Origin of the sequence: uncultured Salinisphaera sp., assembly GCF_964012375.1 — a bacterium.
Taxonomy (GTDB): domain Bacteria; phylum Pseudomonadota; class Gammaproteobacteria; order Nevskiales; family Salinisphaeraceae; genus Salinisphaera.
In genome coordinates this window covers 1-53911 of record NZ_CAXGSH010000011.1, presented here as the reverse complement: position 1 = coordinate 53911, position 53911 = coordinate 1, and the positions used below count along the sequence as shown (strand labels likewise).

50 protein-coding genes are annotated in these 53911 nt (G+C 63.7%); 26 read left to right on the top strand and 24 right to left on the bottom strand.

The genetic code is table 11. The features are described from left to right. From ABNU97_RS03630 to ABNU97_RS03620, 3 genes are all read left to right on the top strand, one after another. The coding region (locus tag ABNU97_RS03630) for a M20/M25/M40 family metallo-hydrolase (protein ID WP_348765391.1) at positions 1 to 689 on the top strand (689 nt) is incomplete at its 5' end. A gap of 60 nt (positions 690 to 749) precedes the next feature. Further along, complete coding sequence (locus ABNU97_RS03625) at positions 750 to 977, top strand: hypothetical protein (RefSeq protein ID WP_293626681.1); 228 nt, start codon at positions 750 to 752, stop codon at positions 975 to 977. Next, positions 974 to 2437 (top strand): sodium:solute symporter family protein, encoded by a 1464-nt coding sequence (locus ABNU97_RS03620; RefSeq protein WP_348765390.1) that lies wholly within the window; start codon positions 974 to 976, stop codon positions 2435 to 2437. The genes ABNU97_RS03625 and ABNU97_RS03620 overlap by 4 nt, the downstream gene beginning before the upstream one ends. A 99-nt stretch (positions 2438 to 2536) precedes the next feature. Here the strand turns inward: ABNU97_RS03620 and ABNU97_RS03615 are convergent, their stop codons facing one another. The 7 genes from ABNU97_RS03615 to ABNU97_RS03585 all read right to left on the bottom strand — a co-directional run bounded on the left by ABNU97_RS03615 (position 2537) and on the right by ABNU97_RS03585 (position 11962). Beyond that, positions 2537 to 3706: an acyl-CoA desaturase gene (locus tag ABNU97_RS03615; RefSeq protein ID WP_348765389.1), complete on the bottom strand. Its 1170-nt coding sequence runs from the start codon at positions 3704 to 3706 to the stop codon at positions 2537 to 2539. Positions 3707 to 3756: 50 nt separating this feature from the next. Beyond that, positions 3757 to 4815 (bottom strand): ferredoxin reductase, encoded by a 1059-nt coding sequence (locus ABNU97_RS03610; RefSeq protein WP_348765388.1) that lies wholly within the window; start codon positions 4813 to 4815, stop codon positions 3757 to 3759. 405 nt (positions 4816 to 5220) lie between these two features. Further along, on the bottom strand, positions 5221 to 6042 hold the full coding sequence (murI, locus tag ABNU97_RS03605) for a glutamate racemase (RefSeq protein WP_348765387.1): 822 nt from the start codon (positions 6040 to 6042) through the stop codon (positions 5221 to 5223). 158 nt (positions 6043 to 6200) lie between these two features. Continuing rightward, entirely contained in the window at positions 6201 to 7784 is a 1584-nt protein-coding gene (locus tag ABNU97_RS03600) for a gamma-glutamyltransferase family protein (protein ID WP_348765386.1), read from the bottom strand. A gap of 569 nt (positions 7785 to 8353) precedes the next feature. Then, positions 8354 to 8797: a BLUF domain-containing protein gene (locus ABNU97_RS03595; RefSeq protein WP_348765385.1), complete on the bottom strand. Its 444-nt coding sequence runs from the start codon at positions 8795 to 8797 to the stop codon at positions 8354 to 8356. A 15-nt stretch (positions 8798 to 8812) separates the two neighbouring features. Continuing rightward, positions 8813 to 10435 carry an EAL domain-containing protein gene (locus tag ABNU97_RS03590; RefSeq protein ID WP_348765384.1) on the bottom strand — a complete coding sequence of 541 codons (1623 nt, stop codon included), beginning with the start codon at positions 10433 to 10435 and terminating at the stop codon, positions 8813 to 8815. A gap of 126 nt (positions 10436 to 10561) precedes the next feature. After that, the gene (locus tag ABNU97_RS03585; protein WP_348765383.1) at positions 10562 to 11962 is read right to left on the bottom strand and encodes a GGDEF domain-containing protein; all 1401 of its coding nucleotides are present in this window, start codon (positions 11960 to 11962) and stop codon (positions 10562 to 10564) included. Positions 11963 to 12270: 308 nt separating this feature from the next. Between ABNU97_RS03585 and ABNU97_RS03580 the strand changes: the two genes are divergently transcribed. Next, positions 12271 to 13491, top strand: coding sequence for an MFS transporter (locus tag ABNU97_RS03580; protein ID WP_348765382.1), 1221 nt, complete (start codon positions 12271 to 12273; stop codon positions 13489 to 13491). A gap of 6 nt (positions 13492 to 13497) precedes the next feature. Here the strand turns inward: ABNU97_RS03580 and ABNU97_RS03575 are convergent, their stop codons facing one another. From ABNU97_RS03575 to ABNU97_RS03550, 6 genes are all read right to left on the bottom strand, one after another. Then, positions 13498 to 13887 carry a DUF2267 domain-containing protein gene (locus tag ABNU97_RS03575; protein WP_348765381.1) on the bottom strand — a complete coding sequence of 130 codons (390 nt, stop codon included), beginning with the start codon at positions 13885 to 13887 and terminating at the stop codon, positions 13498 to 13500. Positions 13888 to 14043: 156 nt separating this feature from the next. Further along, the gene (locus ABNU97_RS03570) at positions 14044 to 16464 is read right to left on the bottom strand and encodes a heavy metal translocating P-type ATPase (RefSeq protein ID WP_348765380.1); all 2421 of its coding nucleotides are present in this window, start codon (positions 16462 to 16464) and stop codon (positions 14044 to 14046) included. Beyond that, the gene (locus ABNU97_RS03565) at positions 16457 to 16852 is read right to left on the bottom strand and encodes a MerR family transcriptional regulator (protein ID WP_348765379.1); all 396 of its coding nucleotides are present in this window, start codon (positions 16850 to 16852) and stop codon (positions 16457 to 16459) included. The genes ABNU97_RS03570 and ABNU97_RS03565 overlap by 8 nt, the downstream gene beginning before the upstream one ends. A gap of 118 nt (positions 16853 to 16970) precedes the next feature. Continuing rightward, on the bottom strand, positions 16971 to 17780 hold the full coding sequence (locus ABNU97_RS03560; protein ID WP_348765378.1) for a copper resistance protein B: 810 nt from the start codon (positions 17778 to 17780) through the stop codon (positions 16971 to 16973). Then, positions 17773 to 19755 carry a copper resistance system multicopper oxidase gene (locus ABNU97_RS03555; protein WP_348765377.1) on the bottom strand — a complete coding sequence of 661 codons (1983 nt, stop codon included), beginning with the start codon at positions 19753 to 19755 and terminating at the stop codon, positions 17773 to 17775. The genes ABNU97_RS03560 and ABNU97_RS03555 overlap by 8 nt, the downstream gene beginning before the upstream one ends. 44 nt (positions 19756 to 19799) lie before the next feature. Next, positions 19800 to 20240, bottom strand: coding sequence for a DUF411 domain-containing protein (locus ABNU97_RS03550; protein WP_348765376.1), 441 nt, complete (start codon positions 20238 to 20240; stop codon positions 19800 to 19802). Positions 20241 to 20562: 322 nt separating this feature from the next. Between ABNU97_RS03550 and ABNU97_RS03545 the strand changes: the two genes are divergently transcribed. Continuing rightward, complete coding sequence (locus ABNU97_RS03545) at positions 20563 to 21507, top strand: Gfo/Idh/MocA family oxidoreductase (protein ID WP_348765375.1); 945 nt, start codon at positions 20563 to 20565, stop codon at positions 21505 to 21507. A gap of 87 nt (positions 21508 to 21594) precedes the next feature. Here ABNU97_RS03545 and ABNU97_RS03540 read toward each other — a convergent pair whose 3' ends face one another. Beyond that, positions 21595 to 22506: a LysR family transcriptional regulator gene (locus ABNU97_RS03540; protein ID WP_348765374.1), complete on the bottom strand. Its 912-nt coding sequence runs from the start codon at positions 22504 to 22506 to the stop codon at positions 21595 to 21597. A 128-nt stretch (positions 22507 to 22634) separates the two neighbouring features. Here ABNU97_RS03540 and ABNU97_RS03535 point away from each other — a divergent pair, with 128 nt between their 5' ends. Together ABNU97_RS03535 and ABNU97_RS03530 are read left to right on the top strand one after the other, a co-directional pair. Continuing rightward, entirely contained in the window at positions 22635 to 23486 is an 852-nt protein-coding gene (locus tag ABNU97_RS03535; protein WP_348765373.1) for a carbon-nitrogen hydrolase family protein, read from the top strand. 93 nt (positions 23487 to 23579) lie between these two features. After that, positions 23580 to 25052: a sodium:pantothenate symporter gene (locus ABNU97_RS03530; RefSeq protein ID WP_348765372.1), complete on the top strand. Its 1473-nt coding sequence runs from the start codon at positions 23580 to 23582 to the stop codon at positions 25050 to 25052. A gap of 155 nt (positions 25053 to 25207) precedes the next feature. Here the strand turns inward: ABNU97_RS03530 and xth are convergent, their stop codons facing one another. Further along, positions 25208 to 25981 (bottom strand): exodeoxyribonuclease III, encoded by a 774-nt coding sequence (gene xth, locus ABNU97_RS03525; protein ID WP_348765371.1) that lies wholly within the window; start codon positions 25979 to 25981, stop codon positions 25208 to 25210. Between the two features lie 84 nt (positions 25982 to 26065). On the opposite strand from xth, the gene ABNU97_RS03520 reads away from it, so the two are divergent. After that, positions 26066 to 26536, top strand: a complete 471-nt coding sequence (locus ABNU97_RS03520) for a DUF1499 domain-containing protein (protein WP_348765370.1) — start codon at positions 26066 to 26068, stop codon at positions 26534 to 26536. A gap of 15 nt (positions 26537 to 26551) precedes the next feature. On the opposite strand, the gene ABNU97_RS03515 is transcribed toward ABNU97_RS03520, so the two are convergent. Beyond that, positions 26552 to 28624, bottom strand: coding sequence for a M3 family metallopeptidase (locus ABNU97_RS03515; protein ID WP_348765369.1), 2073 nt, complete (start codon positions 28622 to 28624; stop codon positions 26552 to 26554). Positions 28625 to 28773: 149 nt separating this feature from the next. Here ABNU97_RS03515 and gorA point away from each other — a divergent pair, with 149 nt between their 5' ends. The 4 genes from gorA (at position 28774) to gpmA (ending at position 32390) form a co-directional block, all read left to right on the top strand. Then, positions 28774 to 30120, top strand: coding sequence for a glutathione-disulfide reductase (gene gorA / locus ABNU97_RS03510; protein WP_348765368.1), 1347 nt, complete (start codon positions 28774 to 28776; stop codon positions 30118 to 30120). A gap of 142 nt (positions 30121 to 30262) precedes the next feature. Then, positions 30263 to 31132 carry an alpha/beta hydrolase gene (locus ABNU97_RS03505; protein WP_348765367.1) on the top strand — a complete coding sequence of 290 codons (870 nt, stop codon included), beginning with the start codon at positions 30263 to 30265 and terminating at the stop codon, positions 31130 to 31132. Between the two features lie 47 nt (positions 31133 to 31179). Then, positions 31180 to 31590 carry a hypothetical protein gene (locus ABNU97_RS03500; RefSeq protein ID WP_348765366.1) on the top strand — a complete coding sequence of 137 codons (411 nt, stop codon included), beginning with the start codon at positions 31180 to 31182 and terminating at the stop codon, positions 31588 to 31590. A 50-nt stretch (positions 31591 to 31640) separates the two neighbouring features. Continuing rightward, the gene (gene gpmA, locus ABNU97_RS03495) at positions 31641 to 32390 is read left to right on the top strand and encodes a 2,3-diphosphoglycerate-dependent phosphoglycerate mutase (protein ID WP_293623617.1); all 750 of its coding nucleotides are present in this window, start codon (positions 31641 to 31643) and stop codon (positions 32388 to 32390) included. 14 nt (positions 32391 to 32404) lie between these two features. Here the strand turns inward: gpmA and ABNU97_RS03490 are convergent, their stop codons facing one another. Continuing rightward, positions 32405 to 32908: a hypothetical protein gene (locus tag ABNU97_RS03490; RefSeq protein ID WP_348765365.1), complete on the bottom strand. Its 504-nt coding sequence runs from the start codon at positions 32906 to 32908 to the stop codon at positions 32405 to 32407. 92 nt (positions 32909 to 33000) lie between these two features. On the opposite strand from ABNU97_RS03490, the gene ABNU97_RS03485 reads away from it, so the two are divergent. The 4 genes from ABNU97_RS03485 to ABNU97_RS03470 all read left to right on the top strand — a co-directional run bounded on the left by ABNU97_RS03485 (position 33001) and on the right by ABNU97_RS03470 (position 36558). Beyond that, on the top strand, positions 33001 to 33807 hold the full coding sequence (locus ABNU97_RS03485; RefSeq protein ID WP_348765364.1) for a hypothetical protein: 807 nt from the start codon (positions 33001 to 33003) through the stop codon (positions 33805 to 33807). A 6-nt stretch (positions 33808 to 33813) separates the two neighbouring features. Beyond that, entirely contained in the window at positions 33814 to 34227 is a 414-nt protein-coding gene (locus tag ABNU97_RS03480; protein ID WP_348765363.1) for a CoA-binding protein, read from the top strand. Between the two features lie 230 nt (positions 34228 to 34457). After that, on the top strand, positions 34458 to 35249 hold the full coding sequence (locus tag ABNU97_RS03475; protein WP_348765362.1) for a DUF1043 family protein: 792 nt from the start codon (positions 34458 to 34460) through the stop codon (positions 35247 to 35249). 133 nt (positions 35250 to 35382) lie between these two features. Then, positions 35383 to 36558: an alpha-hydroxy-acid oxidizing protein gene (locus ABNU97_RS03470; protein ID WP_348765361.1), complete on the top strand. Its 1176-nt coding sequence runs from the start codon at positions 35383 to 35385 to the stop codon at positions 36556 to 36558. A gap of 45 nt (positions 36559 to 36603) precedes the next feature. Here the strand turns inward: ABNU97_RS03470 and ABNU97_RS03465 are convergent, their stop codons facing one another. Together ABNU97_RS03465 and ABNU97_RS03460 are read right to left on the bottom strand one after the other, a co-directional pair. Then, the gene (locus ABNU97_RS03465) at positions 36604 to 37374 is read right to left on the bottom strand and encodes an SDR family oxidoreductase (RefSeq protein WP_348765360.1); all 771 of its coding nucleotides are present in this window, start codon (positions 37372 to 37374) and stop codon (positions 36604 to 36606) included. A 100-nt stretch (positions 37375 to 37474) separates the two neighbouring features. Further along, a complete protein-coding gene (locus ABNU97_RS03460; RefSeq protein ID WP_348765359.1) occupies positions 37475 to 37891 on the bottom strand; it encodes a SufE family protein in 417 nt (138 codons plus the stop codon). 125 nt (positions 37892 to 38016) lie between these two features. Here ABNU97_RS03460 and yidD point away from each other — a divergent pair, with 125 nt between their 5' ends. The 3 genes from yidD to ABNU97_RS03445 all read left to right on the top strand — a co-directional run bounded on the left by yidD (position 38017) and on the right by ABNU97_RS03445 (position 41874). Further along, complete coding sequence (gene yidD / locus ABNU97_RS03455; RefSeq protein ID WP_348765358.1) at positions 38017 to 38277, top strand: membrane protein insertion efficiency factor YidD; 261 nt, start codon at positions 38017 to 38019, stop codon at positions 38275 to 38277. Positions 38278 to 38366: 89 nt separating this feature from the next. Then, positions 38367 to 41555 (top strand): isoleucine--tRNA ligase, encoded by a 3189-nt coding sequence (gene ileS / locus ABNU97_RS03450; RefSeq protein WP_348765357.1) that lies wholly within the window; start codon positions 38367 to 38369, stop codon positions 41553 to 41555. A gap of 55 nt (positions 41556 to 41610) precedes the next feature. Continuing rightward, complete coding sequence (locus ABNU97_RS03445; protein ID WP_293623607.1) at positions 41611 to 41874, top strand: type B 50S ribosomal protein L31; 264 nt, start codon at positions 41611 to 41613, stop codon at positions 41872 to 41874. A gap of 139 nt (positions 41875 to 42013) precedes the next feature. Here ABNU97_RS03445 and ABNU97_RS03440 read toward each other — a convergent pair whose 3' ends face one another. Continuing rightward, positions 42014 to 42646 carry a 2-hydroxychromene-2-carboxylate isomerase gene (locus ABNU97_RS03440; protein WP_348765356.1) on the bottom strand — a complete coding sequence of 211 codons (633 nt, stop codon included), beginning with the start codon at positions 42644 to 42646 and terminating at the stop codon, positions 42014 to 42016. A 333-nt stretch (positions 42647 to 42979) separates the two neighbouring features. Beyond that, the gene (locus ABNU97_RS03435; RefSeq protein WP_348765355.1) at positions 42980 to 43873 is read right to left on the bottom strand and encodes a LysR family transcriptional regulator; all 894 of its coding nucleotides are present in this window, start codon (positions 43871 to 43873) and stop codon (positions 42980 to 42982) included. Between the two features lie 138 nt (positions 43874 to 44011). Here ABNU97_RS03435 and metE point away from each other — a divergent pair, with 138 nt between their 5' ends. After that, entirely contained in the window at positions 44012 to 46288 is a 2277-nt protein-coding gene (gene metE / locus ABNU97_RS03430) for a 5-methyltetrahydropteroyltriglutamate--homocysteine S-methyltransferase (protein ID WP_348765354.1), read from the top strand. 59 nt (positions 46289 to 46347) lie between these two features. On the opposite strand, the gene ABNU97_RS03425 is transcribed toward metE, so the two are convergent. Continuing rightward, on the bottom strand, positions 46348 to 47097 hold the full coding sequence (locus tag ABNU97_RS03425; RefSeq protein ID WP_348765353.1) for an NAD(P)H-dependent oxidoreductase: 750 nt from the start codon (positions 47095 to 47097) through the stop codon (positions 46348 to 46350). Positions 47098 to 47184: 87 nt separating this feature from the next. Here ABNU97_RS03425 and ABNU97_RS03420 point away from each other — a divergent pair, with 87 nt between their 5' ends. Continuing rightward, positions 47185 to 48060 (top strand): LysR family transcriptional regulator, encoded by an 876-nt coding sequence (locus ABNU97_RS03420; RefSeq protein ID WP_348765352.1) that lies wholly within the window; start codon positions 47185 to 47187, stop codon positions 48058 to 48060. A 9-nt stretch (positions 48061 to 48069) separates the two neighbouring features. On the opposite strand, the gene ABNU97_RS03415 is transcribed toward ABNU97_RS03420, so the two are convergent. Then, positions 48070 to 48534: a GNAT family N-acetyltransferase gene (locus ABNU97_RS03415; RefSeq protein ID WP_348765351.1), complete on the bottom strand. Its 465-nt coding sequence runs from the start codon at positions 48532 to 48534 to the stop codon at positions 48070 to 48072. Between the two features lie 306 nt (positions 48535 to 48840). Between ABNU97_RS03415 and gltX the strand changes: the two genes are divergently transcribed. From gltX to ABNU97_RS03390, 5 genes are all read left to right on the top strand, one after another. Beyond that, positions 48841 to 50271: a glutamate--tRNA ligase gene (gltX, locus tag ABNU97_RS03410; protein WP_348765350.1), complete on the top strand. Its 1431-nt coding sequence runs from the start codon at positions 48841 to 48843 to the stop codon at positions 50269 to 50271. A 249-nt stretch (positions 50272 to 50520) separates the two neighbouring features. After that, positions 50521 to 50835, top strand: coding sequence for a metalloregulator ArsR/SmtB family transcription factor (locus ABNU97_RS03405; protein ID WP_293623597.1), 315 nt, complete (start codon positions 50521 to 50523; stop codon positions 50833 to 50835). Positions 50836 to 50840: 5 nt separating this feature from the next. Further along, positions 50841 to 51809 (top strand): cation diffusion facilitator family transporter, encoded by a 969-nt coding sequence (locus ABNU97_RS03400; protein ID WP_348765349.1) that lies wholly within the window; start codon positions 50841 to 50843, stop codon positions 51807 to 51809. Between the two features lie 37 nt (positions 51810 to 51846). Next, positions 51847 to 52203 carry a DUF488 family protein gene (locus tag ABNU97_RS03395; protein WP_348765348.1) on the top strand — a complete coding sequence of 119 codons (357 nt, stop codon included), beginning with the start codon at positions 51847 to 51849 and terminating at the stop codon, positions 52201 to 52203. Beyond that, positions 52200 to 52409, top strand: coding sequence for an acetyltransferase (locus ABNU97_RS03390; protein WP_348765347.1), 210 nt, complete (start codon positions 52200 to 52202; stop codon positions 52407 to 52409). Before ABNU97_RS03395 ends, ABNU97_RS03390 begins: the two co-directional genes overlap by 4 nt. A gap of 102 nt (positions 52410 to 52511) precedes the next feature. On the opposite strand, the gene sat is transcribed toward ABNU97_RS03390, so the two are convergent. Then, a complete protein-coding gene (sat, locus tag ABNU97_RS03385; RefSeq protein ID WP_348765346.1) occupies positions 52512 to 53696 on the bottom strand; it encodes a sulfate adenylyltransferase in 1185 nt (394 codons plus the stop codon). Positions 53697 to 53911 lie beyond the last annotated feature (215 nt).

Here is a 53911-nt window from a genome sequence, read left to right as displayed (position 1 = left end):
CGGCGTTGCCGATCGGCCAGTTCGGGCTGATCGAAGGCCCGATCATGGCAGGCGGCGATCGCGTTGATATCACGATTCACGGTCGCGGCGGCCACGGCGGGCTCAATTCGCATGGCTGTATCGACCCGGTACGTATCGCCGGCGATCTGATCACCCAGGCCCATGCCATCGTCGGGCGGGATATCGACCCGCTGGCGCCGGCGGTGCTCAGCCTGTGTTCGATTCAGGCCGGTGATCTGGCCGGTTTCGCGGTGATTCCGGATACCGCGCGGCTGTCCGGTACGCTGCGCGCGCTGGACAACGACACCCGCGAGAAACTCCGCGCACGCCTGCGTGCTATTTGTGAGGGCCTGGAAGCAAACTATGGCGCGACCATCGAGTTGTCCATCGAGGACAAGTTCAGCGTGACCTACAACCATGCCGGCCCGACCGCCACGGCCCGCGCGGCGATCGCCTCGACGTTTGGCGAAGCTGCCCTCGCGCCGAACTATCCGCCGTGCATGGGCGGCGAGGATTTCTCCTACATGCTGGATGTCTGCCCGGGGGCCTATATCCATGTCGGTTCGGGCGACGACGCGCATACGCACGGGCTGCATCACCCGGCCTACGATTTCAACGACCGCATCATGGCGCCCGGCATTGCGCTGTTCGTGCAGCTGGCCCGGGACACGCTCGCCCAGGGGGCGTAATCGGCCGCGGCCCGGCCAAATGCATTGGGGCCGGCCGGGCTTTTCATCGCAGGGAGCATCATGGAAAATAAACCCAGGCGTCGCAGTGCGACCGGCGCCTATATCGTGTTCTTGATCGCGGCGGTCACGCTGATGACCGTGCCCGTATTCACCTTTGCGGATCGCGTCGAGCCGCTGGTGTTCGGGCTGCCGTTCAATCTGTTCTGGATCGTGTTGGTCGAGCTGGCCGCGTTTGTGGCCATTCTTTGCTTCTATGTCTATGAACACGGCCGCGGGAGCGAGACATGAGCAACTGGATGTTCGCGCTGGGCTCGATGCTGGTCTATCTGGTCATCGCGTTCGCACTGGGGCTGCTGGCGGGCCGCAAGCGCTCGTTCTGGTCGGTGTCCGAATATGCGGTCGCCGATCGGGGACTGGGCTTCATCGTGGTCTGGTTCATGATGGGCGGTACGGTCTTCAGCGCCTTCGCTTTTCTGGGCGGGCCGGGGATGGCGTTCTCGCAAGGCGCGGCTGCGTATTTCGTACCGGCCTATCTGGCGCTGGGCATTCTGCCCTGGTACGTGCTCGGGCCGAAGGTCGGGCGTATCGGCGCGCGCAAGAACTTCGTCACCCTGGGCGAGTTCGTGGGCGATCGTTATTGCTCACGCGCGCTCACGGTATTGATCGGCGTGATTTCGGTGCTGGCCTTCATCCAGTATCTGACGCTGCAGATCAAGGGCATGGCCTTCATCTTCAGCATTCTCACCGAAGGCGTTATCCCTTACTGGTTCGGCGCGCTGCTGGCCTATGGGATCGTGGTCATCTACGTGGCCAGTTCCGGCGTGCGCGGCGCGGCCTGGAGCGATGTGCTGCAGGGCGCGCTCATGCTCATCGTCGCCTGGGCGGTGGGCTTTTATCTGGTGAACACACTGCACGACGGGCCGAGCGACATGTTCTCGGCCATCAACGCCGCGCAGCCGGATTTTCTGACCATCGGGCGTGACGGCTCGCCCATGTCGGCGATGGCCTTTGCCTCGGTGATCGTGGTGTCGGCCCTGGGCTTTCTGATGTGGCCGCATCTGTTCACCAAGTCCTATACCACCACGGAAAAACGCATCAAGCTCACCACGCTGGCCTTCCCGCTGTTCGGTATTTTCCTGGTGCCGGTGCTGTTCGTGGGCTATGCCGGTATCGGCGTGGTCGCCCCGGACGCGCTCGGCAGCGCCGACGAGCTGCTGCCCTATCTCATCACCAACGAGCTCGGTGCCAGCGGCTGGCTCTATGGCCTGATCGGTGCGGGTTCGCTGGCTGCGGCCATGTCGTCTTCGGATGCGATCACCCACGGCGGTTCGGTGTCCTTCGGGCGCGATATCTGTCGTGCGGTCAAGCCGGATCTGTCCGAGCGCGCCCAGATATGGATCATGCGCCTGGCCGTGGTCGGCATCGGCGCGGCGGCCTACTGGCTGTCGATTTTCGGCGCGGCCGGGATCATCGCGCTGCTGGTGGGCGCCTATGGGTCGATCGCCCAGTTCGTGCCTGCGGTCTACGGCGCGCTGATCTGGAAGCGCGGCACCGCCGTGGGTGCGATCAGTGGCATGGTGGTGGGCATCGGCGTCAACTACTACTACCAGATCGTGGCGGATACCACGCCCTGGGACATGAACGCCGGCCTGATCGGCCTGCTGTGCAATATCGCGATCTTCGTGGCCGTGAGCCTGATCACCAAGCCGGTTGATGAAGCACTCGCGGCTGAATATCGAAACGCGTAGCGCACGAGCGCTCTATGGACAGCGCGCCACCCACGGGTAGCGCGCTGTCGGTCAGCCTGCGGGGTCAAGCATCGCCTGACCCTGCCAGGTATCTCGCTCTCAATGCGCAGCCGCCGTGGCCGCCGAGCCGTTCGTGCGCGTGCGCCGCTGGGCCTGCGTTTTCGCTGCCGGGCGTTCGTGATGAATGCTCGAAGGCATCGGCCCCTTGCGCTTGCGTCGATGGGGCAGCGCCATACGCAGGATACGCTTGGCCACACCGCCGAGCTGTTTCGAGAACGGACCGGTGTTGTAGTTAAGATTGTAGCGTTCGGCGATCGCCTGGATCTTGGGCCCGATTTCGCGATAGCGGTTGGAAGGCATGTCCGGGAACAGATGGTGTTCGATCTGATAACCCAGATGGCCGGTCAGCACATGGAACGGCACCGAGCCGTTGACGTTCGACGAGGCCAGCATCTGGCGCAGATACCACTCGCCCTGGGTTTCGTTTTCGGTTTCCTCGATACGAAACATCTCGGCTTCTTCAGTAAAATGCCCGCAGAAGATGATCAGAAACGACCATACGTTGCGATTGAAGTTGGCGACCATGTTGCCGGAAAACACGAACGGCGCCATCGGCCCGGCCAGCACCGGGAACAGCACATAGTCCTTGAGCACCTGCCGGCGAACCTTGCGCCAGATATCGCGCCCCTGCGATAGCGCCTCGGCATAGCTTTTGTCCTTGCCCACGCGCTCCCATTCCAGGTCGTGCAGGGCCACGCCCCACTGGAAGAATGCGGCGAGGGCGAGCACATAGAACGGCTGGAACAGAAAGGCCGGGTTCCATTTCTGGTCTTCGCTCATGCGCAGGATCGAATAGCCCACGTCGCGATCCATGCCCACGATATTGGTATAGGTGTGGTGCATGTAGTTGTGCGAATGCTTCCACTCGCGCCCGGGGCAGGTGTTGTCCCAGTCGTAGGTGGCCGAGTCCAGCGCCGGGTCCTGCATCCAGTCCCACTGGCCGTGCATGGCGTTATGGCCGATTTCCATGTTCTCGAGGATCTTGGAAAGCGACAGCAGCGCGGTGCCGGCCAGCCAGGCCGGCGGCAGGATGCCGGCAAACAGCAGCGCGCGCCCGGCCACTTCGGAAAAACGCTGGGTATTGAGCACGCGATAGATATAGCGGGCGTCGTCCTTGCCGAGGCTTTTCATCACCTCGTCGCGCAGGGCGTCGAGTTCGGCGCCGAATTGTTCGACGTCGGCGTCGCTTAAATGTGTCGGTCGGCCCATGATTTGCTCCTCGGTTGGGTAGAACGGCGTTCTTGCATCGAGAACGCCTGTTAGATTTCCAGCGCGACGTCGCCCGCCGCGGCATGGATACATATCTGGATGTCGGTATCGCGAATCTCGCGCACTTCGTTGTTGCGCAGGTCGCGCACCGTGCCCTCGCTCACGCGGCACTTGCAGCTGTGACAGATGCCCATGCGACAGCCATAGGGCGGGTTCAGCCCGGCGTTTTCCGCCACTTCCAGCAGCGAGCCTTCGTCGCCGGAGGCGGCCACGTCGGATTTGATGAAATGCACCTCGCCTTCGCCCTGGGCGGCCTCGCGGCGGCTGGCCTCGAACTGTTCACGAAAGATGGGCTTCGTGGTGCGTGCGTCGAGCAGCGACTCGGCGGCGTCCATGAAACCCGACGGCCCGCACAGCCAGGTCATGCGTTCGCCAAGTTCGTGCATCTCGCGATCGAGCGTGTCGCCATCGATACGCCCGTGCTCCTGGGTATAGCGGATGACGAGCGACAGCGACGCATGGGCGTCAGCCAGTGCGTCCAGCTCGTCGGTATAGATCATGTCCTCGTCGGTGCTGGCGTAGTGCATGAACACCACGTCCGGCAGACAGTCCTGATCGATCCAGGAGCGCAGAATACTCATCACCGGTGTGATGCCACTGCCCGCACTCAGCAGCAATGCCTTGGCCGGCGGTTCGACGTTGGGGTAGAACTCGCCTTCGGGATGGCTCAGATAGACCAGCTGGCCGGCCTTGGCCCGGTCGACCAGAAAATTGCTGACCACGCCGTCGCCGTTGCGCTTGACCGTGATTTCCACCCGGTCGTTACGGGCCGCGCTTGCAATCGAGAAGCAGCGGCGATGACGTACACCGTCGAGATCGATACCGAAGAGAATATGCTGGCCCGGGCGTGGCGTGATCCAGTTGTCGTTGGGGGCGATGGTCAGGGTGACGCTGTCGGGCGTCTGGCGCTGGACATCGGCAATACGTCCGCGCGGCTCGTTGACGGAAAGCTTGCTGTCGATCAACCCCAGGTAGTGATCGACCGACAGCGGCGTGGTCAGTGACTTCGCCAAAGAGCTCTTCAGCACCTTCCTCACGATCGGTTTCATCGCATCTCCTCGCACGGCATGGCCGTTGCAGTCGTGTGGGCTCTACGGCGCGCTTCGACTGCTTATTTTGTTCGGTTTGTTGTAGCACAGGCGTTTCGTTTCAGATATGGCGATGCTTTTTCACCATTGCGCCAGGATGAATCGTACCCGCCGGCCGGAAACGTCTTTATCGATCAGGGATGTGGGTTTTGAAATGGATTATTTTACGATTAGTGCCGCGAAACCAGAGGGTTAGATTCGGTACGCATAGGCGACGACTTGAACTCGGTTTAAGCTCTAATAATCGTCATTCAGCGCGTTAGCGACGTTAAATCGGTATGCGCAACGACCGGTGACCGGCGCCGTCCGCGCTGCGGCATGCCGCTATCGCGCAATTAAACGACGACACACGCTTTTTTCAGGCGATCAGTCCGGGCCCGGTACCGCGACCCGCAAACCGAATTGCTCCATCAGCCGGCGCTGTGCCGGATTGGGTCGTCGGGACGTAAACAAGGCAACAGGATCCGTCCCTTCGCCGGTCACAGCCGCAGGCTCTGCCGGGCCGAGAGCGACCGTGGACACGCTGAGCACGTGGCGGGCGATCGCCGGCGCCGGATCGAGCCATTGCACGGGCCAGGGCGCCAGCCGCTCGAAGACACCGGCCAGAAACGGATAGTGGGTACAGGCGAGCACCACGATATCGGTGCGCTGACCGGCCTTTTCGACGAAGCAGGGGGCGATTTCCGCACGGATCGCCGCGTCGTCGTCGGCGTTATCCTGAACATGGGCCTCGGCCAGACGGGCGAGCTGCCGGCTGCCCACCAGGTTGATCTCGCAATGGGCCGCGAACGTTGCGATCAGCTGGCGGGTGTAGTCGCGGCGCACGGTCGCCGGTGTGGCCAGTACCGATACCAGCCGCGAGCGGCTGCGCTCGGCGGCCGGCTTGATCGCAGGTACCGTGCCCACGAAACAGGCCGTCGGATACGCCGCGCGTAGATCCGCCAGTGCGAGTGTGGCGGCCGTATTGCAGGCAATGACGACGATTTCCGGCGTGTGGTCGCTCAACAGGCGGCCCATCAGTGTGATCAGGCGATCGCGCAGCCGGTCTTCGTCCCAGTCGCCGTAGGGAAAGCCGGCATCGTCAGCCACATAGACGAGGCGGCGATCGGGCAACACCTGCCGGATTTCGCGCAGCACGGTCAGCCCGCCGATGCCGGAGTCGAATACCAGAATAGGACGCCGTGCCATGCCTGTTGGGGTCTGCCTGCGAAAGCCGGCTATTCTGGCATAGGGCGTGTCGTCGTGAGATAAGGCGGCGCATTGCCCGCGCTGGGCGTGCCATGCGGCGTTCCGGGCCTTGACCGTGGCTCGCCACGCTCGGCGGCCCGCGCCTTGCCTGGCACGCCCTAGAGCGTGACGGCACCGCCGTCGGCCCGCGGGTCGCTCGCACCTTCGCAATAGCCCTCGGGGTGGCGCACGACCGCACCGGCATGCCCGGCCAGGTCGGAAAAGGCATCGATCATCTCCACCTGGTGGCCGGTCGCGATGAGTTCGTCGACCAGGGACCGCTCGAAACGATTTTCCAGCTTGAGGCTGGTGGTGGCATCGCCCCAGGTCTTGCCCAGCAGCCAGCGCGGTGCGGTGACCGCGCGTTGCAGGCCCTGGCCGTACATGGCATAGCGTGAGAAAACGGCTGCCTGGGTCTGGGGCTGGCCTTCGCCGCCCATGGTGCCGTAGGCCATGATCCGGCCGTCGTCGAGTTCGGCCATGGCCGGGTTGAGGGTATGGAAAGGGCGCTTGCCGGGGGCAAGCTGGTTCGCGCCGGGTTCAAGCGAAAAGCCCGCCCCGCGATTCTGGAACGTCACCCCGGTGTCCGGGCAGGTCAGCCCCGAGCCGAACTCCCAGAACACGCTCTGAATGAAGCTGACCATGGTGCCGTCGGCGTCGGTCGCCCCCATCCAGATGGTATCGCCGGCCTTGGCTTCGTAGGGCCAGTCCAGCGCCTTGCGCGGGTCGATGGCGCCGTGCAGTTCGTCCAGATGCGCGGCCTCCAGCCAGGATTCGGCCGGGCGGCTCATGTGATCGGGGTCGCCCAGTTCGGCGTTACGGATCAGAAACGCCTGTTTGGTGGCCTCGATCAGACCGTGCAGATGATCGAAGCCCTCGGCCTCGGCCACTTTCAGGCGGTCGAACAAAGCCAGAATCATCAACGAAGACACGCCCTGGGTCGGCGGCGGCATGTTGTAGATGGTGCCCACCGAAAGCGGCGTGGACAGCGGGGCGACGATATCGGCCGCGCATTGCGCCAGGTCGGATGCACGCAGCGGCGAGCCCATGGCCTCCAGATAGGCCGCATGCGTTGCCGCCAGCGAGCCGGTGTAATAGCTGTCCAGGCCTTCGCGGGCCAGCGTTTCCAACGTGTTGGCAAGGGCCGGCTGATAGAAGATATCGCCTTCGCGCGGTGCGCGATCGCCGGGCAGGAAAATATCCGCGAAGCCGGGCACGCCGCGCAGCTCGTCGGCCTTGGCGGCAGTGCAGGCCGCCTGGTTGCCGGTGGTCACGAAGCCGTCGCGGGCATGGGCGATCGCGGGCGCGAGCAATGTGTTCAACGCCATCGGCTCGCGCTCGAGCTGGTTCAGCGCGGCCTGCCAGCCGGCGATCGTGGCCGGCGCCGTCAGCGCGGCGCGGGCGCCGCGGGCCGGGATCTGTTCATGCTCGCCGTGACCGGCATACCAGTCCGGCGTGGCCAGTGCTGCAGCACGCCCGCAGGCCGAGATGCCGATCGGCGCCTGACCGGGTTTCTTGATCAGCCAGAAACCGTCGCCGCCGATCGAGTTCATATGCGGATAGACCACGGCGATGGTCGCTGCGCTCGCGACCATGGCTTCAATGGCGCTACCGCCGGCGGCCAGTACATCACGCCCGGCCAGAGCGGCCGACAGATGCGGGGCGGTGACACAGCCGTAACGGCCTTTCGCGCTTTGCAGCATGGATAGCGTCCTGGGTGACTAAGGGGCGTTGCCGTATCGGCCGGCCCGGTCTAAATAACGGGTTGTAGCCGAATAATGCCGTATGCAGATGGTGGCTTGCATGGATCGGCGCAAGCGTTGCCGGTCGGTGGTCGCTGGCGTTGCGGTCAAGGCTGGCCAGCGGCGCGAGGCATCCGCGGCTGTGCGGGTTCGGGTAGCGCAGCCGTTAATGCGTCTCCAACGCGCATGTTCGAACGCGCATGTTCGTTAGAGACGACTGCCCGGGTCGCCCCTGCGCGTCGCGTGCGCGCCGGCATGACAGGAAGGTCGAGAGGCCCTGGGGCGTGTCGTCATAAGATAAGGCGGCGCATCGGCGGCCAAGCCGCGGCAAGACAAGGCATCGCGAGCGTAGCGTGGTCATGCCACGTAAGCGAGCGATAACGCCGAATTGCCGCGGCTTGGCCGTCGACCCTCCGGGTTGTCCGCGCCGGACGCGCCATGCGGCGTTGCGGACCTTGACCGTGGCCCGCCACGCTCGGCGGCCCGCGCCTTGCCTGACACGCCCGGCGCGGGCAATGCGACGTCATATCTTATGACGACACGCCCTCGCCCGGCTCTGCGTCGTAGAGGTTTGCACGCAGCACGTTAAAGATTTCGTTGCCATCGAGTGCTGCGAATTCGAAGCCGCTATCACGCCCTAGATGCCCGAAACGTTGCTCCGCCGCGGCCTGTGCGCCGACGTAGGCCATTGCCCAGCTGGAAAATACACGGGCATCCGAAGGCTCGAACAACAGCACTGTCACGTCGGAATGGCGTTCGTCGCACTGGATGCGTTCGAAGGTGGCCTGGATCGCATGGTGCGGGCCTTCGAGCACCTGGGCGAAACAGCCGCTATTGAACATGAGTGCGCCGGTGATCTGGGCTTGGCGATTGTTTTCGCGCGAGATTTCCAGAATGCCGCCGATCTGCGGTTCGATCTCGTCGCTAATATCGTTACGGCTCATATAAACGAGGCGGTAGAGCGTATCGGGCATCGTGTCTCCTGAAGGCTAGCTCGCCTGCGCGGCGGACAGGCGGAATTGGCCGAGAAAGTCGGCGATCTGCTCGGCCGGCATGGGCCGGGCAATGTAGTAGCCCTGGGCCAGATTGCAGCCTTCGTGTTCGAGCTGGCGGTATTGTTCGAGTGTTTCGATGCCCTCGGCCGTGGTGGCCATGCCGAGGTTCGACCCCATGGCAAGAATGCCGCTGATCAAGGCCTTTGCACGCGGCGAAGGCTCGGCCTGAATGAACGACTTGTCGATTTTTATCTTGGAAAACGGGAAGCTGTTGAGATAGCCGAGCGATGCGTAGCCGGTGCCGAAATCGTCGATCGCGATGGCCACGCCAAGTTCCTGGATAGCCCACAGCCGACGCATAATCGATTCCGATTCTTCGAGGAAGAGGCCCTCGGTAATTTCAAGCTCGAGACGCGCCGGTGCGAGCCCGCTGTGGGCGAGCGCATCGCGAACGACGTCGACGATGGCGTCGTCGGCGAACTGAGCCGGCGAGACATTCACGGCCACGCTCAGGCGTTCGTCGCCCCAGGTCATGGCCTGTTGGCAGGCCTGTCGGATCACCCAGCGGCCGATGGATGCGATTTCGCCGAGTTCTTCGGCCAGCGGGATGAACTCGAGGGGGGAGACCCGACCGCGTGTGGGGTGCTCCCAGCGGATCAGCGCCTCGAAGCCGATCACGCGTTGCTCGCGCATCGAGGTCTGTGGCTGGTAGTGGAGCGTGAACTGGCGCAGACCGAGCGCGCGCCGTAGGTCGACTTCGAAGTCGCGGCGGTCGAATGCGCGCTGTTCCAGATGGGATTGAAACACATAGTGGCCAGCGCGCCCCTGATGCTTGGCCTCGTAAAGGGCAAGATCGGCATGGCGCAGCAGATCCTGTAGCTGCGCGCTGTCGCCCAGGAGTGTGGCAATACCGATGCTCGCACCGATATTGATCTGATGGCCATCGACAAGAAACGGGCGCCCGAGCAGATCGACCAGCCGCCGAGCCAGCGCTTCGAGACCTTCGCGCCGTTTTTCGTCCGGAATGAGGATTACGAACTCGTCGCCGCCCAGCCGGATGAGCGTATCGTTGCCACGGGTCGATGCCCGAATACGCTGGGCGACCAGAACCAGCAGCTCGTCGCCGGCGCCGTGGCCGAGCGTGTCGTTGACCTGCTTGAAATGATCGAGATCGATAACGAGAACGGCTGCGTAACGCGCGCCTAGCGCTTCGAATTCACGCAGGCGTTCGGCATACATCAGGCGATTGCCGAAGCCGGTCAGCGGGTCGAGTTGGGCGGCGAGGTCGAGCGTGGACTCGTCGCGGTGTGGCCAGCCGATGGCGGCAATCACCAGCCGCTGCCCATCGCGGCGGGCGCCGATATAGAGCGTCAACGAACGGCCTGGCGCGATTTCGATCGTCAATGCGGATTCGCCGATATCGCGCAGCTGCCATTCGAGCAGATCGCGCGAACGGGCTTCGGCCAGCGCGATATCCGTGAGCCGGCGCGGCAGCGTGTCGATATTCAGGCGCCGGGCGAACGTCGTGTTGGAATACGTGATGACGTTGTCGTCATCGACGATGGCGATGCCCGTGGCAAGCGCCTCAAGCTCCGTCACGCTGTCGATCATACTCATGGCCCGTTCGCCGCGCGCGATACTGGGCAGATCGGCTACGCCGGATCTGCGCAAGTAGAATTGGTATTACGACGTTTGATCGGCGGCTGTATCGGCAACTTGAGTGGTCGCGGTCAGGCGCGCGCTCTAGCCGTAATTCACGCGATCCCGGCCGTCGTCCTTTGCGCAATACAGCGCATCGTCGGCGCGTTTGAGGATCTGGGCCGGCGTCTCGTCGCTCTGGGCGCAGGTCACCCCGGCGGAGACGGTGAGGGTGATTTGCTCGCCTTCGATTTCAAGCGGGGTATCGCGTACGCGAGCCACGAGGCGCTCGAGCGTGTTGGCGGCCGCGGGCAGCGTTGTTTCCGGTAGCAGGGCCAGAAATTCCTCCCCACCCCAGCGGCCGATCGTGTCGCTGTTGCGCAGCGTCTGGCGCGCGATATCGGCGAACAGTTTGAGCGCCGCATCGCCGGCGGCATGGCCGTAGCGGTCGTTGAGCTGCTTGAAGTGATCGAAATCGATCAGGGCCACGCTCAGGTTACGCGTATAGCGCTGGCCGCGATCGAGTTCATGATCGAGCTGCTCGGAGAGCAGCCGCCGGTTGGCCAGACCGGTCAACTCGTCCTGCGTGGCAAGCGTTTGAAGTCGTTCGTGCGCATGGCGGAGTGCGGCGAGATCCTGTTCGCGGGCGATTTCATGACCCAGCCATTGGGCGAACATGGCGATCAGGTCATAGTCTTGCTGATTGAAGGGTGACGAGGGCAGGGAGCTGGAGAAACTCAACACACCATAAACACGGCCGTCCACGGTGATCGGCGCGCCAAGATACGACTCGAGCCGGAATTTCGCATAGCAGGGATGGGCTTTGAGCTTGCTTTCGCCGGCGTGATGAACGCCGAACGCACCCCGCTTCGAAAGCACGTGATAGCAGTACGTATCGGGCAGTTCATAGATAGCGCCGACGGCGATGCTGCCGTCCGGCGATTCCGCCTCTTTGACTTCGTAGCGCTGGCCGTCGATTTTCGCGACCACCCCGTAGGCCATGGCGAAATGCTGGACGCCCAGCTCGACGATCTCACGCCGGCGTTGCTCGAATCCACGCGTCGGATCGGACGTGATCTGGTTGAGCGAGTGCAGCACCTTGTTCGTGGCGATGTGCGACGATACGTCGCGAATAATTCCCAAAAACAGCGGCTTACCGCGGTCGCCGTGGCGGATCGCACCGCCGGTGGTTTCACCTTCGAACACGCTGCCGTCGCGACGCCGATAGCGCATGAGATAAGTATGACGGGCGTCGTCGGCCTGGGCGTTGTAGCGCGTCGCGCCGAGCTGCTCGAAATCTTCACGCCGCTCGTATAACGCCGCCGTGGAAAGGCCGGCGAATTCAGCTGCGGTATAACGAAAGAGGCGGTTGGCGGCTTCGTTGGTCATCACCACCCGTCGGTCGACGTCGCTGATGATGACGGCCTCGCTGACCTCGGCAAACACCCGGGCGAGCAGAACACGCAGCGATTGACTGTCGAGCGCCAGTGCTTCGTCTGCGATCATATCTGCGCTTAGGTTTTTCAAGATGCCCCCCTGGCACGCGTAGGGTCGCGTGTTTCGCCGCCGAACATCGCGTGCGCGATCTGGCCACCTCCAAAGCGTACCGCAAACCCGCCCGGCCTTTGTGCGAAGTATGGCTTTTACCGCCGGCCGGGCATGTGCTATGCCATACCCAGGCGGCGTCAAGACCGCTTTGAACCGCGAACCGGAGGATAGACCTTGCTGATCGACCACCCGGGATATTCGTGGCGTGTGCGTGGTGGCGCGCCCGTCGAGCCCGAACGATGACGGTGAAAGCGTCGAGCAGCGGCGTGCCTGATCCCGCGGGTCGCTGGCAGGCATTGCTGATTCTTGCGGCGGCGCTGCTTTTGGGCATGACGGCCTGGTTTTCGGCCACCGCGGTCGTGCCCCAGCTGCGTGCCGGCTGGGCCCTATCGCCGGGTGCGGCGGCCTGGATGACCATCGCGGTACAGCTTGGCTTCGTGATCGGCGCGCTGGCCAGCGCGGTTTTCAATATCGCCGATCGGATGGCGCCGCGCCGGCTGATGTTCTACGGCGCGCTGCTGGCCGCGATCTCCAACGCGGCGTTGCTGCTGGCCCCGCCGGTGGCCCTGGCCGTATTACTGCGCGTGCTCACCGGCATTGGCCTGGCCAGCGTCTATCCGCCTGCCCTGAAAGCGATGGCGACCTGGTTCAAGCTTAAGCGCGGCACGGCGCTGGGCATCATGGTGGGTGCGTTGACCCTCGGGTCGGGCGCGCCGCATCTGGTCAACGGACTGGGCGGGCTGGACTGGCGGGTGGTGATCGCCGCGAGTTCGATCATGTCCTTCGCCGGCGGCGTGATCGCCCGCTATCTCGGCCGCGACGGGCCGTTCGACTTCCCGCGTGCCGTGTTCGACCCGCGCAAGGCTTGGCAGGTGTTTTCGGATCGGCCGGTGCGTCTGGCCTGTATCGGCTACTTCGGCCACATGTGGGAGCTCTATGCCATGTGGGCCTGGTTCGGCGTATTTCTTGGCGATGTGCTTGATAGGAATGCGTTCGAGGCACCCCGGGCGCTGGGCGCGGTCGCCACCTTTGCCGCCATCGGGGTGGGGGCGGTTGGCTGCTGGGTGGGCGGTATTCTGGGCGATCGCTGGGGGCGCGGCAAAGCCACCGTGTTGGCCATGGTCGTATCCGGCGGCTGTGCGCTGATTATCGGTTTCATTCCGACCACCGCCTGGCCGCTCATTCTGATCGTGGGGCTGATCTGGGGATTCTGGGTGGTAGCCGATTCGGCCCAGTTCTCGACCGCGATCACGGAGCTGGGCGATCAGCGCTATGTCGGGACCGCGCTGACGCTGCAGCAGGCCATCGGCTATGTGCTGACCATCCCCACGATCTGGCTGATACCGATCGTGCATGAATCCATGGGTTGGTCGTATGCGTTCGCACTGCTCGCGCTTGGGCCGCTGGTCGGCACGATCGCGATGCGCAAGCTCGCGCAGATTGAAAATGCGCCGGCCCGGGGCGGGCCGGCGTCGCGTCTGCCCTAGGGCGTATCAGCTGGCCAGAAGCGTATTCAGCTCGGGCGGCAGGTCGAAGGTGACGTCGACGAATTCGCCGGTGGTTACCGCCTGCTTGAGCGTATTGATCACCGCACGCACGGGTTCCTGCACGTCGTTTGCGTCCATATTGGCGCGGGTGGCGACTTTGCTATAGAAATCGTCCAGGGCCACCGAGCCTTCGGCATCGCCGGTGTGCTGCTGGCCGCCCTTGAGCGCAGACTGGGACAGTTCCGACGGCAGCTGCGAGGTGAGCTTGCGAATCTCTTCCTGCGGCAGGTGCAGGCACAGCGATTCGATGGTCGCGAATGTCACGTTGGTGGCTACGGTGCGATCGTTAACGCCGCTGGCCTGTTCTACGCGGGCAATGAAATCTTCGGTCTGCATGGGCAATCCCTGTTCTGTCGTTCGATTCGGATACGCCGTCAAACGTATCCACTGGCCAGCGACTGTGCCCGCACTGACCCCGCGCGGCTATCGGGACAACCACGTAATTGCGGGCATGCACGGGTCACGGGCGTGGCCACTCGCAACAAAGATCGGTTAGAGCGAGGCTGCGCGCAGGCGTAGCGCGTTCGTTATCACCGACACCGACGACAGGCTCATCGCTGCCGCGGCGAGCATGGGCGACAGCAGGGTGCCCAGCAGCGGATACAGCACGCCCGCTGCGATGGGTACGCCGATGCCGTTGTAGGCAAAGGCAAAGAACAGGTTCTGGCGAATATTGCGCATGCTCTGGGCCGAGAGTCGCTGGGCCTTGGCGATGCCGCGCAGATCGCCTTTCACCAGCGTAATCGGCGCGCTTTCCATGGCGATATCGGTGCCGGTGCCCATGGCGATACCCACATCGGCCTGGGCCAGCGCCGGCGCGTCGTTCACGCCGTCGCCGGCCATGGCCACGCGGTGCCCTTGTTGCTGAAGTTTTTCCACCAGGGCGTGTTTGTCTTCGGGCAGGGCACCGGCATGGACTTCGTCGATGCCCAGCTCGGCCGCGACCGCTTTTGCGGTGGCTTCGCTGTCGCCGGTGAGCATCACCAGACGCAGGCCGGCCTCGTGCAGAATGGCCACCGCATCCCGGGTGTTGGCCTTGATCGGGTCGGCCACGGCCACGAAGCCCGCCAGGGCGCCGTCGACGGCGATCCACATCACCGTTTCGCCGCTACCGCGGCGTTCGTTGGCCTGGGTCGTCAGTGCCGTGGTGTCGATGCCGTAATGCGTCATCAGTGCGGCATTGCCGACCTGAACCGTACGCCCGTTGATACGCCCGGCCACGCCCCGGCCGGTGATCGATTCGAAATCGCCGGCCTGTTCGAGCGACAGCTCGCGTTCGCTGGCGGCCGCGCAGATCGCGCGCGCCAGCGGATGCTCGCTGGCGCGCTCAAGGCTCGCGGCCAGGCGCAGCAGTTCGGCCTCGTCGAAACCGCCCGCCGTCTCGATAGCGACCACGCGCGGCGCGCCTTCGGTGAGGGTGCCGGTCTTGTCCATGAGCAGCACGTCGACGTCCTGCATGCGCTCGAGCGCCTCGGCGTCGCGGATGAGTACGCCTTCGCGGGCACCGCGGCCGATGCCCACCATCACCGACATCGGCGTGGCCAGGCCCAGCGCACAGGGGCAGGCGATGATGAGCACCGAAATGGCGGCTACCAGCGCATGGGACAGTGCCGGTGCCGGCCCGAACAACGCCCATGCCGCAAAGGCAATAACGGCAGCCAGCACCACCGCCGGCACGAACACGCCGGCCACCTTGTCGGCCATGCCCTGAATCGGCGCGCGTGAACGCTGGGCGGCGGCGACCATATCCACGATGCGCGACAGCACCGTGTCGTCGCCGACCGATTCGGCCTGCATCACGAAGCCGCCGGCCTGATTGACCGTGCCGCCGGTCACCTTGTCGCCGGATTGCTTGTTCTGGGGTTCGGGCTCGCCGGTGATCATGGATTCATCCAGCGTGGAACGGCCGTCGACGATTACGCCGTCCACCGGCACCTTTTCGCCCGGGCGTACCCGCAGGCGGTCGCCGGCGGCCAGATCGTCGAGGGCGACATCGGTTTCGTTGCCGTCGTCGTCGAGCCGGTGGGCGCTGGGCGGGGCGAGATCGAGCAGGGCCGACAGGGCACGCGAGGTCGCGCCGCGGGCACGCGCTTCCATGACCTGGCCGAGCAGAATCAGGGTGATGATCACCGCGGCGGCCTCGAAATACAGCGGCGTATGTCCGTTCTGGGCGAACGCGGCGGGCAATACACCCGGCAGCAGCAGGGCGACGATAGAAAATCCATAGGCCGCGCCCACGCCGAGCGCGATCAGCGTCCACATATTGGGGCTGACGTTGACCACCGATTGCCAGGCGCGCTTGAAGGCGAAGCCGCCGCAATAGAACACCACCGGCGTGGCCAGGGTGAACTGCAGCCAGCCGAAGCCCGCACCCAGCCAGGCGTGCAGATCCACGCCGGGAATCATGTCGCCCATGGCGAGTACGAACACGGCGCCGGCCAGCGGCAGGCTGATCCAGAACCGACGCTGCATGGCCTGGAGTTCCGGATCTTCGCTGTCCGGACTGACGGCGGTGGGCTCCAGCGCCATGCCGCATTTCGGACAGTCGCCGGGCTTGTCTTCGACGATTTCCGGGTGCATGGGGCAGGTGTACTGCGTCTGGCGTTTCGGCGGCTTGGCCGGTTCCAGCGCCATGCCACATTTGGGGCAATCGTCCGGGTGGTCGCTTTCCACGCCCGGACACATGGGGCAGATATAGCGCGTGCCGGGCGGCGCGGGCGTATCGTCTTGTACCGGGTTCAGAAACGATTCCGGATCGCCGGCGAAACGCTCGCGACAGCGCGTGCAGCAAAAATGAAAGGTCTGACCGTTGTAGTCGTAGTGCGGCTTTTCGCCGGGCACCACGGTCATGCCGCAGACCGGGTCCTTGGCCGTATTGTCGTGGTCGGCCTGTGCGTGGCAGCAATCACTCATTGTCGTTCAACGTTTCGATGATGGGGCAGCCCTCGACCGGGCCGTGGCCCGAGCAGCGCCGGGTCATGTCTTCGAGCGTGGTGCGCATGCGCTGCAAATCGTCCAGGCGGGTTTCGATCTCTTCGAGCTTGGCCTCGGCAATCGCCTTGATATCCGCGCGCTGGCCGCCGGCCTGCAGCTGCAGCAGGGCCGATATCTCGTCGAGCGTAAAGCCCAGCCGCTTCGAGCGGCGGATGAAGCGCAGCCGCTGAACGGCATCGGCCGGGTAGCGCCGATAGCCGCTGGCCGCGCGCGGCGGCTCCGGCATCAAGCCTCGCCGTTCGTAGTAGCGAATGGTTTCGATACCCGTATCCGTGGCCTTGGCCAGTTGTCCGATCGAATAGGTCATGGCGTCACCTGCTTAGGGACTTCAAACCTTAAGTCTGTAGTCGGCTACAGAGTCAAGCCTTTATTGCAGCGTTGGCATCTGCTCGGGCTGAAGGCAGGGACGTTGTGCCCGGGTTTCGCTAGTACCAGGCGCGCAGGCCCACCACGAAAGCGGTCGAGGAAGTGGCTTCGCCCTCGGCGCGGGCCATGTCCTTGGTGTCGCCGTAGGTCTGCTCCCAGCGCACGCCGATATAGGGGGCGAACTCGCGCATGAATTCGTAGCGCAGGCGCAGCCCCATCTCGGTATTGTTCAGGCCGCTGCCGATGCCGTAGGCGGGCACGTCCTGGACGGCGACGTTGATTTCGGCCCGTGGCTGCAGGATCAGCTTCTGGGTGAGCAGCAGTTCGTATTCGAACTCGCCGCGCAGGCTGGCGTCCCCGTCTTCGCTGACGAAGGCGGCCAGATCGGTTTCGAGCCAGTACGGGGCCAGGCCCTGTAATCCGAGCACGGCAAAGCCGCGGTCCGGGTTGGGATTGATGTCGTAGCGCAGGCCTGCCTGGGCGCTCCAGAACGGCGAGATCGTGCGGCTGTAGAGGGCCTGGAATTCGGTGTCCTCGGGCGAGCCACCGTGCATGGGCCCTTCGCCTTCGGTCTTGAGCCAGAGCTTGTTGAGATCGCCGCCGATCCAGGCCTGGGCATCCCAGAGATAGTTGTTGGTGCCGTCGACGTCGCCGTATTCGAGGCGGTCGAGCAGCACGAAGGTATGGGTCTGTTGGTCGTGGATCGGTTTGTTCCATGCGGCCGGAGCGCCGCTGTTGGGGTCGGCCGGGCCCGCGGGAATCACCGACTCCAGAGCGGCCTTGCCGTCGCCGTCGGCCTGCGCCCATGCCGACGTATTCACGCCCGACAGCAGGGCGCAGCACAGGAGCGTGAGTGCTTGGTTATGCATCGGCGCCTCCGGCCCGGTCGCTCACGCGCACAACGCGAAACATGCCCATTTCCATGTGGTAGAGCAGGTGGCAATGAAACGCCCAGCGGCCCGGCTCGTCGGCGGTGACGAGTAGCGAGGCACGCGAGGCCGGCAATACGCTCAGCGTGTGTTTGAAGGGCAGCCGGTCGCCCTGGCCGTTTTCCAGCTCCATGAACATGCCGTGCAGATGGATCGGGTGCTCCATCATGGTGTCGTTGACCAGGATCAGGCGGATGCGCTCGCCGTAGGGGAACTCGATCGGCGTCGAATCGGAATATTTCACGCCGTCGAAGGACCACATGTAGCGGTCCATATTGCCCGTGAGATGAATTTCGATGGTGCGTGATGGCTCGCGGCGATCCTGCATGGGCCGTACGTTGCGCAACTGGCTGTAGGTAAGCACGCGATGATCGACGTGCTCGAGGCCGGTGCCCCGTTCGGCCAGCCGGTCGCGCTGCACGGTGGCGACATTGATATTGCCCGCGCCGTGCATGTCGGGCCCGTGTTCGGCGACGACCGGTCCCGCCTGTTCCATCATCGCGCCGGTGCCCGTATTTTCGGCGTTTGGCCCACTGCCGCGGGTCATCTTGCTCATGTCGTGGTCCATGCCCGCCGTTGTCGTGCCGTCGGTGGCGTGACCCTGATGGCGTGTATGGTCCATGCCGGCCATGCCGTGGTTCTCTTGCGCGGCCGGCATGCCCGGCATCGAGTCATGGTTCATGCCCTGGCTCATCGCGTCGCCGTGCTGGTCGTGGCCCATCTTCATGTGGCCCGTATCCATATCGCCCATGGCCATGCCCATGTCCATCATCGTGCGCTGTGGCTGTTCGCGCAGCGCGGGCACGGGGGCGGCCATGCCCACGCGCGGCGCGAGGGTGCCGCGGGCATAACCGCTGCGGTCCATGCTTTCGGCCATGACCGTATAAGCCTGGTCGGCGGTGGGTTCGACGACCACATCAAACGTTTCGGCGACGCCGATCTGGAATTCGTCGGTCTCGACCGGTTCGACTTCCTTGCCGTCGGCGGCGACCACGGTCATCGGCAGGCCCGGCACGCGCACGTTGAAATAGGTCATGGCCGAGGCGTTGATCACCCGCAGGCGGATACGCTCGCCCGGCGTGAACAGCCCCGTCCAGTTGGCCTCGGGGTGCAGGCCGTTCATGAGATAGGTGTAGGTATGGCCCGTCACGTCGGCGATATCGCGGGCGCTCATGCGCATTTCGCCCCAGGCCAGACGGTCTCTTAGGGTGCTGGCGACTCCGGCGGTACGAAAATCCTCGGCCAGATCGCCCAGGGTGCGCTCGCTGAAGTTGTAGTAGTCGCTCATCTTCTTGAGTCGGGCGACGATGCGGTGCGGGTCCTCGAAGGTCCAGTCGTTGAGCACGATGACGTACTCACGGTCGGCGTCGATGCCGTCGTCGTCGGCCGGATGAATCACGATGGGGCCGATCTGGCCGCTTTGTTCCTGCAACCCCGAATGGCTGTGATACCAGTAGGTGCCCGCCTGCCGGACCGGGAAATCGACTTCGAAGCGCTCGCCCGCGGCGATCCCCGGGAAGGCCACACCGGGCACGCCGTCCATCTGAAACGGCAGCAAGAGGCCGTGCCAGTGCATCGAGGTCGGTTCATCCAGATGGTTATGCACCCGCAAACGGGCGTTACGGCCTTCCCAGAGTTCCAGGATCGGGCCGGGCGTACTGTGGTTGATGGTCAGCGCCGAGGCCCGGCCGCCGGCGATATCGATGCGCTCGCGACGCACGTGCAGATCCATGGCGACATCCCGGGGCGCCCCGCCTGCGCCCCGGGCCGCGGGGGCGCTCGGCTGTTGTCGTGCGTCGGCGCCCCTGTCCCGGGCATAGGCCGGCAACAGGGCGTTGAAGCCGGCCAGCAGGCCGCTCGCACCCATGGCGCGCAACAGGCGGCGGCGGTCGCTATCCGTGGTTCGTTGCCCCATGAGTCCTCCCGAATTCGAAACCCGGCGCCGGATTCGGCGCGGGTCTAGAGGCGCGCATAGACATCGCCCTGCAAGGTACGCACGACGAAGGTCTGCGTTTTCTCGCCCGGCATGCCGGGGGTGCCGATCGGCATGCCGGGCAGGGCGATGCCGTCGATGTCCGGCTGTTCGCGCAGCAGTTTCGCCACGACTTCGAGTGGCACATGACCGACCACGGTATAGCCACCGATGCGCATCAGATGGCAGGAACTCAGCTCGGGGGCTACGCCCGCGGCCCGAAACCGCTCGGCGCGATCGCCCATTTCGGCCACCGTCACGTCGAAGCCGGCCGCGCGCAGATGATCGACATACTTGTGACAGCAGCCACAATTGGCATCGCGATACAGGGTCGCGCTCAGCGGCGCGGCGACCGCGGCGCTGGCGAGTGCCCATAGCAGCATGGCGGCCGTGAATCGGTAGAGCGTGCGAAAACGAGACGCGGTCATGGCGTGGCTCCGACAGCTGGGCGCGTAGCATGCGCGGGGTTGGGTCACGCCGAATATAGCCATGCCAAGGCTACGGCGACAACGTGGACCCGGGTACGGACTTTGGTGCTGGGTCGGTCGATAAAATATTTTTAATCAATAGCCTGAGAGTCATGCGGGAAATTCTGTCGGAGGCTGGCCGACAGGCAGCCGGCACGCCATCCGCGCCGTTCGAGCGGCGGCCGCCACACGAGTGTCCAGGCCCGGTCGGGCCTGCTTGAAGACAAGCGCGTACACTACGGCGCGTTACGAACCGGTGACAGGACGACGACGTATGCGAGTAGTGGCGATTGGGGCCGGCGCCTGGGGCAAGAACATCATCCGTAATCTCGACGAGCTCGGCGTGCTGGCCGGGATTGTGGAAGGCAATACGGAACGCTTGAACGGCTACGGCGAGCAGTATCCGGGCGTATCGCTATTCGAGGACTGGCGTGCCGCCCTGGAATCTGCCGACTGCGATGCCGTCACCATTGCCACGCCCACGCCGTCGCATTTCGAGATTGCCATGGCGGCCATCGAGGCCGGCAAGGATGTGTTCGTCGAAAAACCGCTCACGCACAGCTCTGGCGAAGCGCGCCAACTGGTAGACGCCGCGCGGCACAATGACGCCATTCTCATGGTCGGCCATCTGCTGATCTACCAGCCCGCGATCGCCTGGATACGCGAGTACGTCGCGAACGGCGAGATCGGCGAGCTGTTTTCGATTCGCCACGAGCGGCTCAATCTCGGGCGTGCGCGCAGTGCCGAGAACGTGATCTGGGATATCGGCGTGCATGATATGGCGGTGATGCTGTATCTCGTCGGCGAAGCCCCCGAACGGGTGCGTGGTACCGGCCATCGCATGCTTGGACTGGGCGTCGAGGACGAGGTGCATGTGCATCTGGAATTCGCCAACGGCGTGCGCGGCAATATCCATACATCCTGGCTGTGGCCGGAAACCGACCGGCGCACCATCCTGCGCGGCTCGCGCGGCATGCTCGTTTACGACGAAGTCGCCCAGACGGTCACCCATCATCGCCGCTGGATCGATGCCGAACTGCAGAATCACGATGAAGGCAGCGAGGTCGTCCACCGCGGCGACGGCCAGCCGCTCAAGCTCGAGCTGCAGCACTTCCTCGACCGCGTGAAGGATCGCCAGCCTGCCCGCTCCGACGGCGAAAGCGCGCTGGCCGTGGTGGAAACGCTGGAGCGCATCAACGCGGCGGTAGAGGAATCCAGCCGCTATTGACGTTGTGGTAGTACAGGGTGCCGGGTATAACGCTCGGCCGATAAATCGGAACGGCGATGACCGGCCGGCGAATGGTGACCGGGGTGTTCACGCGTCTGAGTAAAGCAGCCGTTGATCCCTGTTTACCCGGTCGACGATGAAATGCCAGCTGCGGTTAACGGCGTCGAAGCGATGCAGGTCGCGGTTGGTGGATATCCAGTAATGCCGCACGAAGCGCAGGTCGTCGGTCAGCACCCGGGCCAGGCGCGGCTCGTGCGCCGCCATGTAGTCGGGCAGGATCGATAGCCCCACGCCTGCCAGCGCCGCTTCCTTCTGAGCGCCGATGGTGGTGCTTTGGAACACGAAATTCAGCTGCGGCGCGATCTCGTAGTGGTACCTCAGTTCGCCAGTGAACAGCCTGTTGTCGATATAGCCGATCCATCCATGATCAATGAGCTGGCTGCGATGGCGAATGGCGGCGTGCTGGGCGAGATAGTCGTGGCTGGCATAAACGCCCAGCGTATAGGCGGTCAGCAGACGCCGGATCACGAATTCCCCGGTCGGCTGCTCCAGCGTGATGCTGATATCGGCTTCACGGCTGGTGACGGTGGTCGACTTGGGCAACGAGATGAAATCGATATCGATACCGCTGTCGGGTACCCAGGCCGCAATGCGGCGTGACAGGTAGTTGTCGCCCAGCCCTTCGGTGACGCCGATGCGTACGCGCGATCGTGCGCCCGGCGCCTCGATCCCCTCCAGGCCGAGACGAAGATTGCGTTCCAGATTTTCGGCGTGGCGTAACAGGCCCATGCCGACGTGGGTCAGCTTGAAACCGTCGCCTGTCTGCACGAACAACTGTGCGTCGAGCGCGCTTTCGAGTACCCGGATACGGTTGCCGACAGTCACACGAGAGGCGTCGAGCACACGTGCGGCCCGGGTCAGGCGCCCGTGTCGGGCAAGCGCCAGGAAATACTTCAGGTCGTTCCAGTTTGTCGCGAGTAGTTGGGCTTCGTCTGACATGTCAGCCAAGGTGGAATAGTGGCGAGCGTAAAAATTATGACATGCGCTGTAACAATTTTTATCTATCGCAGGGCCGGCATGAGCGGCTAGCTTCTCGACATTAAATCAATCGAGAAGATGTCTTGGTGATGAAAGCGAACACGGCTGTATCCGTGGTGCAGCACGCGCCCGGCGACATGGCGCAGATGGAAGCCAACCTGGTCTATATCGAGCAGCGGCTCGAAGAGGAAGGCCAGCGTGGCAGTGAACTCGTGGTGTTCCCTGAAATGGGCATCACGAGTTTTTTCCGGCACGAACCCGGCGGCTATGAACGCTACTGGCGCGAAGCCACGATCGAGCTCGACGGTCCGGAACTCGGTCGTGTGGCCGCCGCGGCCCGGGCCGCCAACACCCATGCCGTGGTCGGGTTCGCCGAGCGTGCAGATACCACCGGCGTGATCTACAACAGCGCCGCATTGATCGGCCCAGACGGTCTGCTCGGGGTTACCCGAAAGGTCCACCTGCCAGGTCTGGAAAAGCTCTATTACACGCCTGCAGATTCGATCGAAGTCATCGATAGTCCGCTCGGACGTATCGGTATCGCGATCTGCTACGACGTGATGTTCCCCGAGTATTTTCGAGCGCTGTCCGACCAGGGCGCAGAAATCATCGTGTTCTGTTCGTCCACCTGGCGCGGTGGCGCCAAGGGCGGGGTCGGAATCGAGCACGTCAAACGCGATTACTGGGCGGCGCTGCCGATGGTGACTGCGATACAGAACCAGGCCTTCGTCGTGGGCTGCAACGCCTGCGGAAGCCTCGATATGGGCTCTCAGGCCGGTGTCTGGGAGCGCCTCGGCCTGAGCCAGATCGTCGCGCCGACCGGCCAGATCCTTGCGACGGCGGGTGAGCGCGACAGCGAAATTCTAAGGGCCGAGCTGGATAGGGAAAACCTGATCGCTGCCCGCACCAGCTATCGCTTTCTGACTGACCGGCTGCTCTAGCAAGCGGGCATCGCTTGGAAGGCGTTGAAAACAGCTGACGCAGCCAGCTGTCTTGGTGCCGGATTAATAATCACTGAAATTGGGGGAGTCAACGTGAACGACACGCGAATAATGATATGGATCGGCCTGGTGATATTTTTGGCGCTGATTGCCGTGCTCGGCTATATCGGCTCCAGGAAAACCGCCACCATCGCCGACTTTTCCATCGCCGGGGCCTCGCTGGGACCGGTCGTGCTGGGCCTGGCCTATGCCGCGACTTTCTTCAGCGCCTCGACTTTCGTCGGCTATACCGGCTGGGCCTACGAATGGGGCTTTTCGTCGCTTTGGATATTCCTGACCTTGATCGCGGCCTCGCCGCTGGGCCTGATCGTCATCGCCAAGCGCGCACGGGCAATGAATATCAGTCAGAAGTCATTGTCGCTGCCCGATTGGCTGGGCGATCGCTATGACAGCGACTTCGTGCGGGTCGGCGCCGCGTTGATCTGTCTTTTCAACATTTTCTATATCGCCGCACAGTTTGCTGCAGGGGCCTGGATCTTCAACACCCTGCTCGGGTTGCCTTACGACGTCGGCGTCGTTTTCATCGCCGTCATCGTGGTGGCCTATGTGTTCGGTGGCGGTTCCTATGCCGATATCTATACCGATGCGGCCCAGGCCTTGCTGATGGTGATCATGGGGGTGCTGGTGTTCGTATCCGTGTTCTGGATGTTCGACGGCGGCCTCACCGCCGCGCTGACCGAAATATCGCAGACGCTGGAAGCGCGCGACCCCAATCTGGTGGCCGTGACCAATCCCGATTCGATCGTGTTCTATTCGGTGCCGGCCATCGTGGGCGCTTTCATCATCCAGTTTGCTTTCGCCGCCCAGCCGCAGCTGTTCAACAAGGTGCTGGCGCTCAAGGACCCGAAAGATATGCGCCGCATGATTATCGTCTATATCGTGGCGGCGCTTGGCTTCCTGCTGGTCATATTCGGTGGTCTGTACGCCGCGGTGACCGTGGACGTCGACAACCTGGATACCAGTTTGCTCCAGTACGTGACCGTCGCCTTCCCGCCGATCGTATCGGCGTTTCTCGGCCTGGTCATCATCGCCGCGGCCATGTCCACCACCGACGGGATTTTCGTGGTGATGTCCACGATCGTGGCCAACGATATCTATCTGAAGGTTCTTGTACGCCGTGGCTATATCAAGAAATCGCCGGCCGAAGCCGAACGCTCGGCGCTGCTGCTGTCGCGTATTTCGGTCATCGTAGTCGGCGTGGTCGCGTCTTTGATCGTGTTCAATCCCCCCGAGTCGATCGGCATGTTCATTTGGGTGGGTATTTCCGGGGTGGCCTCGGGCACGCTCGGGCCGTTGCTGGCCAGCCTGTTCTTCCCGGCCTTGGCCACGCGGGCTGCCGCCTCGTGTTCCCTGGTCGCTGGTCTGGTCGCCTATCTGGCCATCATGTTCACGGATGCGATCAAGAGCACCATGGCCGCCGGTTCGGTCGGCGTACTGATCGGTCTGACGGTCATGCTCGTGGTCGGCATCGCCACCCGTCACCATCTCACCACACAGGAGGGCTGAAGCATGTGGGTCAACGAAATGATGACTATCTGGCTCTATGGAACCATCGGAGCGTTGGCGGTCTGCGGGCTCGGTCTGGCCCTGTGGTACCGCGACTGAGCCGGTCAGATGTTTGCTTGCTGCCCGTAGGCGGGCAGCAAGCGCTAGCGCCGATCTTATAGGTCGAACTCGGCCACCACCGGCACGTGGTCGGAGGGGCGCTTGCGCCCGCGTTCGCCGACGTGTGCCTTGCAATCGCGACAGGCTTCGACCAGCGCGGGCGTGGCAAGTACATGGTCGATACGCAGCCCGGCGTTGCGTGCCCAGCCGCCGTTGCGATAATCCCACCAGGTAAAGCGGTGCCGGCCTTCGCGCTCGTCGAACAGCCGCCAGCAGTCGGTCAGCCCGGCGTCGAGCAGGGTCTGCAGGGCAGCGCGCTCGGGCGGCGAGCACAGAATGCGGCCTTCCCATTTGTCCGGGTCGTAGGTGTCTTCCGGGCGCGGGGCGATATTGAAATCGCCGGTGAGTACGAGTTTGTCGTGGTTTTGCAGCTCGGCTTTCAGCCAGCTGGCGAGGGCCTCGAACCAGGCCAGCTTGTATTCGAACTTGGGTGAATCCAGCGCCTGACCGTTGGGGCAGTACACGCCGATTACGCGTACGCCGTCTACGGTGGCCGCGATCACCCGCTTGTGGTCGTCCTCGAAGCCGGGCAGCGCATAGACGACATCCTCGGCGGGCGTTTTCGTCAGCAGGGCCACGCCGTTGTAGGTTTTCTGGCCGGTGAATACGGTTTCGTAGCCGGCCTCGCGGATGGCATCACGCGGGAACTTGTCGTCGGTGAGCTTGGTTTCCTGCAGCGCGAGCGCATCGACCGGGCTCTTTTCGAGCCAGGCCAGCACGTGCTCCAGGCGCACGTTGAGCGAATTGACGTTCCAGGTGGCGATTTGCATGCGGCGGGGTTCCTTTGCGTTGCGGTCGAGGCGGTCGGCGCGCTATACCTGCGGACAACCTTCTTGCCCGTGCCGGATCACGCCATGCGTCGACTTCTATCCAAGCCTTTTACTGCCGCCATTGTAATGACCTCGGGCCTGATCGGCTGTGCCAGTCCGCCCCCGAAGCAGTTCACCCGTTCGGCAACCGAATTCACGCCCTGTTCGAGCGCGCCCCACTGTGTGTCTTCCCAGGCCGATGAGGACGACTCCAAATACGTCGCGCCGTTTGCCTACAAGCAGGCGACGCCGGCGGCGGCCCGCCAGACCCTGCTCGACATTCTCGGCGCCAGCGACGGCGCGACCGTGGAACGCGCCGAAGAGCGCTTCATCCATGCCACCTTTCGCAGCACGCTGGGATTCGTCGACGACGTGACCTTTATCGTCCAGCCGCAAGCCGAACACATCGACGTAAAGTCGTCGTCGCGGCTGGGCTACTACGATTTCGGCGTCAACCGAAAACGTGTCGAGCAGCTGCGCGCCCGATTCAACGCGCAGCTGTCGGCCCAAGCCTGAGCTTGCCGGGCCGCGCTAGGCGGCCCGCTCGTTACCGTCCAGCCCGCTGTGGCGCAGCAGGGCATCGATCGACGGTTCGCGGCCGCGGAAGGCCACGAAGTTGTCCATCGCATCGCGGGTGCCGCCGCGTTCGAGCACTTCGGTGAGAAAACGCTGGCCGGTGGTGGTGTCGAACAGGTCGGTTTCCTCGAAGGCGGCGAATGCGTCTGCGGAGAGCACTTCGGCCCATTTGTAGCTGTAGTAGCCGGCCGCATAGCCGCCTGCGAATACGTGCTGGAAGCTGTGCGGGAAGCGGTTGACCGTCGGCGGCGTGAGCACGGCCACTTCGGCACGCACCTTGTCCAGCGTATCCATGACTTGACTGGCCACGTTCGGGTCGTAGTCGCGATGCAGGCGCAGATCGAACAGTGAAATCTCGACCTGACGCAGCATCTGCCAACCGGCCATGTGATTGCGCGAGGCATAGAGCTTGTCGAACAGATCCTGGGGCAGTGCCTCGCCCGTTTCGTAGTGGGCCGCGAACAGATCCAGCGATGCCCGCTCCCAGCACCAGTTTTCCATGAACTGGCTGGGTAGCTCGACCGCATCCCATTCCACGCCGGCGATACCCGAGATCGGGCCGTAGTCCACGCGGGTGAGCATGTGGTGCAGGCCGTGGCCGAACTCATGGAACAGGGTGGTGACCTCGTCGTGGGTCAACAGCGCCGGTTCGCCGCCGATGGGCGGGGAGAAGTTGCAGGTCAGAAAGGCGACCGGCAGCTGCAGGCCGCTGTTGTCCATGCGCCGGCTCTGGAAGCCGTCCATCCAGGCGCCGCCGCGCTTGCCTTCGCGGGCATAGGGGTCGAGATAGAACACACCGCGGCGCTCGTCGGCGTCGTCGCGGATTTCGTAGACGGTGACGTCTTCGTGCCAGGTCGACACGCCCTCGAGCGCGGCGATACGGATGCCGTAGAGTTTTTCCACCACCTTGAACAGACCGTCGATCACCTTCGGCGCCTGGAAATAGGGGCGCAGGTCCTCGGCGGAATAGTCGTAGCGCTGTTCCTTGAGCTTTTCGCTGTAGTAGCCGACATCCCAGGCAGCAAAGTCGTCGATGCCGTCGTCGGCGGCCAGCGACTTGAGTTCGGCCAGCTCGGCTTCGGCCGGACCCCGGCTGCGCTCGGCCAGATCGAGCAGGAACGCTTCGATCTCGTTTGGCGTTTCTGCCATCTTGGTGGCCAGCGACTTCTCGGCGTAGTTGTCGAAGCCGAGCAGGCCCGCGGCTTCATGCCGTAGCGCGAGAATCTCGTCCATGATCGCGCCGTTGTCGAATTCGCCCGCATTGGGGCCGACTTCCGACGCACGACTGGAGAAGGCCTCATAGACTTCGGCACGCAGCTCTCGGTCGTCGGCGTGGGTCATGATGGCGATGAAGCTGGGCGCATCGAGGGTGACCAGCCAGCCGTCGAGATCCTTGTTGCTGGCGTTCTGGGCCAGCAGCGAACGCGCCGACCGGGGCAGGCCGCTCAGGCGTGCTTCGTCGGTGATGTGCTTGCGCCAGGCCTGGGTGGCATCGAGCACGTTCTGCTGGAAGGTGGTCGACAGCTCGCTCAGGCGCTGGGCGATTTCGGCATAGCGTTTCTTGTTGGCGTCGTCGAGTGCCACGCCGGCCAGCCGGAAATCACGCAGCATGTCGGTGACCACGCGCTGCTGGGCGGCATCGATCGTGTCGAATTCGTCGGAGTCGCGCAGGCGTTGCACCGCTTCGAACAGGGCCGTGTTCTGACCGAGTTCGGACGAAAACGCGGTGAGCTTCGGCAAGCAGGCCTGATAGGCCTCGCGCCAGGCCGGCGAATCCATCACCGAATGCAGATGCGATACCGGCGAAAACGCGCGCCCGATGCGGTCCTCGGCTGCATCCAGCGGGGCGATAAGCTTGTCCCAGCTCGGATTCACGCTTTCGGCAATGGCGCGATCCACCGCGCGCCGGGCGTCGGCAATCATGTTCTCGACGGCCGGTTCGGCATGTTCGGGCTTGATGGCGTCGAAATCCGGCAGCTGGCCGCCGTCGAGCATGGTCACCAGCGGGTTGTCTTGCGTATCGGTCATGATGCTCTCGTGTAGAAAACCAGGCGAACACTGCGGCGTCGCCGATGCGTACGAATGTGCGGCTGCGGTGGCGCCGGATCAAGAGCGCCCCACGACGTGCCGCGCTCCGGTGAATACAATGGGCACCATCATATGGCGAGCGAGCAGTTATGAGTGAACATTTCGACCTGGTCGTAATCGGTGGCGGCAGCGGCGGTATGGCGACCGCACGCCGGGCGGCCAGTTATGGCCGGAAAGTGGCGTTGATCGAGCGCGGCCGCCTGGGTGGTACCTGTGTGAACGTGGGCTGCGTGCCCAAGAAGGTGATGTGGCATGCCGCGGAATTCGCCCAGCACGCGGGCGACGCGGCGCACTACGGCTTCGCCACCGGCGTGCCCGAACACGACTGGGCCAAGCTCGTCGACAACCGCGAAACCTATATCAAGCGCCTCAACGGCATCTATGCCCGCAACCTCGACAAGGACGAGGTTGAGTTCATCGCCGGCGACGCACGTTTCATCGGCGAGCGCCGGATTGCGGTCGGCGAGCGCGAGCTCGACGCCGATCATGTCGTGATCGCCACCGGCGGCAAGCCACATTGGCCGGATATCCCGGGGGCGGCGCTGGGCACCGATTCGGACGGCTTTTTCACCTGGCGCGAGCGTCCGAACAGCGTGGCGATCGTGGGCAGCGGCTATATCGCCGTGGAACTCGCGGGCGTGCTCAATGCGCTGGGCAGCGAGGTCAAGCTGCTGCTGCGCAAGGATCATGTCATCAAGGGCTTCGATTCGATGCTCGGCAATACGCTCATCGAACGCATGAAAGAAGCCGGCATCGATGTGCAGATGCATCGCAGTACCGCCGAGCTCAGCGAAGCCGGTGAGCAGATCCGGGTCGATTTCGAAGACGGCGATTCGGTAACCGTCGACAAGCTGATCTGGGCGATCGGACGGCTGCCGAATACCGATAATCTCGATATAGAGGCTTCAGGTGTGGCGCTGGCGTCCGACGGCACGATCGTCGTCGACGAATGGCAGGACACGTCCATCGACGGCGTGCATGCGCTGGGCGATGTCACCGGCGCGATCGAGCTCACCCCGGTGGCGATCGCCGCCGGCCGGCGCCTGTCGGATCGACTGTTCGGCGGCCAGCCGGATCGCAAACTCGATTATCACAACATCCCGACCGTGGTGTTCACGCACCCGCCGATCGGCAGCGTGGGCCTGTCCGAATCGGATGCGCGCGCGCAGTACGGCGACGACGCGGTGAAGATCTATACCAGCCATTACGTCGCGCTCTATCACGGCGTGCTCGAACACAAGATCCCCAGCGACATGAAGCTGGTCTGCGTGGGCGCAGAGGAGAAAATCGTGGGTGCACATGTGATCGGCGACGGCGCCGACGAAATGCTGCAGGGCTTTGCGGTGGCGGTGAAGATGGGCGCGACCAAGAAGGATTTCGACGACACCGTGGCGATTCATCCGACCAGTGCGGAAGAGTTCGTCACCATGACGTGAGGCCTCTACATAACTACTGCGCTCGGTATCTTGGCTGTCGGTGGTGCTCGAAATCCTCATGTATGCGCTTATACATTGCGGTTTTTGCGCTCCAGCGCCAGCCAACCTACCGTCGCTCGCTACGTTATGAAGAGGCCTCACTGTGCATAGATTTCTTCTCGGCTTGAGCGGCTTGGTCGTGTCTTCGTTACTCGCGGCATGCTCCGGGCAGTTCTGGGCCAATGCGTTGACCCCGCGCTGGGGCTACGATCGGCATGCGGATATTGCCTATGGCGATCTCGAGCGCCAGACGCTCGATGTCTATGTGCCCAACGAACACGCGGCTGGCGCGCCGGTCGTCGTGTTCTTCTATGGCGGCAGCTGGCAGAGCGGCGACAAGAACGGCTATCGCTTCGTCGGCCAGGCGCTGGCCTCGCGCGGATTCATCGCGGTACTGCCCGACTACCGCCTGTATCCGCCCACGACCTTCCCCGGCTTCGTCGAAGACGGGGCCAAGGCGGTGGCCTGGGCGCAGGCGCATGCGGCCGACTATGGCGGCAATGCCGAGAACCTGTTCGTCTCCGGTCATTCGGCCGGCGCGCATATCGCGGCCATGCTGGCCACCGACGGGCGCTATCTGAACGCGGCCGGTTCATCGGTTTCGGCGCTGGCCGGCTTCGTCGGCATGGCCGGGCCCTATGATTTTCTGCCCATTCGCGATCCGGTGCTGCAGGAGATTTTCGCGCCGCGCGAAGACTGGCCGCAGAGCCAGCCCATCGAGTTCGTCGACGGCGACGAGCCGCCGATGCTGCTCATGCACGGCGCGGCGGATAAAACGGTGTTGCCGAAAAATAGCCGAAACCTGGCAGCTCGCGTGAATGAGGTCGGTGGAAGCGCCGAATTGGAAATCTATCCCGAGACGTCGCATATTGGCCTGATCGCACCGCTTGTCGCGCCTTTGCGCGGGACCGGAAGCGAGCTCGACGACTTCGCCGCCTTCATCAACAAAGTGGCCTCGGACAGCTTACGTTAAGCTTCGGCGTGTATTCTGCGCCGCTTAATCTAGTCGCCTACGTAATCATGCGTCGTTTTGTCATAACAACGATAAGCGTGCTCGTACTGCTGTGCGCGTCAGTTTCCACGGCGATGGCCGAGTCCGTCGAATGGAAAGAACTCAGCGTCTCGGCTACAGCCTATAATTCCGTGCCCTGGCAGACCACGGCGAACAAGCCTTCGGTCGCGGCCTGGGGGGACGAGCTGCGTCCCGGCATGCGCGCCATTGCGGTATCGCGGGATTTGATCAAGCAGGGGCTCACCCACGGTGCTCGGGTCAAGATCGAGGGCATGCCCGGGGTGTATGTGGTTCGCGATAAGATGAACAGCCGCTGGAGTAACAAGATCGATATCTACATGGGCAAGGATATCGACGCGGCACGCGAATTCGGTATACAACACGACCTGCGTATCAGCTGGGCCGAGCCTGGCAGCTGATAACGGGCCGGCGAGCGTTCGTCGGCCGTCCATCGATACAAGGAGAGACGATGCCCGGCAAGCTCGTACTGCTACGCCACGGCCAGAGCCAGTGGAACCTCGAGAACCGATTCACCGGCTGGGTCGACGTCGACCTCACCGATCAGGGCCGGGCCGAGGCGCGCGCGGCGGGTCGCCTGCTCGCCGAAGAAGGTATTCGTTTCGATATCGTGTTCACGTCCATGCTCCAGCGCGCGATCAAGACCATGTGGCTCGCGCTCGAGGAGCTGGAACAGCCCTGGGTCGAGGTGGTACGCCACTGGCGCCTGAACGAGCGTCACTATGGCGGGCTGCAGGGGCTGGACAAGGCCGAAACCGCGGCCAAGCACGGCGAGGAACAGGTCCATGTCTGGCGCCGCAGCTACGATATTCCGCCGCCGGAAATGGCCGCCGACGATCCCGGCCATCCGCGCAACGATCCGCGCTACCGGCATCTGGATGCGCGCGTGCTGCCGGGCACCGAGTCCCTCGCGCTCACGCTCGATCGGGTGCTGCCGTACTGGCACGACGCCATCGCACCGCGCTTGAAGGCCGGCGAGACGGTGCTGGTCACCGCCCACGGCAACAGCCTGCGGGCACTGGTGAAATACCTCGACGGCATTGCCGACGACGTGATCACCGGGGTGAACATCCCTACCGGTATTCCGCAGCTCTACACGCTCGACGATGAACTCAACGTCATCGAGTCGCGTTATCTTGGCGATGCCGAGGCCGCCGAGGCGGCTGCGAAAGCGGTGGCCGATCAGGCCAAGTCGAAATAAACGCGGGCGTGCGCTCAGCGGCGAACGCCGATATTGAGCGCACCGCTCTCGGGCTCGATCAGGCCGGCGGCGACGAGCCAGGCATGGGCATCTTCGGCGTCCTCGGCAAACCAGGCCGCGGCGCTGCCCAGGCGAAAGGTGTAGCCCCAGCGGTCCATGTCGGCGCACATGCGCGCTTGGCTCATGCCGTCGAGATGTTCGCTGGCCAGAATCTGCCAGTAGCAGACCGCGTTTTCCTCGTCGTATGTGCCGCCGGCGTTCGTGTGCAGCGCGTCGCGGCGCGTCTGGTCCATACACACATAGTGGCCGGCTTCGTGCATGGCCGAATGCACCGGCGTATCGTCGCGCACGTAAAGCGTGTCGCCGATCAGACCCGCTTCCTCGTCGCCCCAGAAACTACCGGGGATGGGTTGGCCCTTGGGCACACGCGCAAGCGTCAGGCCCAGACGGCCGAAAAAGCGCCTCAGCGACTCGAAACCAAGCGCCTCGACGGCGAGTACCGCAAGCGTTTCGGGCACGGCGTGGGGGCTTTGGCGTACAGTATGCAGATTGCTCAATGCACAGGTGAAACGTGAAACCGCAAGCGAAATCCTATCTTATTGGCGTGTTGATGGCTGCTGCCGTGTTGGCGGGCTGTGCGACCGGCCCGGCCGACAAAGCGGCACAGGAAAGCGCCGCCGACCGCGTGATGGCCGCTTACGACGTGCCGGATCTGCTCGCCCAGGCCGCGCCGGCGGTCACGCAGTCGCTCAACCAGAACCTGCCCGACGACGTGGATACGACCACGCGCAGCGCGCTGCGCGATGCCGTCTACGAAGCCTACGATCCGCAGACGCTGCAGCAGGACGTGCTCGATCGGCTGCGCGATGCCGCCGCCCGGGATGACCAGCAGCGTGCGCTCATGAGCGCGGCCGATGCCCTGCATACGCCGCTTGCCACCCGCATGATCGCGCTGGAGTCGGCCACCGGGGATCCGGACTTCGCCGCCAACTTCAAGGCGTTCGTCGAACAGCCGGCCACGCCGGAACGCAAGGAGCGTCTGCGCAAGGTCGATATGCTCGCCGAGAACATGAAGGTCGTGGAGCTGCAGACCGACTTCAACGTCACCCTGCTCGAAGCCATGATCCGTGCCCGCAACGAAGCCTCGGCGGCGGAATACCAGGTCGATAACAGCCGCGTGGAGCAGATGGTCGCCGAAACGCGCGCGGACATCGGCAACAAGCTCGAACAGCGCGTGCCGCTGATGCTGTTGTACGTCTATCGCGACGTCGACGACAGCACGCTGAGCGAATATACCGCGCTGCAAAACCAGCCGGAGTTGGTCTGGGCCAATCAGGCACTCAAGAACGCCATCATCGACACGCTCTCCGCCGCCAGCGATCGCGTGAGCGAGAATTTCACCCCCGTTTCCAGCTGATTAAAAATGCCGATAGTTACCGAAGATAGTCGTATTCGAGAAATCCTGGCCCAGACCCGTCGCGTGATCGTGATCGGGCTGTCCTCCAATCCGGACCGGCCGTCCTATGAAGTCGCCCAGGCGCTTCAGAGCGAGGGCTTCGATATCGTTCCGGTCAACCCGAACGAGCGTGAAGTGCTGGGCGTGAACGCGTTCCCGGATCTACGTCACGTCACGGGTATGACGGATGTCGTGGATGTGTTCCGTTCCTCCGAGCACGTACCCCAGATCGTCGATGCCTGCATCGAGCGCCATGTGCGCACCCTGTGGCTGCAGGAAGGGGTGATTCACCACGAAGCCGCGCAGAAGGCCGTGGATGCCGGCATCGAAGTCATCATGGATCGGTGCATGCTTAAAGAGTACCGGCGCCTGCTGGGCTGACAAGCCCAGAGCCTCGGCTCGAACCGCCCGTTGCTGGCGCAGGATTGTTGCCAGTGACGGGCCGCCGAGCGCGGGGTGTTGTCGTGCCCCTGCGTCTGCCCCACGCAGACGGCGCGCAAGGCCGTCGATCGCGACCAAGGTTGCACGCTTGGCACTTGCCGTTCGCGGCGCGACGACACAGTATGGGGCGCACGTCCGATTCATGCCCTGCCCCCGGGAGATACCGCTCCATGGCCAATCTCAGCCCTCTCGTTCTCATCCTGATCGTCGTCGTATGCGCCGGCATCGCGCTCGCGGTCGGTTATTTCCTCGGTAGCCGCTTTGGCGGCAAGAAATCCGTGGCCATGAAAGAGGCGACGGAAAAACACGACAGCTACAAGAACGACGTACGCGAACACTTCGAACAGACCTCGGCGATCATGTCGCGCATGGTCGACGACTATCGCGACATGTATAAGCACATGGCCGATGGCGCCGAGAAGCTGGCCGAAATGCATCCGGAAAAGCTGGTGACCCCGCCGCCGGCCCCGGAAGCGATTACCCGCGACACGCCGGTCGATCAATCGGCTACCAAGACCCAGGCCGCCCAGTCGAAGCAGGGCGGCGATCGCAGCGCCAACAATACGGCCGAAGCCAAACCCGCCGCCGCGCCGCAGAAACCGGCCGGGACCAACCCCCAGTCGTCCACGCAGGCCAAGACAAGCGAGCCGGCGGGCAGCCAGTCCTCCGCCAAGGCGGCCGCATCGGCACAGGGCAAGAACCAAAGCGATACTGCCGCTACAGCGGCGAAAGCCGACCCTAAAGCGTCTGCGAGCGCAGCGGGGGCCGAGAAGGCCGGCAGCGCGACCACGCCTGGCGCCAAGGCTGATACCGATCCCAAGGTCAAGCCCGATGCCAAGGCCGATACGAATACCGGAGATGCCGCCAACCGCGATGCGGTGATGAACAGCGACTCCTCCAACGACCGGCCCTGGAACAAGGAAAGCAAGAACAAGGACGGCAAGCGCTACGGTCTGGAATGATCGGCGCACGTCGGCGCTCCATGCGCTTGCGTGAAAAACGAAATACTGTTCTGATTCAGCCGGCCCTGTGCCGGCTGTTTTCGTATGGAGCGCCGGCGCATACGAAATAAAACAATGATCGAGGAGTAAGCCGGTGGAACGCAGCAACACCCCCTACGGTAACCATCAGTTCGGTATCTACAGCGCCGGGCTCAAGGGCGAGCTGCCCTCGTTGCCGTTGCGCTACGAAGACCTGGAAGCGCGAGCGCGGGACGTGCTCGACCCCGCGGCCTACTGGTATGTGGCGGGCGGCGCGGGCGAGGCGTCGATGGCGGCCAACCGCAACAGTTTCGATCGCTATCCGCTGTTTCCGCGCATGCTCACCGACGTCAGCGAACGCGATTTAAGCACGACGGTTCTGGGCAAGAAGCACGCCACACCGTTGATGCTGGCCCCGCTGGGCGTACAGGAAATTCTGCATCCGGAGGCCGAGCTGGCCGTCGCTCGGGCTGCCGCCGAGGTCGGCGTACCGATGATCCTGTCGACGGTCTCGTCGTACCCGATGGAACAGGTCAAACACGAGCTCGGCGACACCACCGGCTGGTATCAGCTGTACTGGCCCAACGACGACGAACTGGCCACCAGCCTGGTACAGCGGGCCGAGAAAGCCGGCTACGAAGCGATCGTCATCACGCTGGACACCAAGATGCTGGCCTGGCGCGAACGTGATCTCGAAGGCGCTTATCTGCCCTTCTTGCAGGGCAAGGGGCTGGCCAACTACACCAGCGATCCGGTCTTTCGTGCCGGGCTCGACAAGGCGCCGGAAGAAGACGTGATTGCCACGGTCAAGCACTGGTCGCAGGTGTATGCCTCGCCCGAGCGCAGTTGGCCCGATCTGGCCAAGCTGCGTGCGGCCACCAACCTGCCGCTGATCCTGAAAGGCGTGCTACACCCCGAAGACGCGCTGGCCGCGCGCCGTGCCGGCATGGACGGCGTGATCGTGTCCAACCATGGCGGGCGCCAGGTCGATGGCAGCATTGCCGCGATCGATGCCCTGGCGGGCGTGGTGGATGCCGTGGGCGACCATATGACCGTACTCTTCGACAGCGGCATCCGTCGTGGTGCGGACGTACTCAAGGCAGTGGCCCTGGGCGCGGATGCGGTACTGGTTGGGCGCCCGTTCGCCTGGGGGCTGGCCTGTGCCGGCGAGCAGGGCGTGGCCGAAGTCCTGCGCCGGCTGTTGGCCGATATCGACCTGACCCTGGCCTTGACCGGCCACGATCGGATCGACGGGCTCACACGCGCGGCGCTGGCGCCTGTCCGGTATTAGTGGCTGCCCCTGCGGCGCGTTGTAGCGCGCCGCAGGGGCGCAGGCTTACATGCGGCCCAGATGCATGCCCGCGTCGAGCAGCAGGGTTTCGCCGGTGGTAATGCCCGCGCCGGCGGCGAAATAGGCGATCGACTCGGCCACGTCTTCGGGTGTGCAGACACGGGCCAGCGGCGAGTTGGCTTCCAGGCGCTCGATCATCGCCGTGTAGCGTTTCTCGCCCAGGCCTTCGGCCAGCCAGCTGCCGCGTACGAAGCCGGGGCAGACCGCGTTCACGCGGATCGCCGGGCCGAGTGCTCGTGCCAGCGACTTGGTCATGGTAATGAGCGCGCCCTTGGAAGCGGCATAGGCGATCGAGCTGCCGAAGCCGAGTACGCCGGCAATCGAGGCCACGTTCACGACGCTGCCCGTGCCAGCGGCCTGCATCGCAGGCGCGACCGCGCGCACCATCTGGTAAGCGCCGACCGTATTCACGGCATAGAGGTCCTGGAAATCCTGTGCGCTCAGGCCTTCAAGGTTTTCGTGCGCGCAGAAACGGGTGGTGCCGGCGTTGTTGACCAGGGCATCGATACGGCCCCAGCGTTCGAGCGCGCTGTCGGCCAGGGCGCGACAGTGCGCATCCTCGGCCACGTTGGCCTGCTGGACGAGCGTTTCTGCGCCCAGCGCTTCGCATTCTGCGGCTACCTGTTCGGCGGCCTCGGCGCTGCGAGAATAGTTGATGACCACATTGTAGCCGCGTTCGGACAGCAGGCGGGCAGTGGCCGCGCCGATGCCGGAGGAGGAGCCGGTGATCAGGGCGACGGGACGATTGTTGGACATGCGCTAATTCCTGAGCGGGCCGCGCATGAAAAGTCAGGCCAAGGCGCGGCGTGAATCGACGCCGCAGCATAGCCGATCGTTGCGGTGCTAGGGCCTGTCGCTAGGAATCGAGCTGCCGGTGGGCGGTGCGCTGGATGGTTTCCACCATCGAGTACAGCCCGTTGCGCCGGTTCATGGTGATGTGCTGTTCCAGGTTGAGGTCGGCGAATATCTGGTTGATATCGATCTCGGCGATCTCTTTCGGCGTCTTGTCGGAATAGATCATCAGCAGCACGCCGATCAGCCCGCGCACGATATGGGCATCCGAATCGCCCCGAAAATGCAGTTTGTCGTCGTTGCTTTCGTCGGCCACGAGCCAGACCTGGCTCATGCAGCCGCGCACGCGGGTGGCCTCGTTGCGCTCTTCGTCGTCCAGCGGCTCGAGCTTGCGGCCCAGATCGATGATGAAACGATAGCGTTCCTCCCAGTCGGGCAGCATCTCGAAGGTGGTCTTGAGTTGCTCGATCTGTGTATCCATAGGGCGCGTGTTCAAGCAGGGTGTACCTGTTACAAGCTTGGGCCATAGCGCGCGCCAGTCAAGCGTTCGCACTCGTGTACGCCGTCGCCAGCGGCTAGACTGGCCACATGCAAAGCCCATCGGCCATGGCCAGAATCTCGACAGCGCTGCGCTGGCTGGTGGTGCGCCTGCTGCAGCTGCCGATCGTGATCTATCGCTATACGCTCTCGCCGCTGCTGGGCCCGCGCTGTCGCTATATGCCCAGCTGCTCGGCCTATGCGCTGGAGGCCCTGCAGGTACACGGGCCGATTCGCGGTTCCTGGCTGGCGTTTCGGCGTATTACCCGCTGCCATCCGCTGCGCGAAGGCGGTTTCGACCCGGTGCCGCCACCCCGCGACAAGCGTTGACAGCGGCGTAGCACCGATGCATGGGGCGCACGCAGGGTTTATGATGGCGCGCTTTCATTGACTAATCCGCCTGGATCGACGTCTCGCCCATGACCGGTTTCACCGAACACAAGCCGCTGGATCTGTCTGCACTGGATGGCGATATCCGCCGCTGGTGGGATCAGGAAGACGTATTCGAGGCCAGCACCGCCGCGCGTGCCGATGGCCCGACCTTCACTTTTTATGAAGGCCCGCCCACGGCCAACGGCCGGCCGGGCATCCACCACGTGCTCGGGCGCACGATCAAGGACACCTTCTGCCGCTACAAGACGATGTGCGGCTATCGGGTCGACCGCAAGGCCGGTTGGGATACCCACGGCCTGCCGGTCGAAATCGAGGTGGAGAAGGAACTGGGGCTGTCCTCGCGCGAGGATATCGAGAACTACGGCATCGCCGAATACAACGCCGCCTGTCGCGAGTCGGTGCTGCGCTACAAGACCCAGTGGGACGAACTGACCCGGCGCATCGGTTTCTGGGCCGATCTGGATGCGCCCTACGTCACCTTCTCGAACGAGTACATCGAATCGGTGTGGTGGCTGCTCAAGCAGCTCCACGAGCAGGGCCTGCTCTACAAGGGCCACAAGGTGCACTGGTATTCGCCGGGTTCGGGCACGGTGCTGTCGTCGCACGAGGTCAGCCTCGGCTACAAGGAAGTGCAGGATCCGTCGATCACGGTGAAGTTCTTCCTGGAAGACGAGCCGGACGTGGCGATCCTGGCCTGGACCACCACGCCCTGGACCATGCCATCTAACGTCGCGCTGGCGGTCGGCCCGAAAATCGAATACGCCAAGGCACGCGGCGAGGATGGATCGGTCTACATCGTGGCCCGCGACTGTGTGGCCGCCACGCTCGGCGAGCATGCCGAAATCCTCGAAACCTTCGGCGCCGATGCGCTCATCGGCAAGCGCTACAAGCCGCCTTACGATTGTTTTGTCGATCATCCCGAGGCCGATCAGGCCTGGCGCGTGATCGCGGCCGATTTCATTACCACCGACGATGGCACCGGCATTGCCCATGAAGCGCCGGCCTTCGGCGCAGATGACTTCCGGGTGACCACGGCCGAAGGCATGCCGGTATTCAATCCGATCGAGCGCGACGGCCATTTCCAGGCCGACTTCCCGCTGGTGGGCGGGCTGTGGTTCAAGGACGCCGACAAGCCGGTGGCGCGCGATCTCAAGGAACGCGGGCTGCTGTTCGAGCAGAGCGTGACGGTGCATAACTACCCGCACGACTGGCGCAAGGGCACGCCCTTGATGAACTACCCGGTCGAGTCCTGGTTCGTAGCGACCCAGCAGAACAAGGACAAGCTGGTCGCCTACAACGACCGCATCAACTGGTTCCCGGCCCATGTCGGCACCGGCCGCTTCGGCGACTGGTTGGAAAACAACGTCGACTGGGCGCTGTCCCGGCATCGCTACTGGGGCACGCCGCTGCCGATCTGGGTCAACGACAACAACCCGGACGATATCGTGGTGATCGGCTCCATTGCCGAGCTGCGAGAGTACGCCGGCGATCAGGTCGCCGACGACGACACGCTGGACCTGCACAAGCCGCAGGTCGATGCCATCACCTGGATGGCAAAAGACGGCGGCACCATGCGCCGGGTGCCCGAGATCATCGACGTCTGGTTCGACTCGGGCGCCATGCCGTTCGCCCAGTGGCACTACCCGTTCGAGAACCAGGAACGCTTCGAGGCCAACTTCCCGGCCGATTTCATCTGCGAAGGCGTGGACCAGACCCGTGGCTGGTTCTATTCGCTGCATGCCATCGGCACGCTCATCAAGGACTCGCCGGCCTACAAGAACGTCGTGGTCAACGGCCTGTTGCTGGATGCCAACGGCGAGAAGATGTCCAAGTCCAAGGGCAATACGGTCGATCCGTTCGAAGCCCTGGATACCCACGGCGCCGACGTCATCCGTTGGTACATGCTGGCCAACAGCCCGCCGTGGGATAACACCAAGTACGCCGACCGCGGTCTGCGGGAAACGCGTACCAAGGTGTTCGGCACCCTGGAAAACGTGTATTCGTTCTTTGCCACCTACGCCAATATCGACGGTTTCACCGCCGATACGCCAGCACCGGTCGTGGCCGACCGGCCCGAGCTGGATCGCTGGATTCTCTCCAGGCTGCAATCCACGGCCGCCGAAGCATCGGCCGCACTGGACGAATACAACCCGACCCGGGCCGCGCGTGCGGTGGAGCGTTTCATCGATGCGCTTTCGAACTGGTATATCCGCCGCTCGCGGGCCCGTTTCTGGGCCGGCGCGCGTGCCGATGCCGGCGGCGATGCCAGCGAATCAGACGTCGCTGACAAGCGCTCGGCCTATCACACCACGCTGACTTGTCTGCGCGATGTGGCAGCGATGATGGCGCCGATCGCGCCGTTCTTCTCCGACTGGCTGTACGGGCAGCTGGGCAACGAAAACGGCGCGCGTGCATCGGTGCATCTCGCCGACTTCCCGGCCGCCGATGCCGCGCTCATCGATGCCGACCTGGAACGGCGCATGGCGCTGGCACGGGCGATCGTGGCCAACGCGTTGGCCTTGCGTAACGAGGCCGGGCTGAACGTGCGCCAGCCGCTGGCACGCATTCTAGTGGTCGAGGAAGCCGAGGTGGCACGCGCCGACGTCGACGCCATCGCCGCCATCGTGCGCGACGAGATCAACGTCGATGCCATCGAATTCGTGGCCGGCGAGGGCGATCTGGTCAAGCGCAGCGCCAAGCCCAACTTCAAGACCCTGGGCAAGCGTCTGGGCAAGAAGATGAAGGCGGTGGCCGGCGCCGTGGCGGCCCTCGACGACGAAGCCATCGCGCGTTACATGCGCGATATGCGGCTAATCGTCACCGCCGACGGCGAGGATATCGAACTCGGCGAAGGCGACCTGCTGGTATCCGCCGAAGGCGTGGAAGGCTGGCTCGTAGGCCGCGAAGATGGCGTTACGGTCGCACTTGATAGTACACTGACGGATTCACTACGCGAACGCGGGCTGGCGCGCGAAGTGATCAATCGCGTACAGCGGTTGCGCAAACAGGCCGAATTTCATGTCGCCGATCGGATTCGCGTGCAGTATCACGCCGACGACGAGCTGGCGAAGGCGATCGAAAGCCACAGGGCGGTGATCGCGCGTGAAACCCTAGCCGAAGCGTACGCGCCGAACGCGCAGCCGTCGGGCGAGGTCGAGCAGGCCTTCGATATCGACGGCGCGCAGATCACGCTAGCCCTGGCGCGCGTTCGATAACGCGCGTATCGCAACGGTTTTACTTTTTAACGATCGACAGTCGAGACAGCAGGCCATGCAGAAAGACATCCACCCCAACTATCGCCCCGTCGTATTCAAGGACATGGGCGGTGATTTCGCGTTTCTCACGCGCTCGACCATCGAGACCAACGAAACCATCGAATGGGAAGATGGCAACGAGTACCCGCTCGTGAAGCTGGAAGTCACGAGTGCGACGCACCCGTTCTATACCGGCAAGCAGAACATCATGGACACGACCGGCAAGGTCGAGCGCTTCAACCGGCGCTTTGGCATGATGAAGGGCGCCAAGAAGCAGTAAGGCTTCTGGCTCCCGCGCCCGATCTGATTCGGGCGCGGTGCTCGCTGAATTCGAGCCGGCCGGCGTGCAATACGCCGGCCGGCTTTTGCGTGTCCGGCGTTTGCGTTGCGAGGCCGGGGCGTCGGATGGGGCGGCTGTTTCAACGCATGGCGCCGATGGGCAGCGCGGACACCCGCTGCATCTCGGCATCGTCGTCGAGGCTGGCCTCATCAGCCAGGTATTGCGCGGCCATGGGCATCGCATCCGCGCCCCAGAACAGTTCCTTGCCGATCGCAAGCGTCGGTACACCGAATACGCCGCGCGCACAGGCCTGCTCCGTCTCGACGCGCAGCTGCTGTTTGACCTCGGGCGCGGCCAGCCGGGCCGGGTCCACGTTCAGCGCCTGCGCCAGCGTCTGCACCACGCCCGGATCCTGCGGATCGACGCCGGTCGTCCACAGCCCGTCGAAGATACCGTCGATCGCCTGCGTAGTGCTGCCGGCCGCGATCGCCAGCCGCAGATAGGGCAGGGAATTGAACGGATGCGCGGCCGGCATGCGAAACGCCAGCCCGTGTTCGCGTGCATGCCAGGCACACCAGCGATAGGTCCAGCGTCGTTTCGGGCCGATTTCGGCCGGTCCCTTCTGGCCGTGGTGGGCGAGCACGCCCGCAAACAGGATAGGTCGATGGGCCACCACGGCGTGCTGCCGGAATTCGCCGAGGCGCTGCCAGGCGAAATAGGCGAACGGGGAGATGAAATCGAAGTACCAGTCGATGGTGCGGGGTTTGTTCATGGGATATCCCGAATCGGCTGCGGCGTGAAACGCCAGATTAGCGGAGTCGGTGAGTTCGGCGGTGATCGTAGATCGAATCCACGTGCGGTCCGAATCAACGGCGCAGGTGAATTTTGACTTGGGGTTTCGCACTGTTGTGCGAGGTACTTCTCTTTGCTTGTCCAAAGAGAAGTACCCAAAAGATGGGTCGCGCAGCAGCGCGAAACCAAAGGACTGACAGACTCGTGAGCGCCGAAAGCAGATAGCCTGGACCTGCTTTTTCGGACTTAACTCCAGGGTTAAATCTGGTCTAGGGTGCTGCGCTGCGACGGAAAACCCGACGCGGCCCCTCAGTCAAACCCTCTCCCTATGCGCAGCGGCAAGCTCAAGAAACCCCTCGAGCGCCGGCAGCCCGCGATCACCGCGGCGCACGCCCAGATGAATCTGTTTGGCGATACCCTGCTCGCCCAGGGGCCGGGCGACGATGGCAAGCTGGGGCTGGTATTCCTCGATCAGCCAGCGCGGCAGGGCGGCCACGCCACGCCCAGCGGCGACCATCTGCAGCATGATGTCAGTCGATTCCACCGTCTTGTGGCGATGCGGCGTCACGCCGGCCGGGGTGAGCAGTGATACATACACGTCCAGCCGGCTGGGGTCGACGGGGTAAGACAGCAACGTCTCTGCAGCCAGATCGTCTGCCTGTACCGCGTCGCACGCGGCCAGCGGATGGTCGGCCGCCACCGCCAGCACCTGTTCGTAGTCGAACACCGGCTCGAACTGCACGCCTTTCTTCTTGAGCGGGTCGGGGGTAACGAGGATATCGATCTCGTGGTTGAACAGGGCGGCCATGCCGCCGAACTGGAACTGTTGCACCACGTCCACATCCACCCCGGGCCAGGCGCTCAGATAGGGCTCCACCACCTTGAGCAACCAGCGATAGCAGGGATGGCATTCCATGCCGATACGCAGGGAGCCGACGGCGCCGCTGGCATAGTCGGCCAGCATGTCGTCGACCCGTTCGAGCTGGGGCAGCAGCCGATTGGCGGCGGCCAGCATCTGCTCGCCGGCAGCGGTGAGTCGTACCCGCCGTCCCTCCCGGCTCCAGATCGTGCTACCCGAGCGTCGTTCGAGCTTGCGGATCGCATGGCTCAGCGCAGACTGGCTCAAATGCAGGGTTCGCGCCGCCGCGGTAAGCGAGCCTTCCCGGTCGATGGCCCGGAGGATGCTCAGGTGGATACGCTCGATCATGGCATTTAATGAGCTGAATTCATATATCGATGTAAATATACCAATTTTATTCATTGGTAGCGCGCTATAGAGTTCCGGTTCGCGAACATCGGCGTCAGGCATTTGGACGTCGGCTGCACCCAACCCATCGGAGCGACCATGACGATTTCCCAGAACCTCGGTTTCCCGCGTATCGGCGAACGCCGCGAACTCAAAAAGGCCACCGAGGCCTACTGGAAAGGCGATCTCGACTACGCCGGCCTCGAAGCCACCGGCGCCGAGCTGCGTCGCGCCAACTGGGCGAAACAGAAGGCGGCAGGCATCGACCTGATCCCGTCGAACGATTTCTCCTTCTACGACCAGGTGTTGGGGCTGTCGTGCCTGATCGGTAACGTGCCGTCGCGTTTCGGCTGGGACGGCCAGGCCATGAACATCGACGTGGCCTTCGACATGGCCCGCGGCACCGATGATGCGATTGCCTGCGAAATGACCAAGTGGTTCGATACCAACTACCACTACATCGTGCCGGAATTCACCCGCGACACGACGTTCGGACTCGTGGGCACGAAGATCTTCGACGAGTTCGCCGAGGCCAAGGCACAGGGCATCGTCACCAAGCCCGTAATCGTCGGTCCGGCGACCTATCTGACGCTCGGCAAGGTCACCGACGGCTCGGATCTGAACAAGTTCGATCTCGCCGACGAGCTGATCGCGATCTATGTCCAGATCGCCGAACGGCTGGCCGAGCAGGGCGCCGAATGGCTGCAGATCGACGAGCCGATCTTTTCGCTGGACCTGAATGACGCCCAGCGCGAGGTTGTTCGCAAGGCCTACGATGCGCTCGCGGGCGTTGCCGGCATCAAGATCATGGTGGCCAACTATTTCGGCGCGCTGGCCGACAACCGCGAGCTGTTCGTATCGCTGCCCGTCGCCGCCCTGCATATCGACGGCGTACGCGGCGTCGAGGAAGTCGAAGCCGTGGCCGCACGTTTGTCCGACGACAAGCTGCTCTCGGTCGGCATCGTCGACGGGCGCAATATCTGGAAAACCGATCTCACGCGCGCGTTGGACCGGTTGCAGCCCGTGCTCGGCGAACTGGGCAGCGAGCGTCTGATCGTCGCGCCCAGCTGTTCGCTGCTGCATTGCCCCGTCACCCTGCGCAGCGAGCACAAGCTCGACGACGAATTGCTCAACTGGCTGGCGTTCGCGGAGGAAAAACTCGACGAAATCGTGTTCCTCGCCCGTGCGGCGAACGGCAAGGTCGACAAGGACATGCTTGCCGCCAACGCGGCCGCGATGGTGGACCGTGCCAACTCGACGCGTATTCATGACAGCGCGGTCAAGAACCGGGTGGCGAATACGGGCGCGGCCGACTACAAGCGTTTTTCTGCTTACCCGGAACGCGCTGAAAAACAGCAGGCCAAGCTCGATCTGCCGGCGTTTCCGACCACCACGATCGGCTCCTTTCCGCAGACTGCGCAGGTGCGCAAGGCACGCGCGGCCCACAAGCGCGGCGATATGAACGACGCCGACTACGACGCCTTTCTGGAAGCCCAGATCGCCGAGGCCGTGACCATGCAGGAAGCCATGGGCTTCGACATGCTCGTGCACGGCGAATTCGAGCGTAACGACATGGTGGAGTATTTCGGCGAACAGCTGGCCGGCTATGCCTTCACCAAGTTCGGCTGGGTACAGAGCTATGGCACCCGCTATGTGAAGCCGCCGATCATCTTCGGTGATGTGTCGCGGCCCGAACCGATGACGGTGAAATGGTCGAAATATGCCCAGTCGCTGACCGACAAGCCCATGAAAGGGATGCTCACCGGCCCGGTCACCATGGTGCAGTGGGCGTTCGTGCGCGACGACCAGCCCCGATCCGAAACGGTCAAGCAGGTGGCGCTGGCCATTCGCGACGAGGTCTGCGATCTCGAAGCCGCCGGCCTGGCGGCCATCCAGATCGACGAGGCCGCCTTTCGTGAAGGCCTGCCGCTGCGGCGTTCCGAGTGGGCCGAGTATCTGGACTGGGCGAGCGCCAGCTTTCGTCTGACCGCGGGCGGTGTCGCCGACGACACCCAGGTGCATACCCATATGTGCTATTCGGAATTCAACGACATCATCGAGGCGATCGCGGCCATGGACGCCGATTGTATTTCCATCGAAACCTCGCGCTCGCAGATGGAGCTGCTCGATGCCTTCGTGAAATTCCGGTACCCGAACGAGATCGGGCCCGGCGTCTACGACATTCACAGCCCGCGCGTGCCGGCCAAGGCGGAAATGATCGCGCTGCTGGAAAAAGCCACCGAAGTGCTGCCACCCGAGCGCATATGGGTGAATCCGGACTGCGGCCTCAAGACCCGCGGTTGGGCCGAGGTTCGGCCCGCGCTCGAACATATGGTCGATGCCGCGCGCGAGCTGCGGCAGAGGCAGGCCGCCTGAGCCGATCACCGCGACCGTTCGGCCGTCCCGATGAATCTCCGGGACGGCCGAGCGCGATCTCACGGCCCCCAGCGCAGCGGGTGATCGGCGCGTAATACGCCGTCTGCGTCCCAGTCGGGCCAGCCGGTGAATGGGATCGGTCGGGCCGAATCGAGCGCGCTCAGGCGTTCGGCCCAGTCGTGTTTAAGGCTGTCGAGGTGGTGCTCGAACACGTCGCGCTGTTCGTAGGCGATGCCGCCACCCTGAATGCCGTGGGCGACGAACGGCGCCAGTACGTCGAAGCCCATGTAGTGCAGCGAGTAGTGGATGGGCCAGAGCAGGCGCTCGATTGGCCCGCCACGGCCGTAGGGCGAAAAGGTGGCCGCCGGCCCGCCAGTGGTCACCGACAGCAGCGCGCGCTTGCCGCGAAAAATCCCTTCGTCGTAGCGCCGGCGCCCGGTATAGAGCTCGCCGTAGACGAACACGCGATCGAACCATCCCTTGAGGATGGCCGGCTGGGCATGCCACCAGAGCGGAAACTGGAGGATGACCAGATCGGCCGCCGTCAATCGATCGATTTCGCGCTGCACGTCGGCGGCACGGCTTTGCTCATTGCCCGCATGGCGTTGTTCGGTCAGCGCCGAGAAATAGTGTGCATCGGCGCGTGAGTCGTAGCGGGCCGGGCCTTCGACAGGATCGAAACATTCGGCGTACAGATCGGAGCGTGTGACCGTCATTCCCCGGCCGGCCAGGGTTTCATCAGCAATATCGGCGAGTGCGCCATTGAAGGATTTCGGTTCGGGATGGGCGAATACGATATGGGCGTGCATGAGATGGGGCCTTTGAAATCAGGCCGCCAGTCTGCTGTTTGCGTTATCGTCACGAAATAGGCATAACGGCAAGCCGTATTTGCGCTTATGCAAACCGATATCGCCTGGGACGATTTACGCCTGGTGCTGGCCATTGCACGAGCCGAAACGCTGGCCGGTGCTGCACGCACGCTCGGGCTGCACCACGCCACGGTCTATCGACGGCTGATCGCCTGTGAACGCGCCCTGGGCACGGCGCTGTTCGAACGGGATCGGGGGCGTCATGTGCCCACCGCGGTCGGCGCAGAATGGGTGGCCGTGGCCGACGACATGGACGGTGCGGTGGTGGATGCCGCGCGCCGTATCGCCGGGCGGGATGTTACCCCGGCCGGTACGGTGCATCTGACCACCACGGATACGCTGCTGCACGGGCTCGTATCGCCCATGCTGGCCACGTTTCGGGAACGCTTTCCGGCCATTCGCCTGGACGTACGCCTATCCAATGCGCCGTTCGATCTGGCACGCCGGGATGCCGACTTGGCGATTCGCGCCGCCGACGAGCCGCCGGACCCGTTGATTGCCCAGCGCCTTGGCGAGATTGTCATGGCGCGTTATCGCTGTGCGCAGCATGCGCCGCCGTCGAATGCCTGGGTGGGGTTGAGCGAAGCCGTGCCGTTTGCGGCCTTGCATCGATGGATGGCCGCCGGCGTCGACGCGAACGATATCGCCTTGCAGGTCGACAGCATGCTTGCCATGCAGCGTGCTGCAGCCGACGGGCTGGGCGACGCGCTGCTGCCCTGTTATCTCGCCGATACCGATGCGCAGCTGCTGCGCGTCGGCGCGCCCATACCGGAATTGACCACGCCGGCCTGGCTGCTGGTCCATCCGGACATGCGACGTACGGCGCGTGTTCGCGCGCTTAGAGATGCACTCATCGATGCGTTCGCCAGCCCGGATGTGCGTTCGCGGCTGGCCGGTGGATAGGGCGCCGATTCAGTTGCCGAGCGTGCGTTTAAGCCCTTCGTGGGACGCAACGAAACCCAGGCTTTCATAGAAGCGTAGGGCGTCGGGACGCTGCTTGTCGGTGGTGAGCTGGATGAGTCGGCAGCCGCGTTCTTCTGCGCGCTCGATCGCCCATTCGAACAGCGTTCGGCCGAGCCCCTGACCGCGTCGACTACCGGCGATGCGTACGCCTTCGACCAGCGCGCGCCAGCTTCCTTGATAGGTCAGATAAGGGATATAGGTCAGCTGCAGCATGCCCGCGATCTCGCCATCCTGCTCGGCGACGATGAGCTCGTTGTTGGGATCGGCATCGATCGCTGCAAACGCCTGGCTGTAACTCGTCGGCAACGGGCTGGATGGGCACTCGCGTGTCGCGCCCAGGGCATCGTCGGCCAGCAGCTGTACGAGCGCGTCGAGATCAGCGGCCCGGGCCGTACGAAAAACGAGTTCGGACATGGTCACTCCCCGTGTTCTTTGAACGCAGTCAGTCGGCACGCCCGCCGTCTGCGCGCATGCCCTGGAATTCGCAGGCATATCCTATCGCGGCACGGTCTTCGCGCCAGTCGAGTGTGCATACCGCGTTGTCGAGGTTGTCGTTTTTCAATGCGGGCCTGCAGGCGCCGGTGCGGATTTTCGCCAGTCGGGGCGCGCATACAGTCGAATAGTTGGCCAAAGCAACGCATGCGATAGGCGATCGGGTCACCCGCAATCGGGCGGATTGTTAAACTACGCCGCCTGTCACTACCTGCCCGGCCTTTTGCCATGACGATCACTACCCGTTTCGCGCCGTCGCCGACCGGTTATCTGCATATCGGGGGCGCACGTACCGCGCTGTATTCCTGGCTGCATGCAAAAGCCAGCGGTGGCCGCTTCGTATTGCGTATCGAGGATACCGACCGCGAACGCTCGACCGACGAAGCCGTGCAGGCGATTCTCGATGCCATGGAATGGCTCGATCTCGAGCACGACGGCGAGATCTATTACCAGACCAAGCGTTTCGACCGATATGCCGAAGTCATCGACTGGCTGCTTGCCGAAGGCAAGGCCTATCGCTGTTATTCGAGCGCCGAGGAAGTCGAGGCCATGCGCGAAGCCGCGCGGGCCAAGGGCGAAAAGCCGAAATACGACGGCACCTGGCGGCCGATGCCGGGCAAGACGTTGCCCGAGCCGCCGGCAGGCGTCGATCCGGTCATCCGTTTTGCCACGCCGCTGGACGGCGAGACCGTCATCCACGATATGGTCAAGGGCGATATCACCATCTCGAATACCGAGCTGGACGACCTGGTGATCGCCCGTGCCGACGGCACCCCCACCTACAATTTCTGTGTGGTGGTCGACGATATGGACATGGCCATCAGCCATATCATTCGCGGCGATGATCACGTCAACAACACGCCGCGCCAGATCAATATCCTGAAGGCCTTGATCGGCGATTTTGCCGAGCTGCCGGTCTATGCCCATGTGCCCATGATTCTCGGGCCCGACGGCAAGCGGCTCTCCAAGCGCCACGGCGCGGTGGGCGTGATGCGCTATCGCGAAGAAGGATTTCTGCCGGGCGCGCTGCTCAACTATCTGGTGCGCCTGGGCTGGGCCCATGGCGATCAGGAAATCTTCACCCGCGAACAGATGCTCGAGCATTTCGATATCGAGCATGTTCAGGGCGGCGCCTCGACCTTCGACCCGGACAAGCTGCTGTGGGTGAATCAGGAACACCTGAAGATGGCCGCCCCCGAGGATCTGGTCGGCGAGCTGCGTTGGCACCTCGCGCGTCTGGGCATCGACGGCGTGGACGATACGCGCCTGGCCGAGATCGCTGCCATTCAGAAGGGCCGCTGCAAGACCGTGCTGGAAATGGCCGAGCAAACACTGTTCGTGTTCCAGCCGGTCACCGAATACGAACCCAAGGCCGTGAAGAAACATATCAAGGCCGGCACGCCGGATTTGCTAGCCCAGGTACGCGACGGTCTGGCAGCGCTCGACGACTGGAACGGCGAAGCCGCGAGTGCAGTGGTCAAGCAGGTATCGGCCGACAACGAGGTCGGCATGGGCAAGGTCGCCCAGCCGATCCGTATCGCGGTGACCGGCGGGCCCGTGTCGCCGTCGATCGACGATACGCTGGTGCTGCTCGGCCGCGATGAAACGCTGGCACGCCTGGACGCGGCCGTGGCGGCCTTCGCATCGGAAACGAACTAGAGCCACATGCGCAGTTCGCCCGACGGGCGCGCGTGCAATCGGGCACGAGCGCCGCGTCGTTTGCCGCGCTTTCGATAAGCCGCGCCGGTCTACCCGGGCGCGGATGCCGGGGCAGCGTCCCAACTTTTCCATGGCCAGCCATGCCGAGCCAGCGGTCGCCGGACCGCGTGGCTGAGCCAGGTTCGTATCGGCGAAATATCATAACGGACGCGCACTCGATACAATGCTTGTTCAATTGTCGAGGTTCGCATGACCACCACCTATCTTGAATTGCAGGTTCTGAGCACCGGCCAGACCTCGCGTCTGGCCGAGATGTTTCGCCTGCTCGGCGAGCCGAACCGGCTGTCGCTGGTGTATGCCTGCCTCGAGGAACCGCAGAGCGTGCAGACGCTCGCGGCCGATATCGATATCTCCATGTCGCTGGCCAGCCATCATCTGCGCCTGTTGCGGGCCGCGCGTTTGCTGCGCGCCGAGCGTCGCGGCAAGCAGGTGTTCTATGTGGCCGCCGATGCGCACGTGCAGCGCGTGCTGCGTGACATGGTCGAACACAGCATTCAGGAGTAGTCGTCATGAGCAAACCGCACGCGCATGCACACGCAGATCATGACCACGACCACGACCACGACCACGACCATGGACTGGGTGGCCATCATCATCACGGCGGAAGCGGTCGTGCGCTGATTCTGTCGCTGGGCCTGACGCTCGCCTTTGCTTTTGTCGAAGCCGTCGGCGGCTGGTGGGCCGATTCGCTGGCATTGATGTCTGACGCTGGTCATATGTTCACCGATAGCTCCTCGCTTGCTATCGGGGCGCTTGCGGCCTGGATGGCCAAGCGCCCGGCGTCCAAGGTGCATTCCTTCGGCCTGCAGCGCGCCGAGGTGTTGGGCGCACTCATTAACGCCGTGCTGATGATCGTGGTGGTCGTGGCGATCGCGTTCTCTGCGATCCAGCGCTTTGCCGAGCCGCGCGAAGTGGCCGGCGTGCCGGTGATGATCATCGCCACCATCGGGCTGGTGATGAATATCGCGGTGGCCGCCATTCTCATGCGCGGCGAACAGACCATGAACGTGCGCGGCGCGCTCATTCACGTGCTGGGCGACCTGCTGGGCTCGGTGGCCGCGATCGTGGCCGGCGCGGTGATTTTGCTGACTGGCTGGATGCCGATCGATCCGCTGCTTTCGCTGGCCGTGAGCGCGCTGATTCTGGTATCGGCCTGGCGTCTGCTCAAGGACGTCGTGCACGTACTCATGGAAGGCGTGCCCAAGGGCCTGGATGCCGCAAGAGTCAGCAAGGAACTCGCCGGTATTGAAGGCGTGCATTCGGTGCACGACCTGCATATCTGGAGCCTGTCATCGAGCCAGCGTGCGCTGGCCGCGCATATCGAAATCGGCCGCATGAGCGACTGGCAGGCCATCCTGCCGCGGCTGCAGACGCTGTTGGCCGAGCGATTCTCGATCACCCATACCACGCTGCAGCCGGAAGACCGTCAGACCGCGCTGGCCTGTGCGGTGGATTCGGACTGCGGCGTGGCCACTTGAAGACAGTGCCCGTGGGAGAACGGGCAGGGGGTTGGCAATGTCGATACAACTCAAGCGTATCTACGATTCCGTAGCGGACGATGACGGCCGCCGCGTACTGGTGGACGGCATGTGGCCGCGCGGCGTCAAGAAGACCGATGCCGCGCTCGACGACTGGTACAAATCGGTCGCGCCGTCGAGCGAGCTGCGGCGCTGGTTCGGCCACGATCGCGATCGCTGGGAGACATTTCGCGAAAGCTATCGCGCCGAGCTGGACGACTCCGACAACGAGGATCTCGACGCCCTGCGTGAAATCGTGGCCCGGGAAGACGAAGTGACCCTGCTGTTCGCCGCCCGCGATACCGAATGCAATCACGCGGTAGTGCTCAAGGACTGGCTGGAAGACGCCGCATGAGCGACCCGGCCGGCCTGGACGACGCCGAACGCGTTCGCGACGCCTGTATCGAAGCCGCGCTTGCCGGCTACGAGGACGCCGCCATTGCCGGCCTCTGCGGGGAAGGCGCCCTGGAGATGGCGATCAGCGCGATACGCCGTCTCGATATGGCCGAGGTGATTGGCAGCAGCGATGCCGCCGCGGCCAACAGTACCCAGAAGCCGTAATAGCGCAGGCGCGTAGCCGCGGCCCGTGCGGCCAGGCATGAAAAAGCCCGGGCCACACAGGGCGTGCCCGGGCTTTGAAACGACGCGCGCGCGTCGGTCGCGCTATTTGCTCTGGTAGTACTGCATCAGAATCTCGGCGACTTCCGGGCGCGAGAATTCTTCCGGCGGGGCGATGCCGTTGCCGAGCATTTCACGCACCTTGGTGCCGGACAGGATCACGAAGTCTTCCTTGGTGTGATCGGGCACGTCGCGCATCATCACCACCTTGCCGAGTTTCTTGGAAAACGCGGTGTGGTCGGCGGCGAAGATCTCGATATCGAGGGCGTCGTCGGGTACGCGCTCCTCGAAGATCTTCTGGGCATCGAAGGGGCCGAAGAAATCGCCCACGCCGGCATGGTCGCGGCCGACGATCAGATAGGAGCAACCGGCGTTCTGGCGGAACACGGCATGCAGCACGGCCTCGCGCGGGCCGGCATAGAGCATGTCGAAGCCGTAGCCGGTGATCATCACCGAGTTCTTGGGGAAGTAATGATCCACCATCGTGCGAATGGCGGCATCGCGCACGTTGGCGGGAATATCGCCGGGCTTGAGCTTGCCCAGCAGCATATGCACGAGAATGCCGTCGGCGCCGGTGGCTTCCATGGCCATCTTGCAGAGTTCTTCATGCGCGCGGTGCATGGGGTTGCGGGTCTGGAAGGCCACGACCTTTTCCCAGCCGCGCTCGGCGAACTCGTCGCGAATCGACTGTGCGGTACGGAAGGTATCGGGGAAATCCTTCTCGAAATAGCTGAAGTTCAGCACCTGAATCGGCCCGTGCACGACATGGCGGCCAAGCGATTTGAAGGTGGCCACGCCGGGGTGTTCTTCGTCGGTGGTGGTGAAGATCTGCTCGAGCAGCGCGTTCAGCTCATCGTCGCTGAATTCGTCGACGCCCTCGATGTCCTGCACCGCGATCACCGGGTTGCCCTCGACGTTGGGGTCGCGCAGGGCGATACGGGCCGCGCCCTTGATGGGCTCGATATCGTCGACCAGGTTGAGTACCGGCACCGGCCAGAACAGGCCGTCGCTGGTCCGCAGGTCGCGACCTACCGATAGCGCATCGGCCTTGCTCATGAAGCCGGTCAACGGGTTGAAATAGCCGGCGCCGAGCATTACCGCGTTGGCCGCGGCGGCCGAGCTGACGGTGATCGCCGGCAGTTCGTGGGCTTCCTGTATGAGTTGCTCGCGGGCGGCCTCGTCGGCCACATACAGCGGGTTGAGCGTATCGGAACCGTGCGGTTTGATCATGTCGTCGCGCCTTGCGTTGTCGAATGGCAAAAACGGGTCGCATGACGCGCCGTGCGTGCCATGCATAACGGAAAACGCGGCTGTCGTGCCGCGTTTCGACCGTCAGGATTTTGCGGATTCTAACGTATTGCGGGCGCGATGCCCGTGACACAAGGGCGTATTAGGGAACCTCTGATCTATTCATCCACGGTCGCGTTTGAGTCCCAAAAGGCCGC

Coding starts and splice junctions, on each gene's coding strand:
- metE (WP_348765354.1), top strand. CDS start 44,012: ATGACGATTTCCCAGAACCTCGGTTTCCCGCGTATCGGCGAACGCCGC.
- ABNU97_RS03485 (WP_348765364.1), top strand. CDS start 33,001: ATGGCTGCTGCCGTGTTGGCGGGCTGTGCGACCGGCCCGGCCGACAAA.
- ABNU97_RS03575 (WP_348765381.1), bottom strand. CDS start 13,887: ATGCAGACCGAAGATTTCATTGCCCGCGTAGAACAGGCCAGCGGCGTT.
- sat (WP_348765346.1), bottom strand. CDS start 53,696: ATGATCAAACCGCACGGTTCCGATACGCTCAACCCGCTGTATGTGGCC.
- gpmA (WP_293623617.1), top strand. CDS start 31,641: ATGCCCGGCAAGCTCGTACTGCTACGCCACGGCCAGAGCCAGTGGAAC.
- ABNU97_RS03600 (WP_348765386.1), bottom strand. CDS start 7,784: ATGCTGCAAAGCGCGAAAGGCCGTTACGGCTGTGTCACCGCCCCGCAT.
- ABNU97_RS03570 (WP_348765380.1), bottom strand. CDS start 16,464: ATGAGTGATTGCTGCCACGCACAGGCCGACCACGACAATACGGCCAAG.
- murI (WP_348765387.1), bottom strand. CDS start 6,042: ATGGCACGGCGTCCTATTCTGGTATTCGACTCCGGCATCGGCGGGCTG.
- ABNU97_RS03520 (WP_348765370.1), top strand. CDS start 26,066: ATGCGTCGACTTCTATCCAAGCCTTTTACTGCCGCCATTGTAATGACC.
- ABNU97_RS03555 (WP_348765377.1), bottom strand. CDS start 19,755: ATGGGGCAACGAACCACGGATAGCGACCGCCGCCGCCTGTTGCGCGCC.
- ABNU97_RS03400 (WP_348765349.1), top strand. CDS start 50,841: ATGAGCAAACCGCACGCGCATGCACACGCAGATCATGACCACGACCAC.
- ABNU97_RS03560 (WP_348765378.1), bottom strand. CDS start 17,780: ATGCATAACCAAGCACTCACGCTCCTGTGCTGCGCCCTGCTGTCGGGC.
- ABNU97_RS03465 (WP_348765360.1), bottom strand. CDS start 37,374: ATGTCCAACAATCGTCCCGTCGCCCTGATCACCGGCTCCTCCTCCGGC.
- ABNU97_RS03415 (WP_348765351.1), bottom strand. CDS start 48,534: ATGTCCGAACTCGTTTTTCGTACGGCCCGGGCCGCTGATCTCGACGCG.
- ABNU97_RS03440 (WP_348765356.1), bottom strand. CDS start 42,646: ATGAACAAACCCCGCACCATCGACTGGTACTTCGATTTCATCTCCCCG.
- ABNU97_RS03595 (WP_348765385.1), bottom strand. CDS start 8,797: ATGCCCGATACGCTCTACCGCCTCGTTTATATGAGCCGTAACGATATT.
- ABNU97_RS03515 (WP_348765369.1), bottom strand. CDS start 28,624: ATGACCGATACGCAAGACAACCCGCTGGTGACCATGCTCGACGGCGGC.
- ileS (WP_348765357.1), top strand. CDS start 38,367: ATGACCGGTTTCACCGAACACAAGCCGCTGGATCTGTCTGCACTGGAT.
- ABNU97_RS03460 (WP_348765359.1), bottom strand. CDS start 37,891: ATGGATACACAGATCGAGCAACTCAAGACCACCTTCGAGATGCTGCCC.
- ABNU97_RS03540 (WP_348765374.1), bottom strand. CDS start 22,506: ATGTCAGACGAAGCCCAACTACTCGCGACAAACTGGAACGACCTGAAG.
- ABNU97_RS03405 (WP_293623597.1), top strand. CDS start 50,521: ATGACCACCACCTATCTTGAATTGCAGGTTCTGAGCACCGGCCAGACC.
- ABNU97_RS03585 (WP_348765383.1), bottom strand. CDS start 11,962: ATGATCGCAGACGAAGCACTGGCGCTCGACAGTCAATCGCTGCGTGTT.
- ABNU97_RS03445 (WP_293623607.1), top strand. CDS start 41,611: ATGCAGAAAGACATCCACCCCAACTATCGCCCCGTCGTATTCAAGGAC.
- ABNU97_RS03615 (WP_348765389.1), bottom strand. CDS start 3,706: ATGGGCCGACCGACACATTTAAGCGACGCCGACGTCGAACAATTCGGC.
- xth (WP_348765371.1), bottom strand. CDS start 25,981: ATGCAAATCGCCACCTGGAACGTCAATTCGCTCAACGTGCGCCTGGAG.
- ABNU97_RS03475 (WP_348765362.1), top strand. CDS start 34,458: ATGGCCAATCTCAGCCCTCTCGTTCTCATCCTGATCGTCGTCGTATGC.
- ABNU97_RS03420 (WP_348765352.1), top strand. CDS start 47,185: ATGCAAACCGATATCGCCTGGGACGATTTACGCCTGGTGCTGGCCATT.
- ABNU97_RS03535 (WP_348765373.1), top strand. CDS start 22,635: ATGAAAGCGAACACGGCTGTATCCGTGGTGCAGCACGCGCCCGGCGAC.
- ABNU97_RS03390 (WP_348765347.1), top strand. CDS start 52,200: ATGAGCGACCCGGCCGGCCTGGACGACGCCGAACGCGTTCGCGACGCC.
- ABNU97_RS03610 (WP_348765388.1), bottom strand. CDS start 4,815: ATGAAACCGATCGTGAGGAAGGTGCTGAAGAGCTCTTTGGCGAAGTCA.
- yidD (WP_348765358.1), top strand. CDS start 38,017: ATGGCCAGAATCTCGACAGCGCTGCGCTGGCTGGTGGTGCGCCTGCTG.
- gltX (WP_348765350.1), top strand. CDS start 48,841: ATGACGATCACTACCCGTTTCGCGCCGTCGCCGACCGGTTATCTGCAT.
- ABNU97_RS03480 (WP_348765363.1), top strand. CDS start 33,814: ATGCCGATAGTTACCGAAGATAGTCGTATTCGAGAAATCCTGGCCCAG.
- ABNU97_RS03395 (WP_348765348.1), top strand. CDS start 51,847: ATGTCGATACAACTCAAGCGTATCTACGATTCCGTAGCGGACGATGAC.
- ABNU97_RS03620 (WP_348765390.1), top strand. CDS start 974: ATGAGCAACTGGATGTTCGCGCTGGGCTCGATGCTGGTCTATCTGGTC.
- ABNU97_RS03625 (WP_293626681.1), top strand. CDS start 750: ATGGAAAATAAACCCAGGCGTCGCAGTGCGACCGGCGCCTATATCGTG.
- ABNU97_RS03590 (WP_348765384.1), bottom strand. CDS start 10,435: ATGAGTATGATCGACAGCGTGACGGAGCTTGAGGCGCTTGCCACGGGC.
- ABNU97_RS03500 (WP_348765366.1), top strand. CDS start 31,180: ATGCGTCGTTTTGTCATAACAACGATAAGCGTGCTCGTACTGCTGTGC.
- ABNU97_RS03425 (WP_348765353.1), bottom strand. CDS start 47,097: ATGCACGCCCATATCGTATTCGCCCATCCCGAACCGAAATCCTTCAAT.
- ABNU97_RS03435 (WP_348765355.1), bottom strand. CDS start 43,873: ATGATCGAGCGTATCCACCTGAGCATCCTCCGGGCCATCGACCGGGAA.
- ABNU97_RS03550 (WP_348765376.1), bottom strand. CDS start 20,240: ATGACCGCGTCTCGTTTTCGCACGCTCTACCGATTCACGGCCGCCATG.
- ABNU97_RS03565 (WP_348765379.1), bottom strand. CDS start 16,852: ATGACCTATTCGATCGGACAACTGGCCAAGGCCACGGATACGGGTATC.
- gorA (WP_348765368.1), top strand. CDS start 28,774: ATGAGTGAACATTTCGACCTGGTCGTAATCGGTGGCGGCAGCGGCGGT.